Source organism: Streptomyces sp. NPDC001406, from assembly GCF_042895285.1.
GTDB lineage: Bacteria > Actinomycetota > Actinomycetes > Streptomycetales > Streptomycetaceae > Streptomyces.
The window spans coordinates 1-56,017 of sequence record NZ_JBIAWG010000032.1 but is presented as its reverse complement, the minus strand read 5'-3'; the positions used below and the strand labels follow the sequence as shown (position 1 = coordinate 56,017).

Here is a 56,017-nt window from a genome sequence, read left to right as displayed (position 1 = left end):
GGAGCCGACGAGGCGGTCACCACGATCGCCGACGTCTTCACCCAACAGGGCCGCAAGACGTCCCGGCTGAAGGTCAGCCACGCGTTCCACTCGCCGCTGATGGATCCGATGCTGGAGGAGTTTGCGGAGGTCGTCAGCGGTCTGACGTTCGGTGAGCCGCAGATCCCGGTGGTCTCCAACCTCACGGGCGGCCTGGCGGAGCCGTACACCGCCGGGTACTGGGTCCGTCACGTGCGCGAAGCGGTGCGCTTCGCCGACGGCATCGAGACCCTCGGCGACCTGGGCGTGACCACGTTCGTCGAGATTGGTCCCGGCGGCGTCCTCAGCGGCATGGTGCAGGGCTGTGTGGACGAGGCCGTCACCGTGCCCGTTCTGCGTGGCGACCGCCCCGAGCGGCAGGCACTCGTGACGGCGCTGGCCCATCTGCACACGCACGGCGTGTCCGTGGACTGGAACGCGTTCTTCGCCGGTGCGCGGAAGACCGACCTGCCGACCTATGCCTTCCAGCACGAGCGGTACTGGGTCGACGTCCCCCAAACCGATGCCGCCGCGGTGGCGGACCCGGTGGACGCGGAGTTCTGGGAGACCGTGGAGCGCGGGGACCTGCAGGCCCTCGCCGAGTCCCTGGGCATCGGGGCAGGGGACGCGTTCAGCGACGTGCTGCCGAGGCTGTCGTCGTGGCGGCGGCAGCGCAAGGAGCAGTCCACCGTGGACGGCTGGCGCTACGGCGAGTCGTGGAAAGGGATGTCCGACCGCGCCCCGGAGGGCCCTGCCCGGATCGGTATATGGCTGGTTCCATTCAGCGCTGCGCAACTCGGCGACGGCTGGGTCACCGCCTGCCTCCGCGGGCTGACCGAGCGTGGCATGGCCCCGGTGCCGGTCCCGGTCGAGTCGGCCACCGGCCGTGAGGGCCTGACCGCGCAGCTCGCCCAGGCGGCCGGCGACGAGACCGTGGCGGGCGTCCTGTCGCTGCTCGCCGCCGACGGCGAGGCCGCCCCGGAGGCCGCCGCACTGACCGCCGGCGTCGCGCTGTCCGTCCTGCTCGTCCAGGCCTTGGGCGACGCGGGCATAGGCGCCCCGCTATGGTGCGCGACCCGGAATGCGGTAGGCGTGAGCCCCGCCGATGAGGTGACGGACCCGTACCAGTCCCAGGTCTGGGGTCTGGGCCGGGTGGCGGCACTGGAGCACGCGCCGCGCTGGGGCGGTCTGATCGACCTCCCGGACACGGTCGACGACCGGGTCGTCGACCGACTCGCCACGGTCCTCGGCCAGTCGGCCGAGGACCAGGTCGCGATCCGCGACCGCGGGCTGTTCGTGCGGCGCCTGTCGCGTCTGCCTGCAGCCCGGAGCGACCGTTCGTGGTCGCCGCGCGGCACGGTGCTGATCACCGGTGGTACGGGTGCGCTGGGCGGGCACGTGGCCCGCTGGCTCGCCGGTGCGGGTGCGGAGCACCTGGTGCTCACCAGCCGCCGCGGTCTCGACGCCCCTGGCGCCGTCGGCCTCAAGGCCGAGCTGGAGGAGACGGGCGTACGCGTGACCGTAGCCGCCTGTGACGTGGCCGACCGCGAGGCGCTGACCACGCTACTTGCCGAGCACCCGGTGAACGCCGTCGTCCATACGGCCGGCACCGCCGAGGCGGGCATGCTCGCCGAGACGAGCCTCGGCGACTTCGCGGCGACGGTCGCCGCGAAGGCCGTCGGGGCCGCGCACCTCCACGAACTGCTCGGCGATCAGGAGCTGGACGCCTTCGTCCTCTTCTCCTCCATCTCCGGCGTGTGGGGAGGCGGCGGGCAGGCCGCGTACTCGGCCGCGAACGCCTTCCTCGACGGCCTGGCGCAGCACCGGCGGGCCCGGGGCCTCGCCGCGACCGCGATCGCCTGGGGCCCGTGGGGCGAGGGCGGCATGGTCGCCGACGCCGGGGACGAGGAGCGGCTGCGGCAGCGCGGTCTGACCGTGCTGCGGCCGGACCGGGCGATCTCCGCGCTGCACGGCGAGTTGAGCGGCGGGGACGGCACGGTCACCGTGGTGGACGTGGACTGGGAGCGGTTCGTCGTCCCGTTCACCATCAGCAGGCCGAGCCCGCTGCTGAGCGACCTGCCCGAGGTCAGGGAAGCCCTCGCGGAGGAGCCCGCCGAGCAGGCCGCGGAGCCGTCCGCGCTGAACGCGAAGCTGTCCACGCTGTCCGAAGGCGAACAGCAACGCCTGCTCGTGGACACGGTGTGCGCACACGCGGCGGCCGTACTCGGCCACAGCGGCTCCGCGGCGGTGGAACCGGACCTGGCGTTCCGGGACCTCGGCTTCGACTCCCTGACCGCGGTGGAGCTGCGCAACCTGCTCACTGCCGACACCGGCTTGACCCTGCCCGCGACGCTGGTCTTCGACCACCCGACGCCCGAGGCGATCGCCCGCTACCTGCGGAGCGAACTCGCGGGCGAGAAGGGCCCGGAGGAGGTGTCGGTCTTCAGCGAGCTCGACCGGCTGGAGTCGGTGATCTCGACGGCCGCCTCGGCCGAGGAGACGGTCCGGTCGGGGATGCGGAGGCGGCTGCAGGAACTGCTGTCCCTGGTGAACTCCGCAGGAGAGCAAGGCGCGGAATCCGCCGATGCGCAGCGACAGCTCCAGGACGCGACGGTCGACGACATCTTCGATCTGATCGATCAAGATCTAGAAATTTCCTAGTTCTTGGCGCTCTACCTTTAACGACAGCCGAGGACGGATGAGGCGGATGAGCAGCAACGAAGACAGGCTTCTCGAGTATCTCAAGCGCGTCACCGGAGACCTTCGTCAGGTCCGGGAGCGCCTTCGCGAGGTCGAGGAGAAGGACCAGGAACCGATCGCGATCGTCGGCATGGCGTGCCGGTATCCGGGCGGGGTGCGTTCGCCGGAGGACCTGTGGCAGTTGGTGGCCGCCGGGGGTGACGCGGTCGGCGAGTTCCCGGCGGACCGGGGCTGGGACGTGAAGGACATCTACGACCCGGACCCGGAGGCGACGGGGAAGACGTATGCGCGGCACGGTGGATTCCTGTACGAGGCGGGGGAGTTCGACCCGGGGTTCTTCGGGATCAGCCCGCGTGAGGCCGTGGCGATGGATCCGCAGCAGCGCCTGCTGCTGGAGACCACGTGGGAGACGTTCGAGCGGGCCGGCATCGACGCGGAGTCGGTGCGCGGCAGCCGTACCGGAGTCTTCGTCGGCTCCGGCTATCAGGACTACGTCAACCTCCTGGTCGGGGTGGGCGGCGAGTCCGACGGCCATCTCGGGACCGGCAACTCCGCCAGTGTGATGTCCGGCCGTATCGCCTACAGCTTCGGCCTGGAGGGCCCGGCGGTCACCGTCGACACGGCGTGTTCGTCGTCGCTGGTGGCGCTGCACTGGGCGATCCAGGCGCTGCGCGGCGGCGAGTGCTCCATGGCGCTGGCCGGTGGCGTGCAGGTGATGACCACGCCTACCGCGTTCGTGGAGTTCAGCCGCCAGCGCGGGCTGGCCCCTGACGGACGGTGCAAGGCGTTCGGAGCCGGCGCCGACGGCACCGGCTGGGCCGAGGGCGTCGGCATGCTCCTGGTGGAGCGGCTGTCCGACGCCCGCCGCAACGGGCACCGTGTGCTGGCCGTGGTGCGGGGCAGCGCCGTGAACCAGGACGGCGCGTCCAACGGCCTGACCGCGCCGAACGGCCCCGCGCAGCAGCGGGTCATCCGCCAGGCCCTGGCGTCGGCCGGCCTTTCTCCCGCCCAGATCGACGTCGTCGAGGCGCACGGTACGGGCACGACGCTGGGTGACCCGATCGAGGCGCAGGCGCTGCTTGCCACGTACGGCCGGGAGCGGCCGGAGGACCGGCCGCTGTGGCTGGGCTCGCTGAAGTCCAACATCGGTCACTCGCAGGCGGCCGCGGGTGTCGGCGGCATCATCAAGATGGTCATGGCCATGCGCCACGGAGTGCTCCCGCAGACCCTGCACGTGGACGAGCCGACGCCGCACGTGGACTGGTCGGCGGGCGCGGTACGGCTGCTGACCGAGGCCGTGGAGTGGCCGGAGACCGATCACCCGCGCCGGGCCGCCGTGTCGTCCTTCGGCGTCAGCGGCACCAACGCCCACACCATCATCGAGCAGGCCCCGCCGGCCCAGGACGAGGAGCCCGTAGGGGCTTCCGCCGACGGCCCCCTGGCGTGGGTGCTCTCCGCCAGGAGCGACGCGGCGCTGCAGGCCCAGGCGGCCCGGCTGCTGCCCTTGGTACGGGGCGAGGTCCGGCCACAGGACGTCGGGCTGTCGCTGGCCACGACCCGCGCGGCCATGCGTCACCGGGCCGCGGTCGTGGGGGAGAACCGTGAGGAACTCCTCTTCGGGCTGGAGGACCTGGCCACCGGAACCCCTTCATCCCGTCTGCTGCTGGGGCGCCCGGCCGGCGGCAAGACCGGCTTCCTCTTCTCCGGGCAGGGCTCGCAGCGCATCGGCATGGGGAGCGAGCTGTACGCGGCGTTCCCCGTCTTCGCCACGGCCTACGACGAGGTGTGCGCGCACCTGGACGCCCCGGTCGACGTCGATGCCGAAACGCTTCACCGGACCGGGTGCACCCAGCCCGCGCTCTTCGCGGTCGAGGTGGCCCTGTTCCGGCTCCTCGAATCCTTAGGCGTCCGGCCCGACTTCGTCGTGGGCCACTCCGTGGGGGAGATCGCTGCCGCGCACGTGGCTGGTGCGTTGTCCCTCGACGACGCGGCGAAGCTGGTGTCCGCGCGTGCCGCGCTGATGCAGGCCCTGCCCGCGAGCGGCGCGATGGTCGCCGTGCAGGCCACCGAAGAGGAAGTCCTGCCCCACCTCACCGACGGGGTGAGCATCGCCGCGGTCAACGGCCCCTCGTCGGTGGTGGTTTCCGGAGCCGAGGATGCCGTGCTGGAGATCGTCGAGGTCTTTACCCAACAGGGCCGCAAGACCTCCCGGTTGAAGGTCAGTCACGCGTTCCACTCGCCGCTGATGGACCCGATGCTGGAGGAGTTCGCCGAGGCTGTCCGTGGCCTGGCCTTCGTGAAGCCGCAGCTCCCTGTCGTCTCCAACCTCACGGGTCAGCTCATTGACGTCTACACCCCCGAGTACTGGGTCCGGCACGTGCGCGAGGCGGTCCGCTTCGCCGATGGTGTCCGGACCCTGCACGACCTGGGCGTGAAGACCTTCATCGAGATCGGCCCGGGCGGTGTCCTGAGCGGTATGGCGCAGGGCTGTGTGGACGAGGCCGTCACCGTGCCCGTCCTGCGTGCCGACCGCCCCGAGCGGCAGGCACTCGTGACGGCGCTGGCCCATCTGCACACGCACGGCGTGTCCGTGGACTGGAACGCGTTCTTCGCCGGTGCGCGGAAGACCGACCTGCCCACCTATGCCTTCCAGCACGAGCGGTACTGGGTGCAGACCCCGGAGCCCGCCGCTGCCGCCGCGGTGGCGGACCCGGTGGACGCGGAGTTCTGGGAGACCGTGGAGCGCGGGGACCTGCAGGCCCTCGCCGAGACCCTCGACATCGGGACAGGGGACGCGTTCAGCGACGTGCTGCCGAGGCTGTCGTCATGGCGGCGGCAGCGCAAGGAGCAGTCCGACGTCGACAACTGGCGCTACCGCGAGTCGTGGAAGCGCCTGGGCGAGCTCGCTCCGGCCGGTATCGGCGGCACCTGGCTGTTGGCCGTGCCCGAGGAGGAGCACGAGCAGACCGCCGCGGTCCGCACCGCGCTCACCGCCCGAGGCGCCACTCTGAAGACGCTGGTGGTCGGCGCGGCGAGCGACCGCGTCGGTCTGGCCGGGGAGCTGGCCGGGATCGGGCCGGTCGACGGCGTGCTGTCCCTCCTCGTCACCGGCGACCCCGTGCTGCCCACCCTGCTGCTCGTCCAGGCCCTGGGCGACGCGGGCGTCGACGCACCGCTGTGGTGCCTCACCTCGGGCGCGGTGGCCGTGAGCGGCTCCGACGCCGTACGCGACGCCCGGCACACCCAGGTCTGGGGCCTGGGCCGCACCGTCGCCCTGGAGCTGCCCCGGCGCTGGGGCGGCCTGATCGACCTGCCGGAGTCCGTCGACGACCTGGCTGCCGCACGCCTGGCCGACGTGCTGGGACAGGCGCTGACGGGCCGGTGGGAGGAGGACCAGCTCGCCGTCCGCGCCTCCGGCGTCTTCGCCCGGCGGCTCGCCCACGCACCGGCACGGGCGGCCAGCCGCCGCTGGCAGCCCCGCGGCACCGTCCTCATCACCGGTGGTACGGGTGCGCTGGGCGGCCACGTCGCCCGCTGGCTGGCGCGCGGCGGCGCCGAACACCTCGTCCTCACCAGCCGCCGGGGCGCGGACGCCCCGGGCGCCGCCGCTCTGCGGGACGAGTTGGAGGCCCTCGGCGCCCGCGTCACGCTCGCCGCCTGCGACGTGGCCGACCGCGATGCCGTGGCGGCCCTGCTCGCCGAGCACGCCTTCACCGCCGTCGTGCACGCCGCCGGAGTCGCCGACGCCGGCCTGGTGGACGCCACCACCCCGGCCGCCTTCGCCGCCGCGCTCGCCGCCAAGGTCGGCGGCGCGGTGCACCTGGACGAGCTGCTGGGTGATCAGGAGCTGGACGCCTTCGTTCTCTTCTCCTCCATCTCCGGCGTCTGGGGCAGCGGCGGCCAGGCCGCCTACGCCGCCGGCAACGCCTTCCTCGACGGTCTCGCCCGGCAGCGCCGCGACCGCGGCCTCACCGCGACCGCGGTGTCCTGGGGCCCCTGGGCCGACGGCGGCATGGTCGAGGACGGCGACGACGAGGAGCGGCTGCGCCGCCGCGGCCTCCGCGCGATGACCCCCACATTGGCGATCACCTCCCTGCAGCGCGCGCTCGATCGCGACGAGACGCTGCTGACCGTGGCCGACGTGGACTGGTCGCGCTTCATCGTGCCGTTCACCCTCGGCCGGCCCAGCCCGCTGCTCGGCGACCTCCCCAAGGTGCGCGCGACGCTCGCCGAAGATGCCCCCGAGGCGGGCCGCGGCTCCGGGGCGCTCGCCGAGAGCCTGGCCGGGCTGTCGTACGAAGACCGTGCACGCGCCCTCGTGGACCTCGTGCGCACGCACGCCGCGGCCGTCCTCGGCCACCGCGGAGCGGGCGCCGTCGAGGCCGACCGTCCTTTCCGGGACCTCGGCTTCGACTCCCTGACCGCGGTGGAACTCCGCAACCGGATCAACGAGGCCACCGGCCTCGCCCTGCCCACGACGGTGGTCTTCGACCACCCCACGGCCGCGGACCTCGCCGCCCACCTGCTCGCCGAACTCACCGGCGGCCAGGACGCGAAGGCCACGGCCGCGGCGGCCGCCGCGGTGCTGGACGAGCCGATCGCCATCATCGGAATGGCCTGCCGCTACCCCGGTGGCGTGCGCTCGCCCGAGGACCTGTGGGAGCTGGTCGCCTCCGGCCGCGACGCGATCTCCCGCTTCCCCGGCAACCGCGGCTGGGACGTAGAGGCGCTCTACCACCCGGACCCCGACCATCCCGGCACCACGTACACCACCCAGGGCGGATTCCTGCACGACGCGGACGAGTTCGACCCCGCGGTCTTCGGAATCAGCCCACGTGAGGCCCTCGCCATGGACCCGCAGCAGCGCCTGCTGCTGGAGACCACCTGGGAGGCCTTCGAGCGCGCCGGGATCGCCCCCGACGCGATGCGCTCCACTGCCACGGGCGTCTTCGTCGGCACTGGCTACCAGGACTACACCGGCCGCCCGCTCAAGGTGCCCGACGGCGTCGAGGGCTACATCCCCAGCGGCAACGCGGCCAGCGTGATCTCCGGCCGGCTCTCCTACACCTTCGGCCTGCAGGGTCCGTCGGTCACCGTCGACACCGCGTGCTCGTCCTCGCTGACCGCCCTCCACCTCGCCGTGCAGGCGCTGCGCAACGGCGAGTGCTCCATGGCACTGGCCGGCGGCGTGATGGTGATGGCCGGACCGTCCGCGTTCACGATGTCGAGCCGGCAGCGCGCGCTGTCCGCCGACGGCCGCTGCAAGGCGTTCTCCTCGTCCGCCGACGGCACCGGTTTCGCCGAGGGCGTGGGCCTGGTCCTGGTGGAGCGGCTGTCCGACGCTGGCCGCAACGGGCACGAGGTCCTGGCCGTCGTGCGGGGCAGCGCGGTCAACCAGGACGGCGCCTCCAACGGCCTGACCGCGCCCAGCGGCAAGGCCCAGCAGCAGGTCATCCGGCAGGCGCTGGCCAATGCCCGGCTCGCTGCGGACGAGGTGGACGCCGTGGAGGCCCACGGCACCGGAACCCGGCTCGGCGATCCGATCGAGGCGCAGGCGCTGCTGGCCACGTACGGCAAGGAGCGTTCCGAGGGCCGGCCGCTGTGGCTCGGCTCGCTGAAGTCCAACATCGGCCACGCGCAGGCGGCCGCGGGCGTCGGCGGCGTCATCAAGATGGTGATGGCGATCCGCAGCGGCATCCTGCCGCAGACGCTGCACGTCGATGAGCCGACCCCGGACGTCGACTGGGCCGGCGGGAACGTGCGCCTGCTCACCGAGCAGACCGCCTGGCCCGACCAGGACAGGCCACGGCGTGCGGCCGTCTCCTCGTTCGGGCTGAGCGGCACCAACGTGCACACCATCATCGAGCAGGCTCCGCAGACCGCACCCGCCGCCGAGGGCGAGCAGACCCCCGTAGCGCAGGACGCTACCGCCGCCCGGCCCCTGGACGTGTTCCCGTGGGCGCTGTCCGCGAAGACCGCCCGGTCCCTGCGCGAGCAGGCCCGCCGGCTGATGAACCACCTCGACCGCACCGAAGGGCTCTCGCTGCCCGACGTCGGCCGCGCCCTCGTCACCACACGGACGCGGCTGGAGCAGCGGGCCGTGGTCGTCGGCCACGACCGGCACGAGCTGCGGGCCGGGCTCGCGGCGCTCGCCGACGGCAAACCCGCGGACACCGTGGTCCAGGGCACCGCCGCAGCCTCCGGCAGGGTCGCCTTCGTCTTCCCCGGTCACGGCTCGCAATGGACCGAGATGGCCCGCGAACTGCTGGACACTTCCCCGGTCTTCGCCGAGCAGGCGAAGGCCTGCGCCGAGGCGTTCGCCCCCTACGTCGGCTGGCCGCTGCTCGAGGTCCTGCGCGCCGAGCCGGGCGCACCGGGCATGACCGAGGTGGAGGTCGCCCAACCCGCGCTGTTCACGGTGATGGTGTCGCTGGCCGCCCTGTGGCGCTCCTACGGTGTGACGCCCGCCGCCGTCGTCGGCCACTCGCAGGGCGAGGTCGCCGCCGCATATGTCGCGGGCGCGCTGACACTGGACGACGCGGCCCGGATCGTGGCCCTGCGCAGCCGCTCCCTGACCAAGCTCATCGGCAAGGGCGCGATGCTCGCGGTCGCCATGCCCGCCGACCGGGCCCGCGCGAGGCTGGAGAAGTACGGGGACCGGCTGTCGGTCGCCGCCGTGAACGGGCCCGCCGCCCTGACCGTCTCCGGAGAGCCCGATGCGGTCGACGAACTCCTGGCGGAACTCGAAGCCGAGGGCGTGCGCGTGCGCAAGGTCCGCGGCGCCACCGGAGCCGGGCACTCCGCCCAGGTCGAGAGCCTGCGCCCCGAACTGCTTGAGCTGCTGGCCCCGGTCACCCCGGGCGCGGCGGACGTCCCCTTCTACTCCGCGGTGACCGGCACCGTGCTGGACACCACCGCCCTGGACGCCGAGTACTGGTACCGCAACGCGCGGCACACGGTGGAGTTCGAGCGGACCGTACGGACGCTGCTGGCGGACGGACACGGGGTGTTCGTCGAGTGCAGCCCGCACCCGCTGCTGGCCGGCGCGGTGCAGGAGATCGCGGAGGAATCCGGTGCCGACGCCGTGACCGGCGCCTCGCTGCGCAGAGGCCAGGGCGGCATGGACCGCTTCCTGCGCTCCGTGTCCGAACTGCACGTGAGCGGCGTACCCGTCGACTTGACGGTCCCCTTCGCCGGGCGTCCGGTACGGCCCGTGGATCTGCCGACGTACGCGTTCCAACGGCAGCGGTACTGGCTGGAGAACGCCGACCCGGTACCTGTGGGTGCTGATCCGGTCGAGGCCGGGTTCTGGGAGCTGGTGGAGAACACGGACCTGCCCGGGCTTGCCGATGAACTCGGGGCGGACGACGCCGCCCTCGTCGGCCCGGCGCTGCCGGTGCTGTCCGCGTGGCGTCGGCGCAGCCGCGAGAAGTCCACGGTGGACGGCTGGCGCTACCGCGTCTCCTTCCGGCGGCTGACCGACCACCCGGCCCCCGGCCTGGACGGCCTGTGGCTCGCCGTCCTCCCCGCCGGACTGGCGGACGAGCAGTGGGCGCCCTGCGTTGTCGGCGTGCTCGGCGCCCACGGCGCCAAGGTGCGGGTCGTCGAACTCCCCGTCGACTGCGACCGATCGCAGGCCGCGAAGCGGCTCGCCGAGGAACTCGGCGGCGAACAGCCCGCCGGTGTCCTGTCGATGCTCGGCCTCGCCCCCGGCTGCCACCCGGCCCACCCGACGTTGTCCGCGAGCCTCGCCACGACCGTCACCCTGGTGCAGGCGCTGGGCGACGTGGACGTCCAGGCACCGCTGTGGTGTGCGACCAGCGGAGCCGTGTCCACCGGAGTCACCGACCCGCTGCGCGACGCCGGCCAGGCACAGCTCTGGGGCGTGGGCGTCGTCGCCGCACTGGAACTGCCCCGGCGCTGGGGCGGTCTCGTCGACCTGCCCGAGAAGCTGGACGAGCACGCGCTGCGCCGCCTGGCCGGAGCGCTGGCCCAGCACGACGAGGATCAGCTCGCCGTACGTGTCGACGGCGTGTACGGCCGGCGCATGGTCCGGGCGCGGCCCGCCGACGTGGAACCCGCGACACCGTGGCAGCCTCGCGGCACCGTCCTGGTCACCGGCGGAACCGGCGGCGTGGGCCGCCACCTGGCCCGTTGGCTGGCCGGCGCGGGCGCCCAGCACTTGGTGCTCACCAGCAGGAGCGGACCCGACGCCCCCGGTGCGCAGGAACTGCACGCGGAGCTGACCGCCCTGGGCGCCGAAGTGACCGTCGCCGCCTGCGACATCGCCGACCGCGATGCGGTCGCGCGGCTGCTCGCCGGCATCGAGTCCCGGCACCCGCTCACCGCGGTGCTGCACGCCGCCGGCACGGCACGGTCGTCCCTGCTGGCCGACGCCGGTCTCGACGAGTTCGCCGAAGCCGCGGCCGCCAAGGTCACCGGCGCCATCCACCTCGACGAGTTGCTCGACGGCCGTGAGCTGGACGCTTTCGTCCTCTTCGCCTCCGGTGCCGGCGTCTGGGGCAGCGGGGGGCAGGCCTCCTACGCCTCCGCCAACGCCTTCCTCGACGCCCTGGCACTGCGGCGGCGGGCCCGCGGCCTGACCGCGACCTCGGTCGCCTGGGGCGGCTGGGCGGGCGGCGGCATGGTCGGCGACGCGGTCCAGGAGCGCGGCGAGCGGCGGGGACTGGGCGTCATGGTCCCCGAGCTCGCGATCTCCGCCCTGCGCCAGGCCGTCGAGCACGACGAGGCGTCCCTCACCGTCGCCCCCATCGACTGGGAGAAGTTCCTGCCCGCTTTCACCGTGGGACGGCCCAGCCCGCTGCTGGCCGACCTGCCCGACGTACAGCGGCTCCTGGAGGCCGAGCAGGCCGTCGGCAAGGAGATCGGCGCCGGAGCGGCGCTGGCGACCGAGCTCGCCGCACTCGCCCCGGCCGAGCAGGAGGAGCGGCTGCTGGAGCACATCCGCGCCCAGAGCGCCGTGGTCCTCGGTCACGCGTCGGCCGAGGACGTGCTGCCCACCGCGCACTTCCTGGAGCTCGGCTTCGACTCGCTCACCGCGATCGACCTGCGCCGGCGCCTGTCGGCGGCGACCGGTCTCCGCCTGCCCGCCGGACTGGCCTTCGACCATCCCACGCCTGCCAGGCTTGCCAAGCACCTGTTGACGCGGCTCCAGGGCGCCGGCCGCGGCGCGGCGGAGGAGCGGCCCGCCGACATGCTGGTGCAGCTCTACCGGCACGCGAGCGAGAACGGGACGGCCGCCGAGGCCATGGGGATGCTGATGGAGGCGGCCCGCTTCCGGCCTTCGTTCGAGCGGTCTGAGGAACTGGCCCAGCGGCCGGCCCCGGTACGGCTGTCGCAAGGCGGCCATCCCCTCGCGCTGATGTGCTTCTCGCCGTACGTCGTACCGGCCGGGGCGCACCAGTACGCGCGGTTCGCCGCACCCTTCCGCGACCGGCTGGACGTGTGGGCGCTGGCCCACCCCGGCTACGAGAAGGGCGAGCCGGTCCCGTCCGACCCGGACGCCGTGCTCCGGCTGCACGCGCAGACCGTACGGGAGTGCGCCGGCGGAAAGCCGGTCGTCCTGCTCGGCTACTCCTCGGGCGGCTGGATCGCCCACGGCGTGGCGGCACACCTGGAGGCCATGGGCGAGCAGCCGGCGGCCGTGGTGATGGTCGACAGCTTCAGCCGCGAGGTTCCCTTCGACCACCAGGTGCTCAACGCGATGGCCCAGGCGCAGTCGCAGCGCCTGGACTTCATGAGGTCCGGCGGCGAACAGCTCACCGCGATGGGCCGCTATATGCGCCTGTTCGACGACTGGGCCGCGCCGCAGATCGCCGCGCCGACCCTGCTTGTACGGGCGAGCGAACCCATGCTGGCCGACGCCGCGGACGGCGACGGGCGCGCGGCACCGCCCGAGCACGTGGACACGATCGTCGAAGTGACCGGAAACCACTACTCGATGTTGGAGGACCACGTCGGCACCACCGCGGCGGCGGTGGACTCCTGGCTGGCTGACGTCGTCACCGATTCGTCCGGCCCCGCCGCACCTTGAGGACGCAACGACCGCATGACCGGCCCGCGACCACCGCGAGCACCCCAGACCTGGACACAGCAGATGTGGGAGAGAAAACATGACGAAGGCTCTCTACGAGATAGGCGAGACCCCGCCCCTCGGTGATGTCCCGCGGCAGATGTACGCCTCGGTGATCCGCCAGAACCGCTTCGGAGAGCCGAAGCAGGCGTTCCGCACCGAGGTCGTCGACACCCCCCAGGTGGGCCGGGGCCAGGTGCTGGTCTATGTGATGGCCGCCGGCATCAACTACAACAACGTGTGGTCCTCGCTGGGCGAGCCGGTCGACGTCATCGGGATGCGGCAGCGCCAGGGCCAGCCCGAGGACTTCCACATCGGAGGCTCGGAGGCCTCCGGCGTGGTGTGGGCCGTCGGCGAAGGCGTCCGCAACGTCAAGGTGGGTGACCACGTGCTGCTCACCAGCGGCCAGTGGGACGAGGCCGCCGCGGACATCCGGATGGGCACGGACCCTCTGGTCTCGGAGAGCATCAAGGCCTGGGGGTACGAGACCAACTACGGTTCCTTCGCGCAGTTCTGCCGCGTCGACGAGTACCAGTGCCACCCCAAGCCCGCCCGTCTGTCGTGGGAGGAGTCGGCGGCCTTCCTGCTCACCGGGCCCACCGCCTACCGGCAGCTGTTCGGCTGGCAGGGCAACACGGTCCGCCCCGGCGACCCCGTGCTGATCTGGGGCGGTGCGGGCGGCCTCGGCTCGATGGCCATCCAGCTCGTCAGGCTGGCCGGTGGCATCCCGATCGCCGTGGTCTCCAGCGAGGACCGCTCCGAGTACTGCCGCCGCCTCGGGGCGGCGGGCACCATCAACCGCCGCGACTTCGACCATTGGGGCCGGCTGCCCGATGTCGGGGACGGCGAGGCGTCGTCACGGTTCCTGCGCGGCGCTCGCGGGGTCGGCAAGAAGATCTGGGAGATTCTCGGTGAGCGCAAGTCTCCGCGGATCGTGCTGGAGCACAGCGGCCAGGACACCCTGCCGACCTCGATGTACCTGTGCGACAACGCCGGCATGGTGGTGATCTGCGGTGGCACCTCCGGTTACAACGGAGACGTCGACCTACGCCACCTGTGGATGCGCTCCAAGCGCCTCCAGGGCTCGCACTACGCCGACACCCGCCAGTGCCGCGAGGTCATCAACCTCGTCGGCGCCGGCATGCTCGACCCCTGTCTGTCCGTCTGTGACGGCTTCCAGGACATCGGGCGCATGCACCAGATGATGCACGACAACGTGCACCCCTCCGGGAACATGGCCGTCCTCGTGAACGCGCCTCGGCGCGGCGAGACCGCGCTCGAACTCGCCGCCGCCTGACCGTCCCCGTCGTACGAACCCGTTTCCCACCAGCGCAAGGAGAGTCATGCCCGAGCCCACCGCCGACGCGCCCGCCGTCCCCAAGGCCCGCAGCTGCCCGTTCCTGCCGCCGGACGGCATCGCCGACATCCGGGCGGCCGCCCCGGTGACCCGGGCCACCTTCACCAGCGGCCACGAGGCGTGGCTGGTGACTGGCTACGAGGAGGTGCGCGCCCTGCTGCGCGACCCCTCGTTCAGCGTCCAGGTGCCCCACGCGCTGCACACCCAGGACGGCGTCGTCACCCAGAAGCCCGGCCGCGGCAGCCTGCTGTGGCAGGACGAGCCGGAGCACACGTTAGACCGCAGGCTGCTCGCCAAGGAGTTCACCGTCCGGCGCATGCAGGCGCTCCGGCCGAACATCCAGCGCATCGTCGACGAGCACCTCGATGCCATGGAGGCGCGGGGCGGCCCGGTCGACCTGGTGAAGACCTTCGCCAACCCGGTGCCTTCCATGGTGATTTCGGACCTGTTCGGTGTCCCGGTCGAGCGCCGGGCGGAGTTCCAGGAAATCGCCGAGGCGATGATGCGGGTCGACCAGGACGCCGCCGCCACCGAGGCCGCCGGCATGCGCCTGGGCGGGCTGCTCTACCAGCTCGTCCAGGAGCGCCGGGCCAACCCCGGTGACGACCTGATCTCGGCGCTGATCACCACCGAGGACCCCGATGGTGTCGTCGACGACATGTTCCTCATGAACGCGGCCGGCACCCTGCTGATAGCGGCCCACGACACCACCGCCTGCATGATCGGCCTCGGCGCGGCGCTGCTCCTCGACCGCCCCGACCAGCTGGCACTGCTTCGCGAGGACCCGTCGCTGGTCGGCAACGCAGTCGAGGAGCTGCTGCGCTACCTCACCATCGGCCAGTTCGGCGGCGAGCGCGTCGCCACCCGGGACGTGGAGCTCGGTGGCGTGCGCATCGCCGAGGGCGAGCAGGTCGTCGCGCACGTCCTCGCCGCGGACTTCGACCCCGCCCTCGTGGAGGAGCCGGAGCGCTTCGACATCACCCGCCGTCCAGCCCCGCATCTGGCCTTCGGCTTCGGCGCACACCAGTGCATCGGCCAGCAGCTCGCCCGGATCGAGCTGCAGATCGTCTTCGAGACCCTCTTCCGCCGTTTCCCGACCCTGCGCCTGGCCAAGCCCGTCGAGGAGCTCCGCTTCCGCACCGACATGGTCTTCTACGGCGTGCACGAGCTGCCCGTCACCTGGTGACCTCCGCACCACGGCCCACTCCCGCAGGAGATCAGCGCCTGCGGATCGCGTGCGCTGATCACGCCTTCCGTCGCCGCCTCGCGTCGGGGGCGGCCAAGGCCGCCATGCACACCAGGGGTTGCCCTGCTTAGGGCGCATGGCCGCCGGACCTGGAGATTCCGCATGTCGGTCCTCGTGCCGCCGTGACTCTCCCGCCGCTGCCCCGGTCCTCGCGCTGGGCTGTCCCCGAAGCCGCTTGCCGCGCGCCACAGCCCGACGCAACGGCGGTCGCGTCCCCAGGCGGCCCAGCGCGCAGTCCCGTTCACCGAGGCTGCCGTCACCGAGCGCGGCGACGGTTCGTACTCCGTGCCCCGGCACGCGCCCGGCGTCCGGTCGGTGACCCGGTGCTCCAACGGTCGGCCGGTCGACCAAGGCGGCGCCGAGGAGCCCGTGACAGCGGCCCGCGGCCCCGTTGCCTGACGAAGGTTCCGGGGCCGGCCGGGTGCCGACCGGACTGCGCACGGCCTTGCTGACGGACTGAAACCTGTTTCCCGTAGCCCATCACTCACCGATGAACGACCGCACTGCCGATTGTTCGAAAGGCACAACATGACCGAGACCGAAATCCGCCTCACCGGGTCGCAGGCCCCGTCCTTCCCTCAGGACCGGACCTGCCCGTACCAGCCGCCGAAGGCCTACGCGGAATGGCGGGGCGGTAGCCCGCTGACGCAGGTCACGCTGTTCGACGGCCGACCGGCGTGGCTGATCACCGGGCATGCCGAGGGACGGGCGCTGCTCGTCGATCCCCGGCTGTCTTCCGACTGGGGTCACCCGGTCTTCCCCGTCGTCGTCCAGCGCACCGAGGACCGCGGCGGCCTCGCCTTCCCGCTGATCGGCGTCGACGATCCCCTGCACGCTCGGCAGCGGCGCATGCTGATCCCCAGCTTCGGCGTCAAGCGCATGAACGCCATGCGTCCCAGGCTTCAGAGCCTCGTCGACCGGCTCTTGGACGACATGCTGGCGAAGGAGCCGGGCGCAGACCTGGTGTCGGCCTTCGCCCTGCCGGTGCCCTCCATGGCGATCTGCGAGCTCCTCGGCGTCCCGTACGGCGACCACGACTTCTTCGAGGAGTGCTCCCGCAACTTCGTGGGCGCCGCGACGTCGGCGGAGGCCGACGCGGCCTTCGGCCGGCTGTACACGTATCTGCACGGCCTGGTCGGGAAGAAGCAGGCCGAGCCTGAGGACAGCCTGCTGGACGAGCTGATCGCACGCCAGTTGGAGGAGGGCGAGCTGGACCACAACGAGGTGGTCATGATCGCGCTGGTCCTGCTGGTGGCCGGCCACGAGACCACCGTCAACGCGATCGCCCTCGGAGCCCTCACGCTCATCCAGCACCCCGAACAGATCGACGTGCTGCTGCGCGACCCGGGTGCGGTCTCAGGGATGGTCGAAGAGCTGCTGCGGTTCACCTCCGTCTCCGACTACATCGTCCGGATGGCCAAGGAGGACATCGATGTCGGCGGCGAGACCATCAAGGCCGGGGACGCGGTGCTGGTCTCCATCACGCTGATGAACCGAGACGCCAAGGCGTACGAGAACCCCGACATCTTCGACGCCCGGCGCAACGCACGTCACCACGTCGGCTTCGGCCACGGCATCCATCAGTGCCTGGGGCAGAATCTCGCCCGCGCCGAGCTCGAGATCGCCCTTGGCACGCTTTTCGCCCGCATCCCGGGCCTGCGGCTGGCCGTACCCCTGGACGAGGTGCCCATCAAGGCCGGCCACGACGCCCAGGGCCCGATCGAGTTCCCCGTCACCTGGTGAGGGCCCGGGCGGAGGGAATGGAAGGAAGGAAGGCGAGCCACGCCATGCGCATCACCATCGACCGCGACCGGTGCATCGGCTCCGGCCAGTGCGTCATGACCGCGCCCGGCGTCTTCACACAGGACGACGACGCGCTGGTCGCCCTGGTCCCGGGACATGAAAACGGGGCGGAGGACCCGCGCGTGCACGACGTCCCCATGGCCTGTCCGGTACAGGCGGTCGCGATCTACGAGGACTGAGCGGCATCGGCCGTAAGGCGTGGGGTCCTCCGCAACCGTGCGAGCGGTGGCTCTCCGGGGGCCGGGGCGGCCAGCGCCACCGCTTGCCGGAATCCCGCAGCGGCGCATCCCGGCTGTGGGAACCGGATGGGTCGAGCGACGAGGCAGAGCATGGGGCCACCGCGCTCATCGGCCGGAGTCGGGCCCGTCGCGTCCTGGGCTCCGGCCCGTGAGCGCGTCGTCGGCACCGTGGCTCAGCAGTTCGTGGAGCAGCGGGGTCGCGGGCAGTGCCGGGTGGAGGTACACGCGCTCGCGGCGTTGTTCGACGGCGGCCAGCAGCTTCCGGAAGGTGGTCCTCGCCTCCTCGATCCGCCCGCCGTGATGTTGCGCCTGGCCCAACAGGCCCAGGTGGAGCGGGTGGCGTAAGTACGTCCTGGACTGGCCCAATTCGGCCAGCGAAGTGTGCATGAGGGCGAGGCCGTCGTCGTGATTTCCTGTGTGCGCGAGGCCCCACCCTTTGACGACGCCCAGCATTGCCTTCCAGTAGAGAAGTCCGTGTTCGCCCGCGACGCGGGCGCCTTCGTCGCTCGAGGCGAGTGCGGTGCGGGTGTCACCCTCCCACGCCGCCACGACCCCGTCCACGTACAGCGCGAAGGAGCGGTCGGACGGCCTGCTTTCGTGCTCGGTGAGGCTCAACAGCTCACGTCGGCGCGCGCCGGCGGTCTGCCGGTGTCCTAGGAGCCAGTGGGTGAAGGTGTCGTAGGAGCGGCAGGAGACGCGTGGGTCGTGCTGGAAGGTACGCGCCAGCTCATGACCCTCCTCTGCGAAACGATCCGCCATGCCGACGCCGCGCTCCAGTTCGGCGAGCGCCTGCGGGAGCATTCCGCGCACATGCAGCACGATGCCTTCGCCATACGCCGCACCGAGCAGCGCCACGGGGTCCTGGGTCTGCCGCGAGATGTCCCGGAGCAGGCCGGAGAACTGCCGCGAGGCGTCGTAGCGTCCGGTGACCAGGTATGCCGTGCACAGTGCCCAGAGCACCGACGGGTCCTCGGGGGCATGAGTGGCTGTGCTGAGGGCGCGACCGCGCGTCAGTGCCGTCTCGGCCTCGGGGTGGCCGTAGCCGCGAGTGGTGGCGAGTACCTGGCCCAGTTGGATGTGCAGCTTCTGTTCCAACCTCACGGTGGCGGGATCGTCCGGCGCTAGGAAGCCGACCAGGTGCACTGCGCGGCGCAGCCAGATCTCCACCTGCTCGTACGCCATGGACTGCTCGGCGTGCGCCGCGGCGAGCAGCAGCCGAGGCAGCACCTCGGCGGGGGACAGTGCCCTCTTGGCGTGCCAGCTGTGATGTGCCACCCGCTCGATCTCCTCGTCCCCCACTTGCCCGCGCCTGCGTGCGCTCAGCGCGTCGGCGACCCTGGCGTGCAGGCGGTGGCGGTCCTCACGGGGGAGCTCGTCGACGAGCGTCTCCTGGACCAGGGCGTGAGCGAAGTGCAGCCGCCCCGGATGGCGGGGGTCCTCCCCGAGCAGGCCGGCACGGATGGCCGACTCGAGACCACCGATGACCGGTTCGTCGGGCGTGGCGGTCCGGTGCAGCAGGTCGGTGTCCACCTCGGCGCCGATGACGGCGCACAGTCGAAGCACCCGCAGGACCGGCTCGGGCAGCGCGGCGAACCGCTGGTGCAGCGCCTCGCGTACGCCGGTGGGAATGTGAGCCAGGAGCGCGTCAACCGCATCCGGGCGATGGAGTTTACGCGCATCGCCCACGAGGGAGAGAAGCTGCATCACAAAGTACGGGTTGCCTTCGCTGCGCCGGTGCAGGACCTCGACAACCTCCGGGTCCACACCGGACCCGGCATGTGCCTCGACGAGGGCGCCGACGGACTGCAGGGAGAGCCCACAGAGCCGCAGCGTCTCGGTCCTGGGGCCGCGTAGCACGTCGGAGACCATCCGGCGCAGGGTTGCGTCCGACTCGGCCTCGAACTTCCGGGCCGTGAGCACGATGCCCAGCGGATGGCCCTGGCAGCGGGTGCTCAGTAGCCTGAGCAGGTCGAGGGAGGCGGTGTCCGCCCATTGGAGATCTTCGAGGAGCAGCACGAGCGGGTGCTGCGCGGCGAGGGAGAGTAACACCTCGCAGACCGCGTCGTGGGCGAGGAAGCGGGCCTGGCACCAGTCGGAGGCCCATCTCGGGCCTCCGGTCCGGGCCGCCGACCGCTCGGGCATCAGTGGGGCGAGCAGAGCGCCGTACGGTTCCGTCGCCTCGCGAAAGGCTTCCGGCCGGGTGGCGGACAGCCGCCGCAGGATCTGGGTCCACAGCCAGTAGGCGGGGACGCCTTCGCCGGGGAAGCAGTGGCTCCAGACCACCTCCAACCTGGAGCCCTTCTCATGCGCGTCCATGCTCTCCAGACGTGCCGCAAGTTCCAGCAGCAGGCGGGTCTTTCCGACTCCTGGGGGGCCGAGGACGCCGGCCACATGGCCGTGGCCCACGACCGCGCTCGCGGCGGCGGTCGTCAGGCGGTCGAGCTCCTGGCTGCGACCGGTGAACGGCGAAGAGGCAGCCGTCCACCCCGACTCGAACTCCGGGGATTCCCCAGCTGCCGGGGCGGCTGCCGGCTGCTGTTCCGGCCCGGGTACAGGCCGCCACTGGGCTGTCCCGGCTTGCGTGCCGGCGGCATCCGCCCGCGCGCCCGGCGGCACATCGGTTCGCGCCTCCGGGCGGGCGTCGCGCTCGACGGCCGCGCCGGAGTCGTCTGTCCCGTTGGCGTCATCGGTTGCCACCGCTGTGCCGTGCCCCCGGGGCGTGACGGCCGTCTTGCCGTCCCAGGAGCCTTCGAAGCCCTTGGAGTTCTGCACTCCGTCGTCACCGATATCGTTCATCACGAGCGGGACATGTGACGCTCCGGTGGACTCAAGTAGTGTGGGAGACAGCTTCTTCGAGGGGGCGCTCGCTCCCGGATCCTGGCGCAGGATCGCGTTTCTGACCCGGCGTAGTTCGGCTGCGGTGTCAACGCCGAACTCCTCGACCAGATGACTACGCGTCCGCTCATACACCTCGAGCGCCTCGGCCTGCCGCCCGAGCCGGGACAGTGCCGTCATGAGGTGGCCGACCAGCCGCTCCCGCGTGGGATGACGGCGCGCCTCCCCGTCCAGATCGGCGGCGACCTCTTCGGCCGCGCCGAGAGCCAGCCGCGCCTCCGCGCGGGACTCGACGGCGGTGAGCCGGATCTGTTCGAGTCGGGTGCACTCGTCGCTGAGCGGCGGATGGCTGTCGAACTCCGCGTAGGGCGAGCCGTGCCACAGCCCCAAGGCCTCGGTGAGCCGGGCGTGCGCGGTGCGCGGATCGTGCTGCTCCAGCAGCCGCCGTCCGTCGGTGACCAGACGCTCGAAGCGGCAGGCATCGACCTGTTCGGGATCGAGATCGAGGACGTAACCGGGCGTCCGATGACGCAGCACCGAAATTTGGCCTGTTCCTGCCTTTGTGTCCAGGGACCGGCGCAGATGAGAGACATGGCTTTGGAGCGTGGCGACGGCGTGACGGGGCGCTCCGTCACCCCACAGTTCCTCGACGAGCAGTTCGGTGGGCACCACGCGGCCAAGGCGGATGAGCAGCAGGGCGAGCAGTGTTCGCCGGCGTGGCGGGCCGAGCGGCAGGTCATGCCCGTTGTGTCGCGCCGACATGGGCCCCAGAACGCTCAGTAAGAGCGCAGCCTGGCCGGTCGTCGTGGGTGACACGTTCGCGGTCGGAGGTAACGGCATGAACGGTCCCCATCGTGCTTGCGGATATGGCTGACGGACGGTTTTGAACTGGCTGGTCTCACACCGTCCTCTGCGGATCCTGGCATAGCGAACGACGCCTTCCAAGCTGGAGATCCATCGATTGGCAAGAAATCGGCAGGTGTTCGGCAAGGATTTCGACAGGCGTCCGGAAATCGATGGCCATCGACGGCAAGGGGGCCGCCAGCGGCTCGACCAGGACCCCGCAAGGGCCGTGACGCACGATGTTCTGCATCTGGAGTTACCGCTGGTCCCAGGGCCGATGACGCCCCTGCTGACGGCCTTCACGGCCGCTCACCGGCCTCCGATTTATTTCGCCCAAGTTTCCTGACAGGGAGCCCTCTATTGCTGAGTCCAGCACCTGCAACTCCGGGCCTGTGCATGGCGAGTCTCGACAAGACCTTGACCATCCAGCAGGCGAACCAGGAGTTCTTCAGGCAGTTCAACGGCTCGTCCGAGGACATATGCGGTCGCAATTTCCGTGACGTGGTGCACCCGAGCGTGCAACAGCCGCTGGTGCGTCAATTCTCCAATTTAATTGAAGGGAAGAACCACCGATTCGTCACGCCCGTCATTGCCGTGGGGCCTGGCGAGGAGTCCGCCTTCACCGTTCCCCTCACCGCGGTCGCGGTGCGCGGTGGCCTGCCCGATACGACCGCGATCCTGGTCATGATGCCCACGGTCGGGGACGCCGAGCAGACACGTGTGGTGACCAAACGCAAGAAGATCCTCTCCGCGATGGACGCGCGCATCCTCGAAGGCATCGCCGCCGGTGTCTCCACCGTCCCCTTGGCAGCAAGCCTCTACCTCAGCCGGCAGGGCGTCGAGTACCACGTGACCTGCCTGCTCCGGAAGCTGAAGGTGTACAACCGCGCCGCGCTGGTCTCCCGCGCCTACTCCCTGGGCGTGTTCAAGGTCGGCACCTGGCCGCCCGAGGTCGTGGACGACTTCGTGAAATGAGCGGGCATGGGGCCCGCGCCGGGTGCCCGCTCGCGGGGGTGGCTGTTGGCAGCGTTCACCCGGACCCGAACGCAAGGCCGCCGGACTCGCCGCTCACGGAGTGCCCAGCAAGCACATGGCGGAACGGCTCGAGTGAGTTCGCGCGCGGTGGAGAAGCTCCTCATCAGCGCTTACCACAAGTTCCGGGTCGCGGGACGGTTCGAACCGGCCGCGTCCTCCCCTCTGCTGCCCGGCCCGGCGGACGCCTGAAGGCATGCCTGAGCGCTGCTCGCGCCCGGGAGCGGGCCGTACCGCAACGCCCTCCTCCGTTCCCCGGGTGACCGAACCTCCGGGCCCGGCCTCCACAGGGTCAGCCCGCCCGATCCGGATTTTGTCGACGGCCTTTGCGCGGTCTCCACACGGGCCGTTCTGCCCCAGACCGCGACCCTCCAGCCGGCCTTCCGATTCATCTTTCCTCGCTCCAAAGCTCAGGAGACACAGCGTGATTGCACACCAGCCTCTGTCGCGCCGCCGCATGCTCGGCGTGGCGGCCTTAGGCGCCGCCGCACTCGCGGGGCAGACCACGATCACCGCCGCCCCCCGGGCGGCCGCTGCCGCCGCAACCAGTGGTTCCGGCGGCACGTTCGTCCCCGCCGTCGTGGTCGGCACCGGTTACGGCGCGGCCGTCTCCGCCCTGCGCCTCGGCGAGGCAGGGGTCCCCACCCTGATGCTGGAGATGGGCCAGCTGTGGAACCAGCCCGGTCCGGACGGCAACGTGTTCTCCGGGATGCTCAAGCCCGACAAGCGCTCCAGCTGGTTCAAGACCCGCACCGAGGCTCCGCTCGGCTCCTTCCTGTGGCTCGACCTCGCCAACCGGGACATCGAGCCCTACGCGGGTGTACTGGACCGGGTCAACTTCGACCAGATGTCCGTGTACGTGGGACGCGGTGTCGGTGGCGGTTCGCTCGTCAACGGCGGCATGGCGGTCACGCCCCGGCGCTCGTACTTCGAGGAGGTGCTGCCCCAGGTCGACGCCGACGAGATGTACACCAAGTACTTCCCGCGCGCGAACTCCACCCTCCGGGTCAACAACATCGACAAGAGCTGGTTCGAGCAGAGCGACTGGTACACGTTCGCACGTGTCTCGCGCCAGCAGGCCTCGAATGCGGGCCTGAGCACCACCTTCGTACCCAACGTCTACGACTGGGACTACATGCGTCGTGAGGCGGACGGTGCGGTGACCAAGTCCGCGCTGGCCGCCGAGGTCATCTACGGCAACAACCACGGCAAGGTCTCACTCGACAAGAGCTACCTGGCGGCCGCCCTGGGCACCGGCAAGGTCACCATCGAGACCTTGCACCAGGTCAAGACGATCCGTCAGCAAAACGACGGCACGTACCTGCTGACCGTCGAGCATAGGGACACCGACGGCAAGCTGCTCGCGACCAAGGAGGTCGCCTGCCGCCACCTCTTCCTCGGCGCCGGCAGCCTCGGCTCGACCGAACTGCTGCTGCGTGCCCGGGAGACCGGCACTCTCCCGAACCTCAGCCCGGAGGTCGGCGGAGGCTGGGGCCCCAACGGCAACATCATGACCGCCCGCGCCAATCACATGTGGAACCCCACGGGCACCAAGCAGTCGTCGATCCCCGCCCTCGGCATTGACGACTGGGACAACCCGGACACCCCCGTCTTCGCCGAGATCGCCCCCCTGCCGGCGGGTGTCGAGACCTGGGTCAGCCTCTACCTGTCCATCACCAAGAACCCGGAGCGCGGCACCTTCGTCTACGACGCCGCCAAGGATCGGGCGGACCTGCGCTGGACCCGGGACCAGAACGCGCCCGCGGTCGCAGCCGCCAAGTCGCTGTTCGACCGCATCAACAAGGTCAACGCCACCATCTACCGGTACGACCTCTTCGGCAAGCAGATCAAGGCCTTCGCCGACGACTTCTGCTACCACCCGCTCGGCGGCTGCGTCCTCGGCAAGGCCACCGACAACTACGGCCGCGTCGCCGGATACAAGAACCTCTACGTGACCGACGGCTCACTCATCCCCGGCAGCATCGGCGTCAACCCGTTCGTGACAGTCACGGCGCTGGCGGAGCGGAACGTCGAGCGCATCATCAAGGAGGACGTCGCGGATTCCTGACGAGCGGTGGGCGGGGCCCCGCGCCCCGCCCCCTTCTCATCCCGGCGAACGCCCCGCCACGGTGGGCGGCCGAACCGAAACCGAAAAGGAACGATCCTGTGAACTCCCCGCTCACCGAGGACAACGGCCTCTGGATCCGCAGATTCCACCCGCGCCCCGACAGCCGCGTCCGGCTGGTCTGCCTGCCCCACGCGGGCGGCTCCGCCAGCTTCTACTTCCCCGTGTCCCGGTCCATGCCCGACAGCGTCGACGTGCTGTGCGTGCAGTATCCCGGCCGCCAGGACCGCCGCACCGAACCTCTCCTGGACTCCGTACCGGCGCTCGCAGACAAGGTCTACGAGGCGCTCCTGCCCTGGACCGACCGGCCCATCGCCCTGTTCGGCCACAGCATGGGCGCCTCCCTCGCCTACGAGATCGCCCGACGGCTGGAGCAGGAGCGGGGCATCATGCCCGCCACCCTCATCGCCTCCGCCCGCCGCGCGCCGTCCACGCACCGCCACGAGACCGTTCACCTGCGCGACGACGACGGCCTCGTCGCCGAGATGCGCGGCCTCAGCGGCACCAACCCCCAACTGCTGGGCGACGAGGACGTCCTGCGCATGATCCTCCCGGCCATCCGGGCGGACTACCGCGCAGCCGAAACCTACACCTGGGAGCCGGGACCGCCCCTGCGCTGCCCCGTGACCTGCCTCGTCGGCGACGACGACCCGAAGGTCACCGTGGAGGAGGCCGCCGCCTGGTCCGGGCACACCGACGGCCCGTTCACGCTGAAGGTCTTCCCCGGCGGCCACTTCTTCCTGGCCCAGCACCAGAGGGACATCGTCCGCCTCATGGCCACCCAGTTGGAGGTGCCCGACCGGCCATGAGGACCGGCCTGCCCCGTCGCACCATGAGGCCTCGCGCAGCGCGACGATCCGGCTGCCACACGCTGCCATGGCCCGCTGGCAGCAGGTCGTCCTGCAGCCCCGACGAGCGCCCCCTCGCCGGCCCCGCAGCTTGGGCGGCGTTCATGTTCTCGGGAGCGTGAGCCCGCTGCGTCCTACGGCCACAGGGAAACTGACGTAGCCACAGCAGCCATCGAAGCCCAACGAAATGGGGACTTCACCGGCGGCATCTCACAACTCGCGTGGTACGGCACGGTCCTCACCCACGCCGACGACACGCGACTCGCCCGCCTCGGACAGGCCGTCGTCGACAGCACCCGTACCGGCCACCCCCAACAGGTCCTGAAAGCCTTCGACGCGGTATCCGTCTTCTGTATCCAGGCTACGGATCCAGACCCGAGCGTGTCATCGCCTCACGGCACACCCGTATCCCCGCGTGACCACTGCCTCATCGGGCGGTGGCACCTGACCAAGGCCGCATACCGACTGAACCTGTCCCGGGCAGGCCTGGGCACGGTCAGCCTGACGAACACCACCTCCTACACCACGACCTATCACCCCGACGGGTCAGCGACCGACGAGGCACCCAGCTACCTCGCCGAAGGCCTCAGGGCGATGTCGTCGTTCCCGGGTTCCTCCGCGGCGCCATGGACGGTGCGGTGCCGGTAGTGCGGTGTTGTTCTTCGCGTCCGTCTCGCTGCCGTCATCAGGGGGAAGGGCCGGTGCCGGATCTGTCGGCCGATTCGCACGGCTCACCTGGCACCGCTCCCTGCCCACCGGAGCAAGGCCAGCCCGCAAGGTGACCGTCCCCACGGGCCCGCTTCCGGGTGACGAGAGGCATGACCGGATGGTGGTGGCAGGCACTGACAGTGTCTGCCACCACTCAGGTCAGTCCCGCGACGTCCGGTCGGCGGGCCAGCCTCCAGCGCGTGAACTGGAGGTCCTTGCTTCGTTGTCCGGGGTGGTTCTTGTTCCCGCTGCTCCGCTCGATCGGGATCCACAGCTGGGAGTCGGTCTCTTCGCCGGTCTCCACCGGCTGCGTCCGCAGGAGCTCCGGACCTTGCCGGCTCGCGTAAGGGTTCGAGGGGAACCACTGCGTGAACACGTCCCGCCACAGCTCCTGGAGCGCGCTCGGATAGGGACCGTGGTTGTCGAAGACCGCCCAGGTCCCGGCCGGCACGTCGAGGACGTCGAGCTCCTCGGCGGCCGTCTCGGGGCTGGTAGCCACGCCGATCCAGTAGTCCGCCTCGGCGCCCTCCTCCCGGCTGTCGGTCAGGTACACCGCCGCCGACAGGATCCCCTCCGGATCCCGGCAGCCGGACAGCTCCTTCATCCGTACGATCGCCCGCTCGTCCAGGCTCTCCACGTGCGCCGCGGCGGCCGCGTTGACCCCCTCGTGCACGAGCGGGACCCGGGCCTTCCTGCCGACGACCCGAAACGACTCCTTCTCCACGATCCGGTACCGCATGGTCGTACTACCTTCGACGACGACACGGAAGGACATGCGCGGCTGTGCCGTGAGCACCGCACCCGCGCGCCGGGCCTCGCCCGGCCCGATGCCGTGCACCGACCGGAATGCCCGGGCGAACGCCTCGCCCGAGCCGTACCCGTACCGCACCGCGACATCGAGCAGCGTCAGCTCCCCGGCCAGCACCTCGGCCGCAGCGAGCGTCATCCGCCGGCGCCGCACGTAGACCGGGAGCGGCATCCCGGCAAGGGCGGAGAACAGCCGCCGGAAGTGGTACTCCGACACCGCGGCGATCCGGGCCACCTCGGCCACGTCGACATCCCGGTCGAGGCAGGCCTCCAGGTGGTCCAGCGCCTGATTCAACCGCTCCAGCACGCGTATCCGTCCTTCCTTCTTGTCTCTCCCCCGTAGGAACGCCCACCCAGCCGCAGGAGCCGCAGCGGCCGGGACCCAAGCCCAAGCCGGAGTCGTTTGCCGCGAGCGGCGGCCGGGCTGTCATCAGTGCTGCGATCTCGGAGCCTGTGGGACCAGCTACCGATACGGCCGGTCGAGCCGTCGGCCGCGCGGCCGTCAGGCCCCCTTTAGGTGCAGAGATGATTCATTCGCGCCCCGCCCGACAGAATCCGTGCGGGAATTGTTGGGCAGGAACTCCCGGCGTTACCTGAGGCTTGCGCCATGACTGATATTAAGGGGCTATGCGAGCCGCGGTTCGCCGCAGTCCGTGCGGCCCTTGCAGCTTCGCTCGGCAAGGACAACGTGGGCGCCTCGGTCGCTGTCTACCTCGACGGCGAGCCGGTGGTCGACATCTGGGGCGGGTACGCCGATGCGGACCGCTCTGTCAGCTGGGAGCGCGACACCCTCGCGGGCGTGAACTCGACGACCAAGAACATGACCGCCCTGTGCGCGCTCATCCTGGCCGACCGAGGCCAGCTCGATCTGTCCGCGCCAGTCGCCGCCTACTGGCCCGAGTTCGCCGCGGCCGGCAAGGGGAACGTGCTGGTACGGCACGTGCTGTCCCACACCGCGGGGCTGCCGGACCTGTCCGGGCTGACGGCGGTCGAGGACCTGTACGACTGGCAGAGCGTGACGGCAGGGCTGGCCGCGCAGGCCCCCGAATGGGAACCGGGAACGGCCGCCGGGTATCACGCGCTCACCTTCGGGTTCCTGGTCGGTGAGATCGTCCGCCGCATCACCGGCCGTAGCCTCGGCGAGTTCTTCGCCGAGGAAGTGGCCAAGCCGCTGGGCGCGGACTTCCACATCGGGCTCTCCGCCGAGGATGACCGCCGCGTCGCACCGCTCATCCCGCCGCCGTCACTGACCGACGAGTACGCCTCCAGCGCACCGCCCGGACCGGACGGCATACGTCGGGAGTACACCGGTGCCGCGGTCCGGGTCAGGGATGCCAACTCTGTGGCCTGGCGCCGTGCGCAGATCCCGGCGGTGAATGGCTTCGGCAACGCTCGGTCTGTCGCCCTCGTCCAGTCGGTGCTGGCAAACCGGGGTTCCGCCGGTGGCGTTCGGCTGCTGTCCTCCCAGGGCTGCGAGCCCGCGTGGCAGGAGGTGTTCCGCGGCGAGGACCGCGTTCTGCGGACGTCGATGTCCTGGACCGTGGGCTTCGGCAAGTTCGGCAACACCTTCGGTTGGGGCGGATGGGGCGGCTCGCTGGTCGCGAGCGACCCTGATTCACGTATGACGGTGGCCTACGTCATGAACCAGATGATTGACCGAGAGCAGCAGGAGGACAACCGCGGCATGGAGATCATCATGGCCGCCTACAGCGGACTGCTGTGACAACCCACGGGAGGGGGAAGTCCGTGCGTGCACGGGCTTCCCCCTCCCGTTCTCAGTTCCGCAAGTCGCGTTCTAGATCTGCTCTGTCCTCGCGCTCAGCTGCCGGTGTTGAGTCGGCTGATCAGCTGACGGTTGGCGGATCGTGCAGCCTGGAGTTCCTGTTCTCGTTCTTCGAGCTGTCTGCTCAGGTCGGCGACCTGTTGTTCCAGCGTGGTGATGCGGCCCTTGAGCTGTTCGATGTCGTCAGGTGCCCCGAGTCCGGACTCTCGCCAGGTCTGCTCGCCAAGGAGTTCGGACAGCTTTGTCTCCAGGTGCCTCACGCGGGCGGTGAGCCGGTTACCGCGGTCCAGTGCGTTCGCCAGGTCTGCTTGAAGCGAGGCCCGGCTGGCGACGGGGCTGGTGTCGTTGCCGGGTGGTTCGGCTTGCGGCCGGACTTCGCCGAGGCACTGGTCACCGAGGAGACCATTGAGGCGATGCTGGCCGCGGAGACGATGGAGTGGTCGATCCAGGGACGGGACGTCCTCACCGTGCTCAGGGACCAGCCGACCGACACACAGGACGGCGGAACCGGGGATCAGCCGGCCGACTACGACCTTGATGCCGTCCGTGCGATCGAACGGCTCACCGCCCTCATCGCCAGGCTGCCGGCAGACGCCCTACCGGGCCTGCCCCTGGAGGATTGAGACGGCGGTCCGTGCGTATTCAACCGATCCTGTTGTCGCCTGATGGTGCGGGAGTGGGTGGGGTCTGCTGGTTCGCAGCCGGTCGTCTGTGGGAGCAGCAAGGTGAGGCGGCCGCCTTCTGGTACGGGCCGGCCGTCCTCGGCCAGGGCTCGGTCCTCCTGGCCGTCCCGGTCGGAGCCGGCAGGTGCTGAAGACGGCGACGAGGATCGTCGTGCTGCCGCCGTTGTGCGGGAGAAAGCATGCGCTCGACCCGCAGGCAGGAGCAGCGAAGCGAGGATCTCGTCCGCTGCGCCGCGGCCGTTCACCTGCCGTTGCCGCCGATTATGACAAGAAGGTCGACTTCTTGCACGGCGCCGTCATGACCGCAGCGACAGGTCCGCGCCGCTTGGGGCTGGTCGGATGCGGCTGTCGCGGAGGTCTGCCAGGAGCGTGGTGATCACGGGGTCGGTGGAGGCGACCATGTCGACCGACTCGGGGGCGAGCAGCCACTGGACCTGGAGGCCGTCCATGACGGCGGTGATCGCGTTGGCCTCGTCTTCAAGGTTCACGTCGGCCCGGATCTCGCCGAGTTCGCATGCTTCGGCGAGGGCCTCGGCGACGAAGAAACGCAGTCCCGCGTAGCGGTCGCGGAAGTAGTCCTGCGCGGAGTGGCCCGCGGTGACGCTCTCCGCCGACAGGACGGCATACAGCCGGACGATGCCTTCCCGTCCGGTGTTGCGGTGGGCGGCGTCGACCAGGTGGCGCCGGAAGGCGAGGCCGCGGGGACGTTCGGGGCCGAGCTGTTCGATGTCGGTTTCGCATGGCCGGAACGCCGTTCCCCAGCCGAGGGCCACGCACGGTGAAGCAAACCGTGTGGGGCCCATCCGGCCGCACGAATCCCCGGACGAGCGCCGTAGAGCCTGCGGGGGCGGATTCTCTGTGCGTTGGAAGGGGAATCCGCTGTGCATGGGTTCGAGACGTCTTCCCGAACTGGTGAGATCGTCGCACCTACCCTCTGTCCGACCCTCGACGGCCTCATTGTGGCCGCGAGGTCGCCAAGATCCTCAAAGGACTCATGATCCGTCGGCCGTGGGCTCGAGTCCGACCCGCCCCGAGTTCAAGGGCGTTGCCGCAGCCGCCGCGGGCGCCGTATGTGAGTGTCGATCTCTGGAGAGCCGGACCGTGCGCTGCGACTGACTGCCGTCGAGGAGGTGCGCGTCGGGCGGGGTGCGCCGGGCAGCGCCGGCGGTCAGCGACGGGAGCCACAGGGATGAGATGGCCCGCCCTGCGTGGCAAGTTCGAGGCCGCGTGCGAGCGGCTCGCGGCCTGCAGCCTGACTGCGATCGATGCCCTCACGGAAGGCTCGTTCCCCTGAGACGATCGAGTCACGGCACATCCCGTCACCCTGCTCTGCCGAGGACGGCAGTCTCCCCGTGGCGACTGCTCCAGTCTGTACGGACAACGTTGTTGATCGGTCACGGTGCCGCGTCGAGGAGATCGAGGGCGCTCTGCTGGCGGGCGGCGTCGACCTGGTCGAGCGGCCCGTACCAGCGCAGCCCGTACTGGTCGAGGGCATTGCGGTCGCTCGCGCGGGCGCGCTCTGCCTGGCGCTTGAGGTAGGTGGTGTAGGGGTGGTCCGACAGCACCGAGTTGAGCTTGCCGAGGCCGCGCATGTCGGCGCCCTTGAAGGACGGCCCGTCGCCGCGGCAGTCGCCGCTCTCGCACGGGTCGCGCAGGATGCCGTCGGCGGTGTGGAGCAGGGAGGTCGTGGTGGCGGCGTCGGCGATCTGCCGTGCGCTGGCGAGCAGTCCGCCGTCGCCCGTGGCCCGGTACAGCTCGGTGAGGGCACCGAGCAGCACGCCCTGGTTGTACGACCATACCGCGGCGCCGTTGTTGCGGCAGGTGGACAAGTCGATGCCGTCGTTGACCAGGTGCGATCCGTTGACCATGCCGGTCCCCTGGAACCAGGCCCAGCCGGCACGGGCCCGGTCGAGGTACGCCGTGTCGCCGGGGATGCGGTTGTGCAGGGCCGCGTTGAGCTGGATGTAGAGGGAGTTGGCGATCGCGTTCTTGTACGTCTTCGCCGTGCTCCACCACACTCCGCCGCCGCATGTGGCATCCCAGTAGGCGGCCATGTGGTCGGCGTCCGCGCGGGCCGTGTTCAAGTAGCGGCTGTCGCCGGTCAGGTCGTACGCGGCGACCCAGGCCAGGCCCCACCAGCCGGTGTCGTCGATGTAGTCGTTGCGGAACTGCGGGCCCTGCGCGTTGATGTTCAAGTCGTAGGTGCGGGCGATCGCGTAGGTGTAACTGCCCATGCCCGTCACACGGATGTTGTCGATGATCGCGGTGAGGGCGTTCGCCGAGTTCCACCAGCCGGTGGTGTCGAACAGGCCGGTTCCTAGTTGTAGAAGGTCATGAGGCCGGTGGCCGCCGCGGTGCGCGGCTCGCCCGCGTTCCAGGTGGTGCGGGCCCATGGAGTGCACGCGATCTCGGCGCGGTCGCCGGCCTTGCCGCAGGCGCGCAGGGCACCGACGCCGAGGTCGTTCCAGTCGTCCACGTTGTACATGAGCGTGCGCCAGCCACGCTGACCGGTGGGCACGATGGTGTCGCCGAGCATGCTGCCCGAACTCCAGGTGCGGCCGCCGTCGAAGGAACGGTCGAGCCACACCTCGTCGCCCGGGTTGCCGTTGCCGATGGACGCCCAGCCCATGGCGTCGACGTCGTCGAAGTGCAGGACGATGGAGCGTGCGTAGATGCTCGCCGTGACCGGCGTGCGGTCGCCCGGAGAGAGCGCGGGGTCACGGGTGTCGCAGTAGTTGTTGCAGATGGTGGCTGCCGCGGAGGTGCCTGCGGCGGACGCCGGGGGCGTGAGGGGCACGAAAACGGTGAACAGTGCCGGGCCGAGCGCTGCCGCCAACCGGCTCAGGGGGCAACTTCTGGGTCTCTGTGCGGGGGTCACGAGACCTCCCTGCTTGGAGGGACGGATGTGAGAGCGCTCTCGGAAGGTAGGAAAGAGCCGAGTGACCGTCAATATCTCCTAGCAGTACGGAAGTTGCCCCTTCGCCTGCATTAGAGGGCACCCGCCAGGACCTCTGCGGCGGCCACCCCCGACGCGGCGGTGGCGCCGTGTGTGAAGATCTGAGCCGCTCCGGGAACAGGGGCGCCCGGCAGGCCCATCTCCACGACGATCGCGTCGGGACGTGCCGTGACGAGGTCGGCGAGGGCGCGCGCCATCCACGCGTGCCTAGAGGCGTCGCGGACGACCACGACCAGGGGCCGTCCCGCGGCGGGCGCCAGTGCGTGCGTCTCCAGGGCGGTGGTCCGTGACCGCAGGTCCTCGCGGCGTACCCGGACAGAGGTCGTTCCGGGCAGCCGTTCGCCCAGTGGGGTGGCCACGCCCCAGGGGGTCTCCTTGCCGATGGCCAGGTTGGTGGTGGGTACGAGTTCCACGACGTGCGGTGCGTTGACCAGGGGCAGGACGTGCTGTACGGCTCCGTGCAGGCGGATGGCCCGGCGGGCGGCCGCGAAGCCGATGCTGCCGGTGTCCCAGTCTGCGGCATGGGTCGGGCGCAGGCTCGTCGACCAGGACGCGAACTCCCGGACCCGGCGGGCCGCTTCCTCCAGCCGTTCCTCAGGAAGATCCCCCGATACGACGGCGTCCGAGAGGGCGTCCACGAGCAGGCTGGCGGTGGCCGCCTCCGCGTTCTCGCCACCGACGCAGACGGCGTCGGCACCGGCGGCGACGGCTCTGACCGTGGCCCCGCCGATCCCGTAGAGGTGGGCCACGGCACCCATCTCAATGGCGTCGGTGACGATGATGCCGTCGAACCCGAGCTCCTGACGCAGCAGTTCGTCCAGGATGCGCCGGCTCAGGGTGGCGGGCAGGTCGGGGTCGTAGGCGGGGACCAGCAGGTGGCCGCTCATCACCGCACGGACGCCCGCTTCGAGGGCGGCGCGGAACGGTGGCAGGGCCTGGGCGGCGATCTGTGCGCGGTCGGCGTCGTAGACGGGCAGGCCGTGGTGGGAGTCGACGGCCACGTCGCCGTGGCCGGGGAAGTGCTTGGCGCAGGCGGCGACACCGGCCGACTGGAGTCCCCGGATCCAGGCGCCGGTGTGCCTTGACACCACCTTGGCGTCGATGCCGAAGGACCTGACCCCGATGATCGGGTTGTCGGGGTTGGAGTTGACGTCCGCGCTGGGTGCGTAGTCGAGGCTCACACCGGCGGCGTGCAGCTGGCGGCCCAGGTCGGCGGCGACGGCCTCGGTCAGCTCGGTGTCGTCGACCATTCCGAGGGCGAAGTTGCCCGGCCGGGTAGAGCCGGTCGCGGACTCGATCCGGGTGACGTCGCCGGCCTCCTCGTCGATCGCGATGATCAACTCGGGGTTCTCCGCGCGTAGTCGGCCGGTCAGCCGGGCTACCTGTGCGGGCGTGACGATGTTGCGGGAGAAGAGCACCACCGATGCCAGCCCGTCGGCGATCTCGCGCAGCACCCAGTCGGGCGCCTCGGTGCCCACGAAACCCGGCTGCAGCACGGAGCGCGCCAGTCGTCGCAACTCCATGCCGTGCTTGCTGGAGACCATCGCATGCGCCCTTCTGTTGGTACAGACCAATACGCCTCCGCTCAGGCTAACCGCTCGTGTCAAGTGGGCCCGAATCGCGCCTACTTGGCGAAAACGCGCCCTCAGCTGGGATGTTTGACACGTCGAGTTGGTCTAGTCCAAGTTAGTGGCACGCGAGTTCGAAGAGGGGCTGGTGTGGCCCGTGGTGCAGTGATCCTGCCGGAATGGCCACCGCCCTTCACTCCGCGCAGTTGGTGACCCTGTTGGGATCGCCGGTACCTGAGATCGAGGTGTGGAGCACCGTATGCCCACGACTGACCGTTATCTCCATCGAGCCCCTTCGAACATCCCCTACTTCAGCTCGGACGGCGAGACCTATCTCGCCCAGACACCCCTGCGGGACCTGAAGAAGACCCGCCCGCTGCGCGTCCTCTCCGAGGAGGACTTCGCCTTGTGGCAGACCTGCGGCTACGTCGTGGTGAAGCAGGCGATCCCCGCCGCCCATGCCCGACAACTGCTGGACTTCGCCTGGGCGTTCCAGGGACTCGACCCCGAGCGTCCGGAGACCTGGTACGAGGACCGCGAGTACCGCTGCGACCTGGACCGGGAACTGCACATCTACGGCTTCGTCGAGGCCTATCACCACCAGCTCATCTGGGACAGCCGCCAGACGCAGCGGGTCTACGACGCGTTCGTCGACGTCTGGGACTGCGAAGAGCTGTGGGTGACGCTCGACCGGCTCAACCTGAACCCGCCCAACATCAAGAGCCGTGACCGGGCCCTGATCCCGCGCACCGCGCAGGGCTTCGACATCGAGCTCCACTGGGACGTCGACACGACACTCGGCATACCGCCGCAGCGAGTTCAGGGGATCATCGCCCTGAACGACACCAGGCCTGAACTCGGCGGCTTCCAGTGCTGCCCCGAGCTGTTCAGGCAGTTCGACCGGTGGAAGGCACTCCAGCCGGACAACCGCGACCCGATCCGGCCCAGGATCGACCGCGCGGAGTTCCCCGTGGTGCGACCCGAACTCGAGGCCGGCGACCTGCTGATCTTCAACGGCCTGCTCGCGCACGGCGTGGCACCGAACACATCCGACGGCAAAGTGCGTGCGGTCCAGTACCTGTCGATGATGCCGGCGCTGGAGTCCCACCAAACCCTGCGGCGTTCCCGGGCCGATTCGTGGCGCACCCTCAGCACTCCGGACTGGAACGCGACGCTGCTCGGCGACGCCACAAAACACGAATCCCTGCGGTACGGCAGGGCCCACCTCGACGAACTCGGGGCCAAGCTGCTGGGCCTCACATCCTGGAGCGGGGCAGACCTCGACGAGGCGGTCGAGCCGGCCGGAGAAGAGACATGCGCCGAATTTGTCTGACCCTGCCGACCAACAGGCCCTGCACGGCGACCATCGCGGCCGTGGCCGAGGAAGCGGCCTACGCCACCGAGCACTTCGACACCGAGGTGCACCTCCTGATCCTGGACTCCTGCGCCGCGCCCGTGTACGCCGAACACGCCGAGGCCGTGCGCCGCATAACCGGCGATCCGCGGATCGCCATACACCATCTCGACGAGGCACGGCAGCGGGACTTCCTCCGGCGGGTGATCGACCGGGCAGGAGCGATGAAGCCCGACCTCCTGTTGGATCTGATGCTCCCGGCCGCCGTGTCCTACGGCGCCTGCACCAACCGCGCGTTCCTCGTCGCCGCCGCGCTCGGCTGCCAGTCCGTCCACCGCAGGGACTCCGACAGCCGATACCAGGTCGTGAACGGCCGGACTATCTTCCCCATCCACCACGAGCTGATGTCGCTCGGCAGGCGCGCGGCCGACGCTGCGCCCCACGTCACCGAGATCGCACTGGCCACCGACCACATGAACCGAAAGGTCGCGATGGTCGGCAGCTCCTTCGTCGGCGAACTGTCCGTGGACATCGGCGAGATACTCCGGATCGACCCCGACGTCTACCACGACATGGTCGGTCTGTGGGCGCCCGTGCACTGGTCCGGCGAGCAGAAGAGGCAACTCGTAGACGAGTCCTTCCGGGGCGCGGACACGGACGCCTTCACCATGGACCACTCCACGCTGACCGCGGTCGACCCCATGCGCGTGGACATGTGCAACATCGCCTTCCACGGCGTGCACGAACGCGTGCCCCTGCCGCCCGCGACCGACACGATCGGCAGCGACTACTTCCTGATCCACCTGGTCCACGCCGCCGCACTGCCGGGCGTCCTGCACAACCGGAACATCGTCAACTTCTACACCGGCGAACGCCGCACCGACTCCGGGTTCAGGTCCTACCAGCTGCGCTTCGTCAAGTTCCTGCTGTCGATGCTCTACTTCAACTTCGTCTACGACCAAATGGCCCGGACCGGCGCGTCGTTGCTCGATGAAAGGGGCCAGGTGCGGGCGTCGGCCGTAGCCCTGCTGGCGAGGGAAAGCGCAGGGCTCGACCAGAGCGAGAACGTCCACCGGCTGGACGTCCTCGACGCCGCGTACCGCAAACTGGGCGGCAGATACGCCGAGTTCGCCGACCTCCTGTGGCAGCGCCGCGCCCGCCTCCTCGACGAAGCACGCAGCGACATCGAGGACTTCGCCCTGCTGGTGGAGGCATGGGAGCCGCTGGTGCGGTCGGCCGCGCTCACCTCCGTAGTCCCGGCGCCCGGGCAGCAACGGTGAGAGCGCACATGACGCACGAGTCCGCACCACTGCTCTCCGCGCTGGCCGGCGCGACCGAGGACCGGATCGTCTTCGACCTGACCGGAATCGAACACCGCTACGACACCCTGCGGCGCGAACTGCCCGACGTCGCCGTCCGATTCGCCATGAAGGCCTGCCCGGTGGACGAGGTGCTCGCCTGCCTCGCCGGGAAGGGCGCCGGAGTCGACGGGGCAAGCCCCCGCGAGCTGGAGCAGGCGCTGCGTGCGGGCGTGCCGGTCGGCAGGATCCACTACGGCAACACCGTCAAGTCAGACCGTGACATCGCAGATGCCCACCGCCTCGGCGTCAGGGACTTCGCGACCGACAGCATCGAGGACCTGGCGGCCATCGCGGTCCACGCCCCGGGAGCCCGCGTGTTCTGCAGGCTGGCGACCAGCGGTGAAGGGGCGCTGTGGGGCCTCAGTGACAAGTTCGGCTGCACACCCGCGGACGCGGTGCACATCCTTCAGGCGGCGCCGGAGAAGGGCCTGACACCCTCCGGTCTGTCCGTGCATGTCGGCTCCCAGCAGATGACGGCGGACGCCTGGTACAGCGCCGTCGAGTGTCTGGCAGACGTCCTGTCCGCCCTGGGTCGGCGCGGGATCGTCCTGGACCACGTCAACCTCGGAGGCGGCCTGCCGGCCCTCGGATACCTCGATCGGCACGGCATGCCACTGGACCCTCCACTGGACAAGATCCTCGCCGTCATCCGCGAGGGAATACGCCGCCTCAGGAAAGTCCATGGCGAGCACCTCGAGTTCGTCATGGAACCGGGGCGCCACCTCGTCGCCGACCACGGGGCCATCCGGGCCCACGTGGCCCGGTTGGCTGAGCGGCGCCGCCCCGACGGCGAGCGCCAGTACTGGCTCTACCTGAGCTGCGGCAAGTTCAACGGCCTCTACGAGATGGACGCGCTGCAGTACCCGCTCGTCTTCCCCACTCACCCCGATGCCGAGTACGTCCCCGCCGTCGTCGCGGGTCCCACCTGCGACAGCGACGACGCCTACCCCCAGGGACACGGCCTCGTGCACGTCCCCCGGGACCTGGCATCCGGCGATCCTGCCTGGGTGCTCTCCAGCGGCGCCTACGCGATCAGCTACACGACCCGGGGCTTCAACGGCTTCGCCCCGCTCCCGTACACCTGCACGGGCGGAGGACGCCCGTGAGCGGCGGCGGCGTACACATACGCCACATCACCGACGCCGACTGGGACGCCATCGCGGCGATGGAATCCCGGACCTACGCGGAACTCGGCCTCTCTGAAGGGCGAGCGGCCCTGCAGTCCAGGGCGTACGCCTCGCCGGACACCTGTTTCGTCCTGGACGTCGGCTCACAGCCGGCCGGGTACCTGCTGGCACTGCCGTATCCCCCCTTCAGATACCCGAACCTCGATCGGGCGGAGGAGCCGGCGGTCCCCTCGCGCACTCCGCGCAATCTGCACCTGCACGATATCGTTGTCGCGGAGCGCCTGCGCGGCAGGGGACTGGGGCAGCGTCTCCTCAACCACCTGACCCTGACCGCCGGTTCGCGCGGGTTCGAGCGGATCTCGCTCATCGCCGTGGGCTGCAGCGAGCCCTTCTGGTCGGCGCGCGGGTTCAGTGCGTACCCGGGGATCTCCCCGGGCGGTTACGGCGCGAACGCCGTCTACATGTCCAAGACGATGGCCGAGTCGACGAAGCGAGTTGATGTGCGTGTTCCCTGTCCGTGATCCATTCCACCGCGGCCAGTTGGCCATCGCCGCGCTGTTCTGTTCCCTGGGCTTCCAGTACGCCACCTGGGCCTCGCGCATCCCCGCCATCAAGGCGGACCTCGGGCTGACCGCGGCCGAGGTGGGGGTGCTGCTGATGGCGGCCGGCATCGGCGCGGTGGCGTCGTTTCCCCTGGTGCCGGTGCTCGTGAAGCGGCTGGGCTCCGCACGGCTGGCACTGCTGTCGGCCCTCTGCCTGGCCCTGCTGCTTCTGGCACTCGCCGCGGCGCCGGACTATCCGGTCGCCCTGCTGGTCATGGTGGCCGACGGGGTGTGCGTGGGGTGTCTGAACGTAGCCATGAACGCACAGGGAACGGCACTGGAGACCCGGTACGAACGCAACGCCATGGCCCGGCTGCACGCGACGTTCAGTGCCGGCTCTCTGCTCGCGGCGCTGCTCGCCTCCGGTATGAACGCGGCGACCTCCTCCGTCGCGGGACACTTCGGCGTGGCTGCCGTGGTCCTCTTCCTGCTGGCCGCTCTGGCGCGCTCCGGTCTTCTCGAAGACGAGGCTCCCGCGGAGGAGAGGCAGAGCAAGAGCCGCACCGGATGGAGTCTTCCGGCCCGGATGACGCTCTGGATGTGCTGCGCCATGGCGTTCGGCACGGTGACCGAGGGCGCCATGAACGACTGGTCCGCCCTCTACATGAGGGAAGTCGCCAAGGCCTCCACAGAGTTGGCTCCGATGGGCATCGCCGTCGTGTCCGGCATGATGGTGGTGGCCCGGCTCTTCGCCGACGGCTGGCGCAGCCGCTGGGGCGACGGGCGCGTCGTCCTGCTCGGCAGTGCAGTGGCCGCCACCGGGTTGGCCTTCGCCTTGGTGACCGGGGGAGTGGCGTCGGCCCTGGTCGGGTTCGCCTGCGTCGGACTGGGCTGCGCGGCCGTGACCCCCTGCGTCTATGTGGCTGCGGCGAAACAGGGCTCGCAGGCACTGGCACTGGTCGCCGCGATGGGCACGACGGGTCTGCTGGCCGGGCCGCCGCTCATCGGTTTCGTGGCGAATTCGAGCAGCCTGGTGTGGGGCCTGGCGGTGGTCGCGGCAGCCGCGGCCGTGGTCTCCCTGTGCAGCACGCAGATCCGGTGGACACCAGTGAGCGGCTGAGCCATGCCTTCCCGTGACGACGGGCGTTGAACTTCGAACCGCTCGAACTCCCCGTCCCGGCGGCGCGGCAGGTCGGGTGCACGGACAGGCCGCAAGTGACGGGCACACGGCCACTGAGTTCAACGTCGGTACCGTTGGCGTTGGTTCGCTGAAGGTGGCGAGCATCCCGCTACTGGGCGCAGCGGCTGTCTCAGCAGCGACGCCGGGACAGCCGAACAGCGGCAGCGCCCCCCCGTGAACGGCCGCCGCGCCGCCTGGGCTATGCCGGAGCCACCCAGACGCGATCGTCGACACCATGACCTTTTTCAGCGCTGTCGCTCGACGAGGGTGAGGACGGCAGCAGAGAATTCCTTCAACATCGCGTCAAGCCCGGCGGACCTCGCCGAACTGCCGAAAACTGGGCTGGACCTCGTGCTACAGGGGCGCGGGAGGCCCGCGGTGAACTTGGTGATCCGGGACCGAAACGGCGACGGCGGCAGGCTGTGGGAGCGTGCGGTGATCACGCTGCGGACGGGTGGGGTGCTCAGCGGTCGGCCGTCGTGGGTGAGGCGGCGGGCGAGGTGGTCGTCGCAGTCCTCCCCCCAACCGGTTCCCGGCTCGCTGCGTGCGGCCGGGATCACTATGGTGGTCAGGCTGGGCCAGGCGGTGGGGCCGGTGTAGGCGAGCCGGCCTTGAAGGCCGGGATCGGCCCACTGTAGGCGGGAGCGGCCGGTGATGACCCACAGGGCGTTCGGCGATGGAACCGCTCCTTGCCCGTCGTGGTCGGCGTCCGCGAGGCGGATCAGCGTCGGCGGCTCCGTCAGGCAGGGCATGTCGGCGAGCGGGTCGACCCCGACCTCGGTCTCCGGATCCGTCGCCATGAAGGTGTAGGCGTCGATCGTCCTTGCGAACCGCAGCGCCGATGGTCCGAGCGCGCAGTTGCCGCACCTCTCCAGGCGGCCCACAGATCCGTTCGTTTCGGCCGCGAGCTTCACGCGACTTCCTGGAGCGAACCATCTGGTCGAACCGCGCGACCTCCCCTGCCCGGGCCGGAAGCCCGCGGACGAGGATCCTGGAGCGCGTGTAGGGCCGCGGCGATGCGACACCGCAACGCCGGTCCACGGTGCTGACGCTCATTCATTTCCGCACCGTGTGGCGTAGATCACGGCGGAGCGCGCAACCAACATGCTCGTGGCCAGACGTAAGTAGTCGAACGACCTCACATCCGAGGCTTCCCCTGAGCAAAGGATCCGTCGTGACACGTCTCCGAAGGCACCGAACGCGAGGACGCTCGCCCCTGCCCTCACCGCGGTTTGGGCGCTCGCCACCGCGGTTGCGGCAGGCCTGTTACCGTCCCCCACGGCTGCGGCGGCCTCTCCGGAACGCCAGGAACTCACCGCGTCCCGGCCGGCCTGGACCGCCGCCGGGCATGACGGTGGAGCCCTGGCCGCCACCGCTCCGGTGGACGCACGCGTCTACCTGGCCGGGCGCGATCCCGCCGCGCTCGCCGCCTACGTCCGTGCCGTGTCGGATCCGCACAGCCCCATGCACGGGAAGTTCCTGACGCCCCAGCAGGCGGCCGGGCAGTTCGGAGCCACCGCGTCGCAGATCTCGGCGGTGCGGAACTGGCTGACCCGCGCGGGCCTGACCGTGACCGAGTCCACCGCCCACTACCTCGCCGTGCACGGCACGGTCGCCGCGATGAACGTGGCGTTCGGTACGTCACTGCACTCGTATGCCAGCAGCGACGGCACCTACCGGGCGCCGAGCACGTCCCTCAGCGTCCCCACGGCGGTGCGGGCCGCCGTGCTGGGCGTCATTGGCCTGGACGATCGCCCTGTCAAGGTCCGCACGCCCGGCGGCGCCGCCCGGCAGCCGTCCACCTCGCGGACACCCGTTACGCAGACGTCCACCCCGCCGCCCCCCACGCCGCCGTCCGTCACGCTGCCCCCCACGCCCGCTTCCCCGTGCTCGGCGTACTTCGGAGAAAAGAAGGCCACCGATCTCCCGTCCCTGTTCGGGCACCCCGCCAGCTACGCCCCGTGCGGCTACACCCTCGCCCAGATCCGGGATGTCTACGGCGTCACCAGCAGCGGCCTAACGGGCAAGGGTGAGACGGTCGCCGTCATCGCCGCCCATGCCTCGCCCACCATCGAGTCCGACCTGAACCGGTGGTCGACCGACGTTGGACTACCGCCCCTGACACCGGGGCAGTTGGCCCAGGACCTGCCCGCCGGCGGCACCACCCCCGACGCCGGCTGGTCCTTCGAGCAGACCATGGACCTGGAGGCCCTCCACGGCATGGCCCCCGACGCCCGCCTGAAGTACGTCGCAGCCGCCGACTACTCCTCCACCGCGTTGCTGGACGCGGTGACCCGGGTGGTCGACCGGCACCTGGCGAGCATCGTCAGCAACTCCTGGACGCTCTACGCCGATGACGAGCTTCCTGCCGCCACCCTCGCAGCCTTCGACCAGCAGTTCGAGCTGGGCGCGGTCGAAGGCATCGGGTTCTACGTCGCTTCAGGCGACGAGAGCGACGAGCCGTCCTGCCAGGGAGAGGTCGGCGGGTTCGCGAGCCGGCCCGCAACCGCGGCCACGTCGGCCCCGGCCGACTCCTGTCATACCACGGTGGAGTTCCCCGCCTCCGATCCGTGGGTCACGGCGGTCGGTGCCACCAGCCTCGGCATCAACTCGCACGGCCGCTATGCCTTCGAGACGTCCTGGCGCGACCGGAACGGGACACTCTCGGCCGACGGCCGGAGCTGGCAGGTCGTAGACGAGGCAGCGTGGGGATCGGCCGGCGGCGCCAGCCCTGCCTTCGCGCAGCCGTACTACCAGGTCGGCGTGGTGCCCGACGCGCTCCGCAAGCCCACCGGGGCCTCGGCGGCCGAGCGGGTGGTGCCGGACATCGCCGCGTTCGGGGACTGGGACATCGGTTTCACCGTGGGCCTGACCTACCAGGTCTCACCTGGCCGGATCGCGTACGGCGCCTACAAGAACGGTGGAACCAGCCTGTCCGCCCCGCTGGTCGCCGGACTCCAGGTGCTGGCGCAGCAGGCCCGACGGGGCATACCGATCGGCTTCGCCAACCCCCGGATCTACGCTCGCTACGGCACCGCCGCCTACCACGACGTGAGCGACCACCCCTTCGGGGCGGGCACCGAGATCACCATGGTCGACCGGCCTCGGCCCGGCTCACCGCTCACCATCCACGTCCTCGGCCATGACAACAGCCTGCAGGCACTCCACGGGTTCGACAACGCCACCGGCGTCGGCAGCCCGAGCCGGAGCTAGCTGGACTCCTACCGCTGACAGCGGGCATCGAACGGTGCCGATCCAGCAGATCGCGGCTGGTGCCGCCGACGGAGTCGTCGGGCGCCGCGGCGGAGCTCGGCCAGCGAGCGGGACGCGGGGCAGCGTCGATGCGGTGGCAACCGATCCGGGTCGGCACCCGTCGCGCCGGGAAGGAGGGCTCGCCGCCGAGCACACGTCCGAGCGCCGCGAGGCTGGGGCGGTCAGAGCCCGGCTGAGGAACTGGCCCGTCCGCGGGCTGAGAACGCCAGGTTGCTGAAGGCGGAGAAGGAATGGCACTGGGAGCGTGAGATCCTGCCTTGAGCGGCCACCGACTTCGCCCGACAGGACCCATCCAGTTCCGCGTCGCCCCCACCCTGGGCCGCCGCTACACCGTGGGGACAGTGAACGGCGAGGATGTCAAGCACATCGGTATCCTCGACGCCACCGACGCGCCACCGACGCGCCACCGACGCGCCACCGACGCGCCACCGACGCGCCACCGACGCGCCACCGACGCGCCACCGACGCCACCGGTCCCGGCACCGCCTGGATCCGCCGCCTGCACGCCGGCGACCGGCTGACGGTGCGGGCTGGCCGGCACCGGCCACCAGGTGAAAGCGGAACCCGCCGCCTCTACCTCGGCGACGGCTGCGCCCTCGGCACCCTCGACGCTTTCGCCCGGAGCGGCGAAGCACCGGTCGTGGCCATGGAGGTGCCGGCGGACGCCGTCGACCCCTCGCCGACCGCTGGCCCCGCTACCGCTTCCTGCCCGCGGCACAAGCGCCGGGTGACGCAATGCAGTCCTGGCTCGAACGAGCCATTGAAAAAGGTGAGTTGACGGACCTCGACAGCGCTCTGCTGCTGGGGCACGCCCAGTCCATCCAGGGCCAGCGGCGAGTGCTCATCGACAGCCAAGTCCTGGCGCGCCGCGCCATCACCACAAGGCCGTACTGGGCCGACGGCAGGGAGGGCCTCTGGTGCTCGCCGACGTGAGAACGAGCCGCGGAAGGCGACGGACCCGGCTCCCGGCAGCAGCAGTATTCGGCGCCCCCTCTCAGCACCTCATAGGAACACCCCGTGCCTCGTCCTGCGCGCAGCAGAACTCCGCGAGGCCCGCCTGCCCGCGGTGTGCGGAGAACGAGTGCGGCCCACCGCACCCCGAGAACAAGGAACCCCACGTTTGACATCTGGCCGGCCGACGCATCGGCGCGGCGCAGCCAGGAAGGAATTACCGTGACTGAGACACACCGCCACCTCCCCAAGCGCTCCGCTCTCGTCACCGGCGCAAGCATCGCCGGCCCCGCGGTCGCCTACTGGCTGCACCGCTACGGCTTCGACGTGACCGTCGTCGAGAAGGCGGGCACCGTGCGCGGCGGCGGCTACCCCATCGACATCCGCGGCACCGCCGTGGAGGCGGTGCGGCGCATGGGCCTCCTGCCTCAGCTGTAGAAGGCCCACGTCAACACCCATCGCATCACCTTCCTGGACGTCGACGGCGGCACCGTCGCCGCACTGCGCCCCGAAAGCATGGCCATCGGCGCCGACGGCGACCTCGAAATACGGCGCGGCGACATGACTCAGATCCTCTACGACGCCGTCCGCGACTCCGTCGCGTTCGAGTTCAACGACTCCATAGCCACCCTTGACGACCGTCACGACGGCATCGAGGTGACCTTCCGCAGCGGCGCCCGACTCACCTTCGACGTCGTCATCGGGGCCGACGGACTCCACTCCAACACCCGTCGGCTGATCCTCGGCCCCGAGGAACGCTTCCACCACTACCTCGGCGCCTGCTTCGCCGGCTTCACCCTGCCCAACTACCTCGGGCTCGCCTCCGAGGGCCTGCTGTGGAATACCCCCGGCCGGTCCGCCGCCCTCTACGCCGTCGGCTCCGGCCAGAACGTGTTCGGGCTGCTCACCTTCAGGTGCTCCGACCCGCCCTTCGACGCCTTCCGCAACCCCGACGCACAGCGCGAGCTGCTCACCGCCACCTTCGGTCATCACGCGCGGCGACGTGCGCAAGGGCGGCCCGAAGGCCGACGACGACCTGGGCAAGTTCGGCAAGCTCGCGACGTATACGGTCGTCCGCGAGGCCGACGGAGGGTGGCGTATCGCCGCCGTCCAGAAGACGCAGCGCAAGCCGCTGATGGAGGCGGTCTCCTTCCGCTTTGAGCCCGCCACCCGCCCCGTCGCGCGCTGAACACCGGGGTGAGCGCCTTGCTCGTCGCCGAGGAGTTGGGCGCCTAGGCTTTCACCTGGCACCGGCACCCGTACAACCCGAGGAGCGCGAACGTGTTCGACCCTGCACCGGAGCACCCGTACCCCGATTCCCACCGGCCGGACGACGCGCCTGCACCGCACGCACTGCTCGCGCCCCTGCTCGGTTTCCTGGGCACATGGCAGGGCCGGGGCCAAGGGGGTTACCCGACGCTCGCCGGGGACTTCACGTACGCACAGGAGGTCGTCTTCAGTCACGACGGCCGTCCCTTCCTCCGCTACGAGGCCCGGGCCTGGCTGCTCGACGCCGAGGGCGCACCGTTGCGTCCGGCGGCTCGGGAGAGCGGATGGTGGCGCCTGCTGCCCGACGGCCGGGTGGAGGCACTGATCACCCAGCCCACCGGCATCGCCGAGATCGCGGTCGGCCAAGCGGCACAGGACACGGTCGATCTCTCCACCCACGAGGTGGCCCTCACACCCACTGCCAAAGAAGTCGACGCCACCCGCCGCCGCTACACCCTGACCGACAGCGACACACTCACGTTCGTCCACGACCTCGCGGCGGTCGGCCAGCCGTTGCAGCACCATCTCTCGGCAACCCTGCGACGCACGCGGTAGGCCGCACCTTGTCGGCACCGTGACTTCACTGCTGATCCTTGCCGTTCCCCGACCGGACTACACCACGAAGGCCAAAGAGCAGGGGAGCGCACCCGCGATAGCCGACATCGGCAACAGCCTCGACGATGCCGACGCCGAACACTTCACTCGCCCTGTCCCCAAGTCCGCGTCGGCTCAGATGCGTTTCCGGCTCGCCTCATTGAGTGCGGAGCCGAGTTGGGAGCGGCCTCGGATGCCGAGCTTGCGGTAGGTGTTCGTCAGGTGCGTTTCAACGGTGCGGCGGGCGAGATGGAGCAAGGCGGCGATCTCCGCGTTGCCGTTGCCCGCTGCCGCCAGTGAGGCAACATGGCGTTCGCTGGTGGTGAGGGAGGCAACGCCCGTGTGGTGGATTCGGAGTTGGCGTCCGCCGACGGTGCGCACGGCAGAGTCGGCCAGTCGCTTCAGGCGGATCGTGCCCAGGCGTTCGGCCAGGGCGGCGGCCTCGCGCAGCACCTCCCGTGCGCGGCCGGGTTGGCCGGCTGCGAAGAGGGCGCGGCCGTGCACCAGCATGGTCGCTGCCAGTTCCGGGGGAGCGGGGCTTTGGCGGTGCAGCGTGACCGCGTCCTGCAGCAGGGCGAGCCCGTGTTGCCCGCCTCGGGCCTCTCCGACGGCACGCAGGGCCCGTCCGACGAGCCGGGGTGTGCCCCAGATGCGGGCCAGGCGCAGTTCCTCTTCCGCGAGGGGGAGGGCCTCGGCCGCTCGACCCAGGCGAAGCAGGCAGTGGGCGGCCGCGGAACGCCAAGGCGTGGCCACCGGACTGAGGGTCTGCCGCGCCTGTTGGAGTTCGCCACACGCGGTCAGGTGCCGTAGTGCGCCCGAGGGGTCGTCTTCGGCCCAATGCAGCAGGCCTTGCGCGTAACGGAATTCGATCCACTCCCACGAGTCGCGGCTCCCCTGCGCCTCGATCATCGAGGCGAGCCGCCTGGCGTCGGCCAGACGGTCGAGCTCGACGAGAGCGATCACACCCTGCGCGCGTACGTGGGTGTTGGCGCTGTGGCCGTCGGGACCGGTCATCGCCTCGGCGACTTGCGTGTAGCGGCCGCGCATGACAGCGGTTTCCGTCCGTACGCTCACCAGGCACTGCTGAGCAGGATGCAGCGGATGGTCTTGGTGCAGAAGCAGTCCGCGCTCGACCAGAACATCGGCGTAGTCCAGCTCGTCGGCCCACTGTGCCAAGGTCGCCAGCGAGGCCAGCAGATACAGCTGCAGACCTGGGTCGGTCGGCGCGGCCAGGATCGAGCGGACGCGCTGCATGGTCTCTTCCGCACTGATCAGACCAGCAGTGGCCTCGTGTTCGGTGAGCAGGGAGTGTGCCATCGGGTCGGTGCACGGCGGTGCCTGCCGGGCGCGGTGCTTGACGTGCGGCAGCAGGTTGCGCCAGCCCGACAGCTCGTGGCTGGCGATGAGCGCCGTGGCGGCCTGGGCGGCATGCACGACGTCGGCGAGGTCCTCGCGTTCACCGAAACCCTCCGCCAGTCGGCGCAGCACGTCGAGGGCGGCGGGGACCTCGCCGTGCGCGGCGAGCGCGGCGCCGAGTGCGTTGGCCACCCGCAGCCTTCCGTGAGCACTGCTTTGGAGTCGCAAGGCCTCGGTCAGATGCCGTACGCCGGCTGTGCGGTCCGTCCGGACCTCCAGACAGCCGAGCGCGGTGAGTACCTCACCCCGCCGGGAATCGGTGAGATTCTCGGCCAGCGACCTGCGGAGCAGCGCAATCGCCTCGGGCCGGCGGCCCTCACGCGAGGCCCCGCTTGAGGCATCGACGAGTGTCTCCACCGCCCACTCCTCGCCGGCCGCCGGAGCCCTCAGCAGGTGGCGAGCGACCACGTCCACGGGGGCGTTCTGGCGAAACAGCACTTCGGCGGTGCGCAGGTGCACCAGGGCTCGGCGCCGCGCGGGCCACCTCGCCAGTACTGCCTCGCGCAGCAGGGGGTCGACGAAGCGCGGTGATGGATGTCCGGTCGGCTCGCATGCCTTGGCGAGGAACCCCTCCTCGCGCATAGCGGCCAGCCATCCGCTCACCCGGGTCGTGTCGGCCTGGGCCACCTCGGCCAGGAGCTCGGCCGTGACGCAGTCCTCGCCGTCCAGTTCGGCGACCACACGCGCAACGTGCGCGGTCAGCGCTCCAGCAGCCTCCAGCCACCAGTCCACAGCCTCGGTGAAGCTCTCACGGACCGCAGGCCCGCACAGATCGTCCAGTAGGGCGTGCACCAGCATGGGGTTTCCGCATCCGGCGCTCGTACAGAGCTCCATGGCCGCCTCCGGGGTTACGTCCGAAACCCCCTCCGCTGCCCCCAATCGGTCCTGGACCAGCGCAGCCACCGCCTCACGCGGCAGCGGCTCCAGCCACTCGGTCACCACCAGCTCCGGCGCCAGCCCCCTAGCCGCTCCCGGCGGCATGGGGCCTTCCACGTCGTAGTGGTGCCGCTCGCTCACCACCAGCAGCACCGGCAGCAGGTCCACCCGCCGGCCGAGTTGGGCGAGCCAGCGCCGCGAGGCCTCGTCGGCCAGATCGACGTCGTCGACCGCGACCAGCAGCGGCCCTTGACCCACCGCAGCGCGCAACTCGTCCCAGGCGACCACCGGCAAAGCCTGGCCGTCGAAGGACAAGCCCCTTCCGTCGCCGATCAGTTGTCGCACTACCCCCAGCGGAGTTTGTGATTCCTCGGCGGAACAACGGGCTTGCCGTACGCACATCCCAAGGCGGCGTGCTTCGTCGGCGACGGCCCGCAGCACCGTGCTACGCCCCGATCCGGTGGGCCCGCGCAGGACCAGCAGTCGTCCGCAGCCCGTAGTGGCCCGCTGCAGCAGTTCCCGGATGCGCACAAGCATCTGCTCGTGCCCACGCAGGCCGATCCGTGGCATGTGCCGTCCCTCCTTGAGTGTCGTCGACCATGTGAGCACACCGACCTGCCGGACGGTTCTCCTGTTTTCGTCACAGTTCTGCTCGTGGATCTCGTGGCCGACCACGATGGTCCACGAGGCCCGAGAGTCCCACGATGGTGGCTCACGGCCGGGCCGCTGCGATCTGCGGCCCATCTGCGCCACCACCGATCCTTAACTGGGGGACACTGCCATGAGCACCACCATCCGCCGCGCCGCGACGGCGCTGACCGCCCTCTCGCTGAGCACGCTCGCGCTCACCGCATGCGACCCCGGCAGTGCCGACGCTGCCGCCCCGGGAAAGACGACCACGGCAGGCACGCCGGCGCCGAAGCAGAGCAGCGCGGCGTCCACCGCCGGGACCGCCTCGGCCACCCCGACCCGTTCCTCGGCCTCGGAGGGCTCGGGGGGCTCGGGGGAGGGCTCCACAGACGGGCAGGCCCCTACCGAGGGCGACGTCCCGACGTGCCGTTCGAACCAGCTGAAGCTCACCGTCACTCCGGTTTCCCGCCCGGTCAACCACGCATTGATCACCGCCACCAACGCCAGCCACTCCGCATGCCGCATCCCGCGCAACCACCCGGTGGTCACGTTCGACGAACTCGACGGACAGGCCGACCTCATGGGCAAGGCAACGAGTTCCGAGACCGCGTTGGAGGTCGGCAAGTCCGCCTACGCCGCGTTGATGCTGTCCCGGGCCGACCAGGAGGGCGGCAAGACCGTCCAGAATGTCAACATCGCCCTGACTGCCGACGCGCAGCCGACCGCGGTCCAGATCGCAGGCAACCCGCTGGTCATCAATGATCCCCAGGTAAGCACCTGGTACGCCACGTCTGCGGAAGCCCTGCTGTACTGACGTGCGCACAGCCAGGTTCGGGTGACGCCACCGTGTTCACGCGCAAGTCAACCGCCTGGGCCACGGTGGTGGACGTGTCCGTGTGTAAGTCCCTCGGTTTCAGTCGGCGTTGAGCCTGTCCTCGAAGAAGAGTGAGAACTGGTTCAACGCCTACTTCCAGTGTGCGACATGGTTGAGGTCGCGGGCCTTGTCCTCGCGGACCAGCCAGCCCCGGCGGCGCTGCGTCGGCTCGACGACGGCAGCCAACACCGCATCGTGAAGGTATTCCACGATGCCCAGACCCTCACTGACGACCTCACAGCGCTGGGATGGTCGGTCGGCATCCGCTCCATGGGCTGGAATCAGTACTCCAGCGGCGAATCGTGTCCTGAGCTGGTCGTTCTCATTGTGCTGTTCATGGTGAGGATGGTGGATAACGAGGGCTGGGCTGCTGAGCTGGAGTTGGTGTTTGCCCGTGTAGCAGGGCGGCTTGGACGGGCGGATCTGCGGTGGCGGATGCGGGACTGTGTCCGCGGGCTGCTGGCGCCGGTGGCCCGGAAGAACGGCTGACAGTTGGCGGAGTATGCCGGTCACCGGACGCCTGACGGGTTGCAGCGGTTGCTCAATTCCAGCCGCTGGGACGCCGATGCCCTGCGCGATGACCTGCGGAATTACGTGGGAGAACGGCTTGGGCCCGGGGGTGTGCTGATCGTGGACGACACCGGGTTCATCAAGAAGGGCACCACATCGGCCGGCGTGGGACGGCAGTGCACGGGCACTTCCGGGGGCCTGTACGTCAATTAGTGTTCGGTGCAAAGGAGTTGGTGGAACGCTGGGGTATGGCTGTGCGTCCGGCCAACCAGGCCCGCGTTGTCGCCTTGAAGGCGAAGTTCGATCAGTTCCTGCCGCACCTCGATGAGCGCCGTCGTCGGCTCTACCTGGCCAGCGAGGCCTCCACGATCGGCCACGGCGGGATCGCTCTGGTGGCTGTTGCCTCCCGCACCAGCAGGGCCACCATCACACGAGGCATCGCCGAGCTGGCTCGGGGCTCCCCGCCGACCCGACGGGTTCGCGCCCCGGGAGCCGGCCGCAAGCCCTTGACGGTCACTGATCCCGGTCTGCTGTCGGCGTTGGAGGCGCTGATCGAGCCGCACACCCGCGGCGATCCCGTCTCCCCGCTGCGCTGGACCACGCTGTCGCTGCGTACCTTGGCCTCGGCCTTGACCAGCCTGGACGTCCTCCGGCCGCCTGCTGCGCACCCTTACCGGCCACACCGGCCCCGTGGACACCGTGGTGTTCAGCCCAGACGGCCGCATCCTGGCCACCGCCGGCTACGACGGCACCGTCCGGTTATGGGCAGCTGACCTGCCGTACGCCGATCAGGCGATCACCAAAATCTGCAGTGCGGTCGCCCGCGACCTCACAGCAGACGAACGAGCCACCTACCTTCCCCAAGGGGCACCCAGCACGGTGTGCCGCCCCTGACTCGCACCCGATGAGCTATCGGACGGGCTGTTCGCGCAGTGCCGCGAGCCGCTCATCGCCACGCACGTCGCCGTAAGAACTGCCAGGATTCGGGCACACCGCGTGCCGTACCGAACAGGCGGCGTCAGAGCCGCCGAGGCGGACACTCTGGGGGTGGCTGCAGTTCCAGCAGCTGGGCTTCCAGGTCGGCGATACGTTTGTCGGCGAAGCGGAGGTTGCTGCGGGAGCCTTCGAGGCGTTCTTGGAGGAGTCGGTGCTCGCGGGTGAGTTGCTGGACTCGGTGCTTGAGGCTGGTGTTCTCGCTCACCAGGGCTTGGACGGACTCGCCGGGCACGGTCTGGTCGAGGTCCCGCAGGCGTCCCATCAGCTCGCCGATCCGCTGGCGCTGGGCGAAGATCTCCTTCTGGGCGCGGGTGAGTTCGGCCTCGGCGTTCAGTGCGCGTTCCCGCCAGGTCGCCTCAATCCGTTCGGTCGTCGCAATAGCGGCTTGGTCGTGGCGGCTCCTGCTGTCCGCGACGGCAGCCTGCACGCGGGTGCGCGCCTGTGAGTTCTCGTACAGGAAGGTGGCCGAGACGCCGGCTCGGGCAGCGATGGCGCGGACGGTGAGTCGGCCGCGTTCTCGGCGTAGCTGGGCGATGGCGGTGTCGACCTGGGCGAGTTTGTGGCGGGTCTGCTGTTGGCGGGCGGCGTGGGCGGCGGTCGTGGTCATGTGTCCTGTGGTTCCTCGGGTTCTTCCTCTTGCGGGTGGTCCTGGCTTTGGGCCAGTTCCGTCGCGCGGAAGGCGGTGCTCCATACGCGGCCGAAGAAGTCCTGCGGGCGGCGGAGGTCCAGGGCTTGGGCCTCTTCCAGCAGGCCGACGGCGGCGAGGGCCTTCTCCAGGCCGTCGATCGCGTGGGCGGTCGGCTCGAACACCTGGTGCAGGTAGTCGGCGGTCGTGCTGTCGGGGGCGCGTTCGGCGAGCAGGCGCCACTGTTCGCGCTTGCGGTGCCAGTAGACGAGGTCGGCGCCGGACAGGACGAACTTGTCGCAGTGGTGGCAGTTCAGGTTCCAGGGGCAGGCCGCGCCGTCGACGACCGGCTGGAAGGTGCAGAAGCCGCCGTCGGTGGGGGTTGATGTGCGGGTCAGGTCGATGGCCAGGGCTTCAGCCTGCTCCCGGGTCATGGGCTCGCCATCGGACAGCAGGAGTCCGGGTTCGGCGGAGCCGGGGCCGGCTACCCATACCGCCTCCAGGGCCGCGTTCAGGGTGGGGTCGTTGTGCGCGAGGTGGACGTAGTGCTCGGCCATCTCGCGGGAGAGCTGCCCGAGGTAGCGCTCGACGTGCACCAGGTCGGCGCCGTTCTTGAGCAGGTTCGTCGCCAGCGTGTGGCGGGCCTGGTGCAGCACTCCGGTGCCGACCTGCAGCGTTTCCATCCACTGCCAGAAAGAGTCCGCGAACCACTGGTAGCTCACGCTCGTGCGCAGGTCCGGGTTGCGGATCCGGCTGGGGAACAGCGCCAGCTGCCGGCGCTCCTGGGCGGTCGGAGGGCGGCCGTAGCGGCCGGTGAAGCGGGTCCGGGTGGTGGCCTGGCGCTGCTCGATTCGAGCGAAGAGCCGGTCGGGGATGCGGATGGCCTGGTCGTAGTTGCCGACCTTGGTCTGGTCGTGCCAGAACAGCGCCAGCCCGTTCAGCCGGGAGATGCACTCGTAGCGCACCTGAAGCACCTCGTTGACGCGGCGTCCGGTCAGCACGAGGATCTCCCAGGCGTCGCGCAGCCGGCCGTCGAACGGGTCGAATTCGCTCTCCATGCGCCGGAGGTTGTTTGGGCGGGCCAGAGCCCGCGCGAGTTCGTCGGGGAACGGCGAGCGGCGGCGTACCGGCGGGTGGTAGCTCGGGATGGCCACGATGAAGCCGCAGTCGAGGCCGAGCTGGTCGGCGGTGCCGGTGTCCAGGGCCTCGCGCAGGAGGCGACGGCAGTTGCGCAGCACATGGCCGAGCATGATCGGCGTTACGGTGGAGGGCTGTCCGCTGCGGCTGTCGCCGTCGCCGCGGCGCTGCAGTCCGAGGGAGGGCAGCCGGTGCTCGGCCCGGTGCCGCTGATCGGCGACGAAGTCGACGGCAAGGGCCCGCGTCAGCGTGCGCGGGTCGTGGCCGCCGCCCGGTGCGCGGGCCTTGAGGAACGCGCTCAGTTCCACGATCGCCTTGCGGTTTTGGTCCAGGGTCGCTCCGGTGCGCGGCGGGTCGCTCTCCAGCCGGGCTGCAAGGCTGTCCCACAGCAGATCGCGCAGCCAGCGCTGCGACACCCCGCCCAGGTCCCAGTGCGAGTGGCGGTGCTTGAAGCGGACCCCGAAGTGCTCCGTCTCGATGAACCCGGCGTCCCGGGTGTCCTCGCGGCTGAAGTAGATCAATCGCAGGTAGTGCAGCATCGCCTTGGCGATGCTGTGGCGACGCGCGTACTGCCCAGTGGGGCTGGGCTCGAAGTCCAGGTCCACCAGGGAGTTCGCCTGCTTCTGCCGGCACTCCACGAGCGGCTCGTCGAGCATGTCGATCTCACGCTCACGCCGGTGGCCTGCCCCGTGGGTCCGTAGATCCACTAGCCGTTTGCCCCAGGCGGTTGGCCCGCAGCCAGGCGTGGACGGCCTCGACGGACCCCAGCTTCCCAGAGGCTGGTAGGCCGAAAGGGACCGGGGTCAAGTCGTGAGCTGCGGCGGTCAGGCCGTTGCCTCGACGTCCTCCTGGCACAGCGGGACGGCGCCGTCGGCGCGCTTGAGGGCCATGCCGACGACGATCAGCTCGGCGCCCTTGATGCCTTACTGGTCGCAGCGCTCCCCCCATCCCTACGCCTGTACGGCTTCCGTCGCCTTCCGCAAATCCTCGAACAGCTCGTCGTACCTGCGGGCCTGCTAGAGCGTCCAGCCGGGCGTCCCTGGCCGGCCGCTGTGCTCCTTGCCCCGTTCGGTCCCCTCAAGCCACCCGGGGTGCGGCTCACGAGACCACGGGAGCGTCTTCTGATAGGCGTGGAGCGGCAAGTACAGCTCGGCGGCCTTGCGCAAGAACGCGCGCTCCCTGCTCACCAGCGCCCAGGCCGTCTTGGACGCGCACCAGTGGCCGGTATCCTCTTCCTTCGCCGCGCTGAGGCTGATGGGCATCGCGCGCGAGGGGGATGGCAACGCCGGCACCGTCCCTGACAGTGGTGCCGCAAGAGACACGCGCTAGAGGCCGACCCCGGCTCGGGGGCGGACGGTCATCCGCAGGGCGCGCGGCCGTACGGTGAGCCGGGCGACCTGGCGGATGACCTGGCCCTCGGCGAGTTCCAGCCGTACCGAACGCAGCATCGTCGCGAGCGCCGTGACCATTTCGGTGAGGGAGAAACGGTCCCCCATGCACTTGTGCTTGCCGTCCCCGAAGGGCACGAACGCGCCCGGCGGAGGCTCCTGAGCGGCGTCGGTCCACCGGTCCGGGTCGAAGGTGAGCGGGTCGGGGAAGCGCTCGGGGTCGCGGTGCATGGCGTGCTGGCAGTAGGCCAGCTCGGTGCCGGCGGGCAGCGTCCACTCGCCGAGCCGGGTCTCCTCGGTGGTCCGGCGGGTGACCAGCCAGCCGGGGTGGTGCAGCCGCAGGGTCTCCGTGATCACCCGGTCCAGGTACGGCAGCCGGATCACGTCGTCGAAGGCGACCGGCCGTTCGCCGAGGACCTCGTCCAGCTCGGCCAGGACCCGGGCCTCGATGCCGGGGTTGCGGGCGAGCTCGTACAGGGTCCAGGACAGCAAGGACGCGGTCGTCTCGGTGCCCGCCACGGCCAGGAGGAAGATCTCGGAGCAGATCTGATGCCCGGTCAGCGGCTCGCCGGACTCCTCGTCGATGGTGCGCAGCAGCATGGAGAGCATGTCCCCGGTGTCGTGCCCGGAGGCCTGCAGTTCGTCGACGGCGGTGCTGATGGTGGCGCGCACCCCGGCCCGGGCCCGGTCGAAGCGGCGGTTGAAGGGCAGCGGCAGGCGCTCGGCCCAGTCGGGCAGCATCATGCGCACACCGACGCCGCTCATCACCACCGACACGTCGCTGCGCAGCCGGCGGAAGACGGCGTCATCGAGGCTACCGGCGAACACCGTCTTGGCCAGCATGTCGAGACTGAGCCCGACCATCGCCTCGTGTACGTCGAGGGGCCGCCCCCGCTCCCAGGCGGCGACGGTGGTCGACACCTCGGCGCGCATGAGGTCGACGTACCGGCTGATCTCGGTGTGGGCGAACGCGGGTTGAAGCTGGCGGCGTTTGCGTACGTGGTCGCGGCCGGTGGCGGTGACGACGCTGTCGCCCAGCAGCTGGCCCAGCTTGTCGTAGAGCCGGCCCTTGTCGAGGCTGGGTCCCAGGGCCTTGAGCATCTGGTGGACCAGGGCCGGGTCCTGGACCACGATCGTGCGCGTCCCGGGTTGCAGGATGATCTCGACGAGTGGTTCCCGTGTCTCGCGCAGCGAGTCGATGAAGCCGAGGTTGTCGCGCATCTTCAGCGCGTGGCCGATGAGCGGAAACGATCCTGCGGCCCGGGGTATGGGGGGAGGCGCAGTGGACGTCACAGGTGATCCCTTCACGGCAGTCATGGGCGCCCTTATGACTGCCCTGAACCTTCCCCAGCGCAATCCTGTCATGAACGTGTCCTGCGCCACGTGGGACAAGCTGGTTGGTCAGCACGTCCCGGACCCGATCCGGGCTGGTGAACGTCACCTCGGCGATTTTCGCCACCGACATCTCCTGTGCGGATAACAGCACCATCTGGGCCCGCCGCCAGGTCACTACCGATCCGGTGCCTCTGCGGATGATCCGCAGCAACCGCCGACCTTCGTCATCATCGATCTCCCGGACCTGCACACGTTCAGCCACCTGATCAGTCTGGCCGCCTTTTTGGACTACGCAGCTGTCAGTGACGTGCGCAATGAGCCGGGCATGAGTATCTGGTGAAGCCCCGATGAGTAGTTGAGCTCATGTCGCTGTCCGGCCGCCGAGTGCAGCCTGGATCCGTGAACGTGACCCGGAACGTCAAGCCCCGCGACCTGGCCGACTGGCCCGCGTGTCGCTTCCTTGCCCTGTTCTTCTGGAGCTGGGTGGCGCTGATCACGTTCGGTCCCGTCCTTCTCCTGGCTGTTCTCTCCGTCGCCTGGATGCAGCCGTTGACGTCGGTGATCCCGTTGACAAGAGTGACCGCGCTCCAAGTCGGCCTCATCGCAGCCGTCGTGACACCCCTCTACTTCGCCCCTGGCATCCGTCGTCTCGTCCGCTCCGCCCGGTTCGCGCTGCTGGGTCCCCTGGCCGGCGCCATCGCTCTGACCGTGTTCCTGTGCCACGGCCCTCACAGCTGACCTTCGTCATACCCAGCGTGTCCTCCGGTGGTCCGGTCAGCAGCCCGATGCCGCCCTGCGTAGCAACCATGCGATACGGCAGGACAGGGCGAACGTTGTCTAAGAAGTCATCTCATTTGGTTGAGTCTGCGGTAGCAGATGAGGGTGCAGGCGATGCTGGTGAAGGCCAGGAAGTGGCTGGCCTTGCGTTCGTAGCG

34 protein-coding genes and 4 pseudogenes are annotated in these 56,017 nt (G+C 70.3%); 26 read left to right on the top strand and 12 right to left on the bottom strand.

The genetic code is table 11. The features are described 5' to 3' along the window. The 6 genes from ACFY1J_RS44160 to ACFY1J_RS44135 all read left to right on the top strand — a co-directional run. The coding region (locus ACFY1J_RS44160; RefSeq protein ID WP_390733179.1) for an SDR family NAD(P)-dependent oxidoreductase at positions 1 to 2,679 on the top strand (2,679 nt) is incomplete at its 5' end. 46 nt (positions 2,680 to 2,725) lie between these two features. Beyond that, positions 2,726 to 12,772, top strand: a complete 10,047-nt coding sequence (locus ACFY1J_RS44155; RefSeq protein ID WP_390712831.1) for a type I polyketide synthase — start codon at positions 2,726 to 2,728, stop codon at positions 12,770 to 12,772. Positions 12,773 to 12,851: 79 nt separating this feature from the next. After that, a complete protein-coding gene (gene ccrA / locus ACFY1J_RS44150) occupies positions 12,852 to 14,108 on the top strand; it encodes a crotonyl-CoA carboxylase/reductase (protein WP_390712832.1) in 1,257 nt (418 codons plus the stop codon). 46 nt (positions 14,109 to 14,154) lie between these two features. Further along, entirely contained in the window at positions 14,155 to 15,354 is a 1,200-nt protein-coding gene (locus tag ACFY1J_RS44145) for a cytochrome P450 (protein ID WP_390712833.1), read from the top strand. A 588-nt stretch (positions 15,355 to 15,942) separates the two neighbouring features. Then, positions 15,943 to 17,157 carry a cytochrome P450 gene (locus tag ACFY1J_RS44140; RefSeq protein ID WP_390733178.1) on the top strand — a complete coding sequence of 405 codons (1,215 nt, stop codon included), beginning with the start codon at positions 15,943 to 15,945 and terminating at the stop codon, positions 17,155 to 17,157. 44 nt (positions 17,158 to 17,201) lie between these two features. Further along, on the top strand, positions 17,202 to 17,396 hold the full coding sequence (locus ACFY1J_RS44135) for a ferredoxin (RefSeq protein ID WP_390712835.1): 195 nt from the start codon (positions 17,202 to 17,204) through the stop codon (positions 17,394 to 17,396). Positions 17,397 to 17,561: 165 nt separating this feature from the next. Here the strand turns inward: ACFY1J_RS44135 and ACFY1J_RS44130 are convergent, their stop codons facing one another. Beyond that, complete coding sequence (locus ACFY1J_RS44130) at positions 17,562 to 21,053, bottom strand: BTAD domain-containing putative transcriptional regulator (RefSeq protein WP_390733177.1); 3,492 nt, start codon at positions 21,051 to 21,053, stop codon at positions 17,562 to 17,564. 477 nt (positions 21,054 to 21,530) lie between these two features. On the opposite strand from ACFY1J_RS44130, the gene ACFY1J_RS44125 reads away from it, so the two are divergent. The 3 genes from ACFY1J_RS44125 (at position 21,531) to ACFY1J_RS44115 (ending at position 25,100) form a co-directional block, all read left to right on the top strand. Beyond that, positions 21,531 to 22,109, top strand: a complete 579-nt coding sequence (locus ACFY1J_RS44125) for a LuxR C-terminal-related transcriptional regulator (RefSeq protein ID WP_390712837.1) — start codon at positions 21,531 to 21,533, stop codon at positions 22,107 to 22,109. 514 nt (positions 22,110 to 22,623) lie between these two features. Further along, positions 22,624 to 24,234 (top strand): GMC oxidoreductase, encoded by a 1,611-nt coding sequence (locus ACFY1J_RS44120; RefSeq protein WP_390712864.1) that lies wholly within the window; start codon positions 22,624 to 22,626, stop codon positions 24,232 to 24,234. 98 nt (positions 24,235 to 24,332) lie between these two features. After that, positions 24,333 to 25,100, top strand: a complete 768-nt coding sequence (locus tag ACFY1J_RS44115; protein WP_390712838.1) for a thioesterase II family protein — start codon at positions 24,333 to 24,335, stop codon at positions 25,098 to 25,100. A gap of 901 nt (positions 25,101 to 26,001) precedes the next feature. Here the strand turns inward: ACFY1J_RS44115 and ACFY1J_RS44110 are convergent. Continuing rightward, on the bottom strand, positions 26,002 to 26,961 hold the full coding sequence (locus ACFY1J_RS44110; RefSeq protein WP_390712839.1) for a GyrI-like domain-containing protein: 960 nt from the start codon (positions 26,959 to 26,961) through the stop codon (positions 26,002 to 26,004). A gap of 300 nt (positions 26,962 to 27,261) precedes the next feature. On the opposite strand from ACFY1J_RS44110, the gene ACFY1J_RS44105 reads away from it, so the two are divergent. After that, positions 27,262 to 28,377, top strand: coding sequence for a serine hydrolase domain-containing protein (locus ACFY1J_RS44105; RefSeq protein WP_390712840.1), 1,116 nt, complete (start codon positions 27,262 to 27,264; stop codon positions 28,375 to 28,377). Positions 28,378 to 28,472: 95 nt separating this feature from the next. Here ACFY1J_RS44105 and ACFY1J_RS44100 read toward each other — a convergent pair whose 3' ends face one another. Further along, positions 28,473 to 28,697 carry a hypothetical protein gene (locus ACFY1J_RS44100; RefSeq protein WP_390712841.1) on the bottom strand — a complete coding sequence of 75 codons (225 nt, stop codon included), beginning with the start codon at positions 28,695 to 28,697 and terminating at the stop codon, positions 28,473 to 28,475. Positions 28,698 to 28,799: 102 nt separating this feature from the next. Here ACFY1J_RS44100 and ACFY1J_RS44095 point away from each other — a divergent pair, with 102 nt between their 5' ends. Further along, the gene (locus tag ACFY1J_RS44095; RefSeq protein ID WP_390733176.1) at positions 28,800 to 29,060 is read left to right on the top strand and encodes a hypothetical protein; all 261 of its coding nucleotides are present in this window, start codon (positions 28,800 to 28,802) and stop codon (positions 29,058 to 29,060) included. A 356-nt stretch (positions 29,061 to 29,416) separates the two neighbouring features. On the opposite strand, the gene ACFY1J_RS44090 is transcribed toward ACFY1J_RS44095, so the two are convergent. From ACFY1J_RS44090 to ACFY1J_RS44080, 3 genes and pseudogenes are all read right to left on the bottom strand, one after another. Beyond that, entirely contained in the window at positions 29,417 to 29,893 is a 477-nt protein-coding gene (locus tag ACFY1J_RS44090) for a TetR family transcriptional regulator C-terminal domain-containing protein (protein WP_390712843.1), read from the bottom strand. Between the two features lie 621 nt (positions 29,894 to 30,514). Then, positions 30,515 to 31,956: pseudogene (locus ACFY1J_RS44085) on the bottom strand (glycoside hydrolase family 76 protein). Positions 31,957 to 32,108: 152 nt separating this feature from the next. Next, entirely contained in the window at positions 32,109 to 33,620 is a 1,512-nt protein-coding gene (locus ACFY1J_RS44080; RefSeq protein WP_390712844.1) for a glycoside hydrolase family 3 protein, read from the bottom strand. A 283-nt stretch (positions 33,621 to 33,903) separates the two neighbouring features. Between ACFY1J_RS44080 and ACFY1J_RS44075 the strand changes: the two genes are divergently transcribed. Genes ACFY1J_RS44075 through ACFY1J_RS44055 form a run of 5 tightly spaced genes read left to right on the top strand, consistent with a single transcriptional unit; the run spans position 33,904 to position 39,148 of the window. Continuing rightward, entirely contained in the window at positions 33,904 to 34,977 is a 1,074-nt protein-coding gene (locus tag ACFY1J_RS44075) for a phytanoyl-CoA dioxygenase family protein (protein WP_390712845.1), read from the top strand. Further along, positions 34,959 to 36,278: a DUF6271 family protein gene (locus ACFY1J_RS44070; RefSeq protein ID WP_390712846.1), complete on the top strand. Its 1,320-nt coding sequence runs from the start codon at positions 34,959 to 34,961 to the stop codon at positions 36,276 to 36,278. The genes ACFY1J_RS44075 and ACFY1J_RS44070 overlap by 19 nt, the downstream gene beginning before the upstream one ends. An 8-nt stretch (positions 36,279 to 36,286) precedes the next feature. Continuing rightward, positions 36,287 to 37,465, top strand: coding sequence for a type III PLP-dependent enzyme (locus tag ACFY1J_RS44065; protein WP_390733175.1), 1,179 nt, complete (start codon positions 36,287 to 36,289; stop codon positions 37,463 to 37,465). Further along, positions 37,462 to 38,007, top strand: coding sequence for a GNAT family N-acetyltransferase (locus tag ACFY1J_RS44060; protein WP_390712848.1), 546 nt, complete (start codon positions 37,462 to 37,464; stop codon positions 38,005 to 38,007). The genes ACFY1J_RS44065 and ACFY1J_RS44060 overlap by 4 nt, the downstream gene beginning before the upstream one ends. Beyond that, positions 37,985 to 39,148, top strand: a complete 1,164-nt coding sequence (locus ACFY1J_RS44055) for an MFS transporter (RefSeq protein ID WP_390733174.1) — start codon at positions 37,985 to 37,987, stop codon at positions 39,146 to 39,148. Before ACFY1J_RS44060 ends, ACFY1J_RS44055 begins: the two co-directional genes overlap by 23 nt. A 305-nt stretch (positions 39,149 to 39,453) precedes the next feature. Here the strand turns inward: ACFY1J_RS44055 and ACFY1J_RS44050 are convergent, their stop codons facing one another. After that, positions 39,454 to 40,122 (bottom strand): hypothetical protein, encoded by a 669-nt coding sequence (locus tag ACFY1J_RS44050; RefSeq protein WP_390712850.1) that lies wholly within the window; start codon positions 40,120 to 40,122, stop codon positions 39,454 to 39,456. A gap of 253 nt (positions 40,123 to 40,375) precedes the next feature. Between ACFY1J_RS44050 and ACFY1J_RS44045 the strand changes: the two genes are divergently transcribed. The 5 genes from ACFY1J_RS44045 to ACFY1J_RS44025 all read left to right on the top strand — a co-directional run bounded on the left by ACFY1J_RS44045 (position 40,376) and on the right by ACFY1J_RS44025 (position 45,256). Beyond that, positions 40,376 to 42,421 carry a protease pro-enzyme activation domain-containing protein gene (locus ACFY1J_RS44045; protein WP_390733180.1) on the top strand — a complete coding sequence of 682 codons (2,046 nt, stop codon included), beginning with the start codon at positions 40,376 to 40,378 and terminating at the stop codon, positions 42,419 to 42,421. 834 nt (positions 42,422 to 43,255) lie between these two features. Next, positions 43,256 to 43,414, top strand: a complete 159-nt coding sequence (locus tag ACFY1J_RS44040) for a hypothetical protein (protein ID WP_390712851.1) — start codon at positions 43,256 to 43,258, stop codon at positions 43,412 to 43,414. A 240-nt stretch (positions 43,415 to 43,654) separates the two neighbouring features. Continuing rightward, positions 43,655 to 43,870 (top strand): NAD(P)-binding protein, encoded by a 216-nt coding sequence (locus ACFY1J_RS44035; RefSeq protein ID WP_390712852.1) that lies wholly within the window; start codon positions 43,655 to 43,657, stop codon positions 43,868 to 43,870. A 78-nt stretch (positions 43,871 to 43,948) separates the two neighbouring features. After that, on the top strand, positions 43,949 to 44,593 hold the full coding sequence (locus tag ACFY1J_RS44030) for a hypothetical protein (RefSeq protein WP_390712853.1): 645 nt from the start codon (positions 43,949 to 43,951) through the stop codon (positions 44,591 to 44,593). A gap of 120 nt (positions 44,594 to 44,713) precedes the next feature. Next, a complete protein-coding gene (locus ACFY1J_RS44025) occupies positions 44,714 to 45,256 on the top strand; it encodes an FABP family protein (protein ID WP_390712854.1) in 543 nt (180 codons plus the stop codon). Between the two features lie 174 nt (positions 45,257 to 45,430). On the opposite strand, the gene ACFY1J_RS44020 is transcribed toward ACFY1J_RS44025, so the two are convergent. Next, positions 45,431 to 48,157 carry a LuxR C-terminal-related transcriptional regulator gene (locus ACFY1J_RS44020; protein ID WP_390733173.1) on the bottom strand — a complete coding sequence of 909 codons (2,727 nt, stop codon included), beginning with the start codon at positions 48,155 to 48,157 and terminating at the stop codon, positions 45,431 to 45,433. Between the two features lie 211 nt (positions 48,158 to 48,368). Between ACFY1J_RS44020 and ACFY1J_RS44015 the strand changes: the two genes are divergently transcribed. From ACFY1J_RS44015 to ACFY1J_RS44000, 4 genes and pseudogenes are all read left to right on the top strand, one after another. After that, positions 48,369 to 49,031, top strand: coding sequence for a DUF4232 domain-containing protein (locus tag ACFY1J_RS44015; RefSeq protein WP_390712856.1), 663 nt, complete (start codon positions 48,369 to 48,371; stop codon positions 49,029 to 49,031). Positions 49,032 to 49,436: 405 nt separating this feature from the next. After that, a pseudogene (locus ACFY1J_RS44010) lies at positions 49,437 to 49,796 on the top strand (transposase); the annotation flags it as partial. 53 nt (positions 49,797 to 49,849) lie between these two features. Beyond that, positions 49,850 to 50,239: pseudogene (locus ACFY1J_RS44005) on the top strand (ISAzo13 family transposase); the annotation flags it as partial. A gap of 52 nt (positions 50,240 to 50,291) precedes the next feature. Then, positions 50,292 to 50,495, top strand: coding sequence for a hypothetical protein (locus ACFY1J_RS44000; protein WP_390712857.1), 204 nt, complete (start codon positions 50,292 to 50,294; stop codon positions 50,493 to 50,495). 124 nt (positions 50,496 to 50,619) lie between these two features. Here the strand turns inward: ACFY1J_RS44000 and ACFY1J_RS43995 are convergent, their stop codons facing one another. The 4 genes and pseudogenes from ACFY1J_RS43995 to ACFY1J_RS43980 form a co-directional block, all read right to left on the bottom strand. Next, positions 50,620 to 51,204: a DUF6262 family protein gene (locus ACFY1J_RS43995; RefSeq protein WP_390712858.1), complete on the bottom strand. Its 585-nt coding sequence runs from the start codon at positions 51,202 to 51,204 to the stop codon at positions 50,620 to 50,622. Next, positions 51,201 to 53,015 (bottom strand): tyrosine-type recombinase/integrase, encoded by a 1,815-nt coding sequence (locus tag ACFY1J_RS43990; protein ID WP_390733172.1) that lies wholly within the window; start codon positions 53,013 to 53,015, stop codon positions 51,201 to 51,203. Before ACFY1J_RS43990 ends, ACFY1J_RS43995 begins: the two co-directional genes overlap by 4 nt. Positions 53,016 to 53,684: 669 nt before the next feature. Continuing rightward, positions 53,685 to 55,064 (bottom strand): cytochrome P450, encoded by a 1,380-nt coding sequence (locus tag ACFY1J_RS43985; protein ID WP_390712861.1) that lies wholly within the window; start codon positions 55,062 to 55,064, stop codon positions 53,685 to 53,687. Between the two features lie 79 nt (positions 55,065 to 55,143). Next, positions 55,144 to 55,344 (bottom strand): annotated as a pseudogene (locus ACFY1J_RS43980) (IS630 family transposase); the annotation flags it as partial. Between the two features lie 137 nt (positions 55,345 to 55,481). Here ACFY1J_RS43980 and ACFY1J_RS43975 point away from each other — a divergent pair. After that, a complete protein-coding gene (locus ACFY1J_RS43975) occupies positions 55,482 to 55,820 on the top strand; it encodes a hypothetical protein (protein ID WP_390712862.1) in 339 nt (112 codons plus the stop codon). The last annotated feature ends 197 nt before the right edge of the window (positions 55,821 to 56,017 follow it).

What these genes read in the sequence shown, in the direction of transcription:
- ACFY1J_RS44140 (WP_390733178.1), top strand. Translation starts at nt 15,943, where the DNA reads ATGACCGAGACCGAAATCCGCCTCACCGGGTCGCAGGCCCCGTCCTTC.
- ACFY1J_RS44120 (WP_390712864.1), top strand. Translation starts at nt 22,624, where the DNA reads ATGCTCGGCGTGGCGGCCTTAGGCGCCGCCGCACTCGCGGGGCAGACC.
- ACFY1J_RS44065 (WP_390733175.1), top strand. Translation starts at nt 36,287, where the DNA reads ATGACGCACGAGTCCGCACCACTGCTCTCCGCGCTGGCCGGCGCGACC.
- ACFY1J_RS44055 (WP_390733174.1), top strand. Translation starts at nt 37,985, where the DNA reads ATGTGCGTGTTCCCTGTCCGTGATCCATTCCACCGCGGCCAGTTGGCC.
- ACFY1J_RS44105 (WP_390712840.1), top strand. Translation starts at nt 27,262, where the DNA reads ATGACTGATATTAAGGGGCTATGCGAGCCGCGGTTCGCCGCAGTCCGT.
- ACFY1J_RS44155 (WP_390712831.1), top strand. Translation starts at nt 2,726, where the DNA reads ATGAGCAGCAACGAAGACAGGCTTCTCGAGTATCTCAAGCGCGTCACC.
- ACFY1J_RS44080 (WP_390712844.1), bottom strand. Translation starts at nt 33,620, where the DNA reads ATGGTCTCCAGCAAGCACGGCATGGAGTTGCGACGACTGGCGCGCTCC.
- ACFY1J_RS43990 (WP_390733172.1), bottom strand. Translation starts at nt 53,015, where the DNA reads ATGCTCGACGAGCCGCTCGTGGAGTGCCGGCAGAAGCAGGCGAACTCC.
- ACFY1J_RS44020 (WP_390733173.1), bottom strand. Translation starts at nt 48,157, where the DNA reads ATGCCACGGATCGGCCTGCGTGGGCACGAGCAGATGCTTGTGCGCATC.
- ACFY1J_RS44075 (WP_390712845.1), top strand. Translation starts at nt 33,904, where the DNA reads ATGCCCACGACTGACCGTTATCTCCATCGAGCCCCTTCGAACATCCCC.
- ACFY1J_RS44135 (WP_390712835.1), top strand. Translation starts at nt 17,202, where the DNA reads ATGCGCATCACCATCGACCGCGACCGGTGCATCGGCTCCGGCCAGTGC.
- ACFY1J_RS44030 (WP_390712853.1), top strand. Translation starts at nt 43,949, where the DNA reads ATGGCCATCGGCGCCGACGGCGACCTCGAAATACGGCGCGGCGACATG.
- ACFY1J_RS43985 (WP_390712861.1), bottom strand. Translation starts at nt 55,064, where the DNA reads ATGACTGCCGTGAAGGGATCACCTGTGACGTCCACTGCGCCTCCCCCC.
- ACFY1J_RS44070 (WP_390712846.1), top strand. Translation starts at nt 34,959, where the DNA reads ATGCGCCGAATTTGTCTGACCCTGCCGACCAACAGGCCCTGCACGGCG.
- ACFY1J_RS44015 (WP_390712856.1), top strand. Translation starts at nt 48,369, where the DNA reads ATGAGCACCACCATCCGCCGCGCCGCGACGGCGCTGACCGCCCTCTCG.
- ACFY1J_RS43995 (WP_390712858.1), bottom strand. Translation starts at nt 51,204, where the DNA reads ATGACCACGACCGCCGCCCACGCCGCCCGCCAACAGCAGACCCGCCAC.
- ACFY1J_RS44125 (WP_390712837.1), top strand. Translation starts at nt 21,531, where the DNA reads ATGGCGAGTCTCGACAAGACCTTGACCATCCAGCAGGCGAACCAGGAG.
- ccrA (WP_390712832.1), top strand. Translation starts at nt 12,852, where the DNA reads ATGACGAAGGCTCTCTACGAGATAGGCGAGACCCCGCCCCTCGGTGAT.
- ACFY1J_RS44130 (WP_390733177.1), bottom strand. Translation starts at nt 21,053, where the DNA reads ATGTCGGCGCGACACAACGGGCATGACCTGCCGCTCGGCCCGCCACGC.
- ACFY1J_RS44145 (WP_390712833.1), top strand. Translation starts at nt 14,155, where the DNA reads ATGCCCGAGCCCACCGCCGACGCGCCCGCCGTCCCCAAGGCCCGCAGC.